This window comes from Mesorhizobium sp. M1328, from assembly GCF_040318075.1.
Lineage (GTDB): Bacteria > Pseudomonadota > Alphaproteobacteria > Rhizobiales > Rhizobiaceae > Mesorhizobium.
In genome coordinates, this window is record NZ_JAMYLO010000021.1 from 1 (window position 1) to 57027 (window position 57027).

The 57027-nt window shown below is 60.6% G+C and carries 50 protein-coding genes and 14 pseudogenes (1 of these 64 only partly in view); 36 read left to right on the plus strand and 28 right to left on the minus strand.

The features are described 5' to 3' along the window. Window positions 1-270 precede the first annotated feature (270 nt). Window positions 271-471, plus strand: a complete 201-nt coding sequence (locus NKH23_RS27510; RefSeq protein WP_353035783.1) for a hypothetical protein — start codon at window positions 271-273, stop codon at window positions 469-471. Between the two features lie 522 nt (window positions 472-993). Here NKH23_RS27510 and NKH23_RS27515 read toward each other — a convergent pair. The 4 genes from NKH23_RS27515 to NKH23_RS27530 form a co-directional block, all read right to left on the minus strand. Beyond that, a complete protein-coding gene (locus NKH23_RS27515; protein ID WP_352502741.1) occupies window positions 994-1161 on the minus strand; it encodes a hypothetical protein in 168 nt (55 codons plus the stop codon). Between the two features lie 52 nt (window positions 1162-1213). Beyond that, entirely contained in the window at window positions 1214-1801 is a 588-nt protein-coding gene (locus NKH23_RS27520; protein WP_353035785.1) for a hypothetical protein, read from the minus strand. Continuing rightward, a complete protein-coding gene (locus tag NKH23_RS27525; protein WP_352502743.1) occupies window positions 1802-2146 on the minus strand; it encodes a hypothetical protein in 345 nt (114 codons plus the stop codon). A gap of 438 nt (window positions 2147-2584) precedes the next feature. Further along, window positions 2585-3331 (minus strand): Crp/Fnr family transcriptional regulator, encoded by a 747-nt coding sequence (locus tag NKH23_RS27530; protein ID WP_353035787.1) that lies wholly within the window; start codon window positions 3329-3331, stop codon window positions 2585-2587. 153 nt (window positions 3332-3484) lie between these two features. Between NKH23_RS27530 and hemN (NKH23_RS27535) the strand changes: the two genes are divergently transcribed. Next, window positions 3485-4834 carry an oxygen-independent coproporphyrinogen III oxidase gene (gene hemN, locus NKH23_RS27535; protein ID WP_352721700.1) on the plus strand — a complete coding sequence of 450 codons (1350 nt, stop codon included), beginning with the start codon at window positions 3485-3487 and terminating at the stop codon, window positions 4832-4834. Between the two features lie 352 nt (window positions 4835-5186). On the opposite strand, the gene NKH23_RS27540 is transcribed toward hemN (NKH23_RS27535), so the two are convergent. From NKH23_RS27540 to queC, 8 genes and pseudogenes are all read right to left on the minus strand, one after another. Beyond that, complete coding sequence (locus NKH23_RS27540) at window positions 5187-5600, minus strand: DUF5615 family PIN-like protein (RefSeq protein WP_353035789.1); 414 nt, start codon at window positions 5598-5600, stop codon at window positions 5187-5189. Further along, a complete protein-coding gene (locus tag NKH23_RS27545) occupies window positions 5597-6247 on the minus strand; it encodes a DUF433 domain-containing protein (RefSeq protein ID WP_352549603.1) in 651 nt (216 codons plus the stop codon). The genes NKH23_RS27540 and NKH23_RS27545 overlap by 4 nt, the downstream gene beginning before the upstream one ends. 405 nt (window positions 6248-6652) lie before the next feature. Continuing rightward, window positions 6653-7294: pseudogene (locus tag NKH23_RS27550) on the minus strand (sensor histidine kinase); the annotation flags it as partial. A 25-nt stretch (window positions 7295-7319) separates the two neighbouring features. Continuing rightward, a pseudogene (locus NKH23_RS27555) lies at window positions 7320-7397 on the minus strand (helix-turn-helix domain-containing protein); the annotation flags it as partial. 463 nt (window positions 7398-7860) lie between these two features. Then, window positions 7861-9096: pseudogene (locus NKH23_RS27560) on the minus strand (dicarboxylate/amino acid:cation symporter); the annotation flags it as partial. 368 nt (window positions 9097-9464) lie between these two features. Beyond that, window positions 9465-10199 carry a 7-carboxy-7-deazaguanine synthase QueE gene (gene queE / locus NKH23_RS27565; protein WP_352642189.1) on the minus strand — a complete coding sequence of 245 codons (735 nt, stop codon included), beginning with the start codon at window positions 10197-10199 and terminating at the stop codon, window positions 9465-9467. Beyond that, window positions 10196-10552 carry a 6-carboxytetrahydropterin synthase QueD gene (gene queD, locus NKH23_RS27570; RefSeq protein ID WP_023722053.1) on the minus strand — a complete coding sequence of 119 codons (357 nt, stop codon included), beginning with the start codon at window positions 10550-10552 and terminating at the stop codon, window positions 10196-10198. Before queD ends, queE begins: the two co-directional genes overlap by 4 nt. Then, window positions 10552-11250 carry a 7-cyano-7-deazaguanine synthase QueC gene (queC, locus tag NKH23_RS27575; RefSeq protein WP_031194962.1) on the minus strand — a complete coding sequence of 233 codons (699 nt, stop codon included), beginning with the start codon at window positions 11248-11250 and terminating at the stop codon, window positions 10552-10554. The genes queD and queC overlap by 1 nt, the downstream gene beginning before the upstream one ends. A 611-nt stretch (window positions 11251-11861) precedes the next feature. Between queC and NKH23_RS27580 the strand changes: the two genes are divergently transcribed. The 5 genes and pseudogenes from NKH23_RS27580 to NKH23_RS27600 all read left to right on the plus strand — a co-directional run. Further along, the gene (locus NKH23_RS27580) at window positions 11862-12251 is read left to right on the plus strand and encodes a hypothetical protein (protein ID WP_023722055.1); all 390 of its coding nucleotides are present in this window, start codon (window positions 11862-11864) and stop codon (window positions 12249-12251) included. A gap of 32 nt (window positions 12252-12283) precedes the next feature. Further along, window positions 12284-12412, plus strand: coding sequence for a hypothetical protein (locus tag NKH23_RS27585; RefSeq protein ID WP_023722056.1), 129 nt, complete (start codon window positions 12284-12286; stop codon window positions 12410-12412). A 92-nt stretch (window positions 12413-12504) separates the two neighbouring features. Continuing rightward, entirely contained in the window at window positions 12505-12684 is a 180-nt protein-coding gene (locus NKH23_RS27590; RefSeq protein WP_352496237.1) for a hypothetical protein, read from the plus strand. A 242-nt stretch (window positions 12685-12926) separates the two neighbouring features. Then, window positions 12927-13810: pseudogene (locus NKH23_RS27595) on the plus strand (IS1380 family transposase); the annotation flags it as partial. Between the two features lie 168 nt (window positions 13811-13978). Continuing rightward, a pseudogene (locus tag NKH23_RS27600) lies at window positions 13979-14143 on the plus strand (LysR family transcriptional regulator); the annotation flags it as partial. Here NKH23_RS27600 and NKH23_RS27605 read toward each other — a convergent pair. Both NKH23_RS27605 and NKH23_RS27610 read right to left on the minus strand, forming a co-directional pair. Beyond that, window positions 14130-15335 (minus strand): beta-ketoacyl-[acyl-carrier-protein] synthase family protein, encoded by a 1206-nt coding sequence (locus NKH23_RS27605; protein WP_352453892.1) that lies wholly within the window; start codon window positions 15333-15335, stop codon window positions 14130-14132. The pseudogene NKH23_RS27600 and the gene NKH23_RS27605 overlap by 14 nt on opposite strands. Further along, a complete protein-coding gene (locus tag NKH23_RS27610) occupies window positions 15336-15611 on the minus strand; it encodes an acyl carrier protein (RefSeq protein ID WP_352458906.1) in 276 nt (91 codons plus the stop codon). Between the two features lie 575 nt (window positions 15612-16186). On the opposite strand from NKH23_RS27610, the pseudogene NKH23_RS27615 reads away from it, so the two are divergent. Both NKH23_RS27615 and NKH23_RS27620 read left to right on the plus strand, forming a co-directional pair. Further along, window positions 16187-16288: pseudogene (locus tag NKH23_RS27615) on the plus strand (LysR family transcriptional regulator); the annotation flags it as partial. Between the two features lie 68 nt (window positions 16289-16356). Beyond that, window positions 16357-17375: pseudogene (locus tag NKH23_RS27620) on the plus strand (IS1380 family transposase); the annotation flags it as partial. A gap of 694 nt (window positions 17376-18069) precedes the next feature. Here NKH23_RS27620 and NKH23_RS27625 read toward each other — a convergent pair. Beyond that, window positions 18070-18330, minus strand: a complete 261-nt coding sequence (locus NKH23_RS27625) for a helix-turn-helix domain-containing protein (protein WP_352496595.1) — start codon at window positions 18328-18330, stop codon at window positions 18070-18072. 469 nt (window positions 18331-18799) lie between these two features. Between NKH23_RS27625 and NKH23_RS27630 the strand changes: the two genes are divergently transcribed. After that, a complete protein-coding gene (locus tag NKH23_RS27630) occupies window positions 18800-19999 on the plus strand; it encodes an IS256 family transposase (protein WP_023718475.1) in 1200 nt (399 codons plus the stop codon). A gap of 183 nt (window positions 20000-20182) precedes the next feature. On the opposite strand, the gene glmS is transcribed toward NKH23_RS27630, so the two are convergent. The 7 genes from glmS to panB all read right to left on the minus strand — a co-directional run bounded on the left by glmS (window position 20183) and on the right by panB (window position 26952). Continuing rightward, window positions 20183-22006, minus strand: coding sequence for a glutamine--fructose-6-phosphate transaminase (isomerizing) (glmS, locus tag NKH23_RS27635; protein ID WP_353035792.1), 1824 nt, complete (start codon window positions 22004-22006; stop codon window positions 20183-20185). Window positions 22007-22822: 816 nt separating this feature from the next. Beyond that, complete coding sequence (locus NKH23_RS27640) at window positions 22823-23233, minus strand: DNA -binding domain-containing protein (RefSeq protein ID WP_084643024.1); 411 nt, start codon at window positions 23231-23233, stop codon at window positions 22823-22825. A 58-nt stretch (window positions 23234-23291) separates the two neighbouring features. Then, window positions 23292-23666 (minus strand): transcriptional regulator domain-containing protein, encoded by a 375-nt coding sequence (locus tag NKH23_RS27645; protein ID WP_352496584.1) that lies wholly within the window; start codon window positions 23664-23666, stop codon window positions 23292-23294. A 22-nt stretch (window positions 23667-23688) separates the two neighbouring features. Further along, window positions 23689-24321: an acyl-homoserine-lactone synthase gene (locus NKH23_RS27650; protein WP_352496585.1), complete on the minus strand. Its 633-nt coding sequence runs from the start codon at window positions 24319-24321 to the stop codon at window positions 23689-23691. A gap of 93 nt (window positions 24322-24414) precedes the next feature. After that, window positions 24415-25140, minus strand: a complete 726-nt coding sequence (locus tag NKH23_RS27655) for a LuxR family transcriptional regulator (RefSeq protein ID WP_352474702.1) — start codon at window positions 25138-25140, stop codon at window positions 24415-24417. Between the two features lie 94 nt (window positions 25141-25234). Then, entirely contained in the window at window positions 25235-26095 is an 861-nt protein-coding gene (gene panC, locus NKH23_RS27660) for a pantoate--beta-alanine ligase (RefSeq protein ID WP_352756779.1), read from the minus strand. Beyond that, on the minus strand, window positions 26092-26952 hold the full coding sequence (gene panB / locus NKH23_RS27665) for a 3-methyl-2-oxobutanoate hydroxymethyltransferase (protein WP_353035794.1): 861 nt from the start codon (window positions 26950-26952) through the stop codon (window positions 26092-26094). Before panB ends, panC begins: the two co-directional genes overlap by 4 nt. 173 nt (window positions 26953-27125) lie before the next feature. On the opposite strand from panB, the gene NKH23_RS27670 reads away from it, so the two are divergent. The 11 genes and pseudogenes from NKH23_RS27670 to NKH23_RS34705 all read left to right on the plus strand — a co-directional run. Beyond that, window positions 27126-28094 carry an NUDIX hydrolase gene (locus NKH23_RS27670; RefSeq protein ID WP_023722073.1) on the plus strand — a complete coding sequence of 323 codons (969 nt, stop codon included), beginning with the start codon at window positions 27126-27128 and terminating at the stop codon, window positions 28092-28094. A gap of 66 nt (window positions 28095-28160) precedes the next feature. Next, window positions 28161-29135, plus strand: coding sequence for a quinolinate synthase NadA (nadA, locus tag NKH23_RS27675; protein ID WP_353035796.1), 975 nt, complete (start codon window positions 28161-28163; stop codon window positions 29133-29135). After that, window positions 29132-30673: an L-aspartate oxidase gene (locus NKH23_RS27680; RefSeq protein WP_353035798.1), complete on the plus strand. Its 1542-nt coding sequence runs from the start codon at window positions 29132-29134 to the stop codon at window positions 30671-30673. The genes nadA and NKH23_RS27680 overlap by 4 nt, the downstream gene beginning before the upstream one ends. Then, window positions 30673-31527, plus strand: coding sequence for a carboxylating nicotinate-nucleotide diphosphorylase (gene nadC / locus NKH23_RS27685; protein WP_352515915.1), 855 nt, complete (start codon window positions 30673-30675; stop codon window positions 31525-31527). Before NKH23_RS27680 ends, nadC begins: the two co-directional genes overlap by 1 nt. A gap of 95 nt (window positions 31528-31622) precedes the next feature. Continuing rightward, window positions 31623-32621: a biotin synthase BioB gene (gene bioB, locus NKH23_RS27690; protein WP_353035881.1), complete on the plus strand. Its 999-nt coding sequence runs from the start codon at window positions 31623-31625 to the stop codon at window positions 32619-32621. Next, complete coding sequence (locus tag NKH23_RS27695; RefSeq protein ID WP_353035801.1) at window positions 32618-33757, plus strand: 8-amino-7-oxononanoate synthase; 1140 nt, start codon at window positions 32618-32620, stop codon at window positions 33755-33757. Before bioB ends, NKH23_RS27695 begins: the two co-directional genes overlap by 4 nt. An 11-nt stretch (window positions 33758-33768) precedes the next feature. Continuing rightward, a complete protein-coding gene (bioD, locus tag NKH23_RS27700) occupies window positions 33769-34404 on the plus strand; it encodes a dethiobiotin synthase (protein WP_023679599.1) in 636 nt (211 codons plus the stop codon). Then, window positions 34404-35669 carry an adenosylmethionine--8-amino-7-oxononanoate transaminase gene (locus tag NKH23_RS27705; protein ID WP_353035803.1) on the plus strand — a complete coding sequence of 422 codons (1266 nt, stop codon included), beginning with the start codon at window positions 34404-34406 and terminating at the stop codon, window positions 35667-35669. The genes bioD and NKH23_RS27705 overlap by 1 nt, the downstream gene beginning before the upstream one ends. After that, entirely contained in the window at window positions 35666-36649 is a 984-nt protein-coding gene (gene bioZ, locus NKH23_RS27710; RefSeq protein WP_353035805.1) for a 3-oxopimeloyl-[acyl-carrier-protein] synthase BioZ, read from the plus strand. Before NKH23_RS27705 ends, bioZ begins: the two co-directional genes overlap by 4 nt. Before the next feature lie 92 nt (window positions 36650-36741). Then, window positions 36742-36984, plus strand: a complete 243-nt coding sequence (locus tag NKH23_RS27715) for an aspartate 1-decarboxylase (protein WP_352496597.1) — start codon at window positions 36742-36744, stop codon at window positions 36982-36984. Window positions 36985-37045: 61 nt separating this feature from the next. Next, window positions 37046-37252 (plus strand): annotated as a pseudogene (locus tag NKH23_RS34705) (NrtR DNA-binding winged helix domain-containing protein); the annotation flags it as partial. A gap of 728 nt (window positions 37253-37980) precedes the next feature. On the opposite strand, the gene NKH23_RS34710 reads toward NKH23_RS34705, so the two are convergent. Next, window positions 37981-39006 (minus strand): S46 family peptidase, encoded by a 1026-nt coding sequence (locus NKH23_RS34710; RefSeq protein ID WP_502901337.1) that lies wholly within the window; start codon window positions 39004-39006, stop codon window positions 37981-37983. A gap of 290 nt (window positions 39007-39296) precedes the next feature. On the opposite strand from NKH23_RS34710, the gene groES reads away from it, so the two are divergent. The 8 genes and pseudogenes from groES to NKH23_RS27770 form a co-directional block, all read left to right on the plus strand. Further along, window positions 39297-39593, plus strand: coding sequence for a co-chaperone GroES (gene groES, locus NKH23_RS27735; RefSeq protein WP_352453535.1), 297 nt, complete (start codon window positions 39297-39299; stop codon window positions 39591-39593). 65 nt (window positions 39594-39658) lie between these two features. Continuing rightward, window positions 39659-41314, plus strand: a complete 1656-nt coding sequence (gene groL / locus NKH23_RS27740) for a chaperonin GroEL (RefSeq protein ID WP_352823524.1) — start codon at window positions 39659-39661, stop codon at window positions 41312-41314. Between the two features lie 186 nt (window positions 41315-41500). Continuing rightward, window positions 41501-41656: a hypothetical protein gene (locus NKH23_RS27745; RefSeq protein WP_352610576.1), complete on the plus strand. Its 156-nt coding sequence runs from the start codon at window positions 41501-41503 to the stop codon at window positions 41654-41656. After that, window positions 41625-41774 carry a hypothetical protein gene (locus NKH23_RS27750; protein WP_352610655.1) on the plus strand — a complete coding sequence of 50 codons (150 nt, stop codon included), beginning with the start codon at window positions 41625-41627 and terminating at the stop codon, window positions 41772-41774. The genes NKH23_RS27745 and NKH23_RS27750 overlap by 32 nt, the downstream gene beginning before the upstream one ends. A gap of 98 nt (window positions 41775-41872) precedes the next feature. Next, a complete protein-coding gene (locus tag NKH23_RS27755) occupies window positions 41873-42106 on the plus strand; it encodes an ABC transporter permease family protein (protein WP_352610578.1) in 234 nt (77 codons plus the stop codon). Window positions 42107-42749: 643 nt separating this feature from the next. Next, window positions 42750-43752, plus strand: a pseudogene (locus tag NKH23_RS27760) (HPP family protein). Window positions 43753-45332: 1580 nt separating this feature from the next. Then, window positions 45333-46988: an MFS transporter gene (locus NKH23_RS27765; RefSeq protein WP_352942977.1), complete on the plus strand. Its 1656-nt coding sequence runs from the start codon at window positions 45333-45335 to the stop codon at window positions 46986-46988. A gap of 32 nt (window positions 46989-47020) precedes the next feature. Next, window positions 47021-47568, plus strand: a pseudogene (locus NKH23_RS27770) (ABC transporter transmembrane domain-containing protein); the annotation flags it as partial. Here the strand turns inward: NKH23_RS27770 and NKH23_RS27775 are convergent. Both NKH23_RS27775 and NKH23_RS27780 read right to left on the minus strand, forming a co-directional pair. Beyond that, on the minus strand, window positions 47543-48142 hold the full coding sequence (locus NKH23_RS27775; protein ID WP_352492847.1) for a cold-shock protein: 600 nt from the start codon (window positions 48140-48142) through the stop codon (window positions 47543-47545). The pseudogene NKH23_RS27770 and the gene NKH23_RS27775 sit on opposite strands and share 26 nt — an antisense overlap. A gap of 279 nt (window positions 48143-48421) precedes the next feature. Continuing rightward, window positions 48422-48638: pseudogene (locus NKH23_RS27780) on the minus strand (3-methyl-2-oxobutanoate hydroxymethyltransferase); the annotation flags it as partial. 147 nt (window positions 48639-48785) lie between these two features. Between NKH23_RS27780 and NKH23_RS27785 the strand changes: the two are divergent. Further along, window positions 48786-49748 (plus strand): NUDIX hydrolase, encoded by a 963-nt coding sequence (locus tag NKH23_RS27785; protein WP_352469024.1) that lies wholly within the window; start codon window positions 48786-48788, stop codon window positions 49746-49748. A 73-nt stretch (window positions 49749-49821) separates the two neighbouring features. On the opposite strand, the pseudogene NKH23_RS27790 reads toward NKH23_RS27785, so the two are convergent. Next, window positions 49822-50121: pseudogene (locus tag NKH23_RS27790) on the minus strand (transposase); the annotation flags it as partial. A gap of 119 nt (window positions 50122-50240) precedes the next feature. Here NKH23_RS27790 and NKH23_RS27795 point away from each other — a divergent pair. Next, window positions 50241-50525, plus strand: a complete 285-nt coding sequence (locus tag NKH23_RS27795; RefSeq protein ID WP_352973285.1) for a hypothetical protein — start codon at window positions 50241-50243, stop codon at window positions 50523-50525. Window positions 50526-50691: 166 nt separating this feature from the next. Here the strand turns inward: NKH23_RS27795 and NKH23_RS27800 are convergent, their stop codons facing one another. Further along, window positions 50692-51378, minus strand: coding sequence for an isopentenyl transferase family protein (locus NKH23_RS27800; RefSeq protein ID WP_353035808.1), 687 nt, complete (start codon window positions 51376-51378; stop codon window positions 50692-50694). A 733-nt stretch (window positions 51379-52111) separates the two neighbouring features. Here NKH23_RS27800 and NKH23_RS27805 point away from each other — a divergent pair. Then, window positions 52112-52452: pseudogene (locus NKH23_RS27805) on the plus strand (PIN domain-containing protein); the annotation flags it as partial. 227 nt (window positions 52453-52679) lie between these two features. On the opposite strand, the gene hemN (NKH23_RS27810) reads toward NKH23_RS27805, so the two are convergent. Beyond that, on the minus strand, window positions 52680-54020 hold the full coding sequence (gene hemN, locus NKH23_RS27810) for an oxygen-independent coproporphyrinogen III oxidase (RefSeq protein ID WP_353035810.1): 1341 nt from the start codon (window positions 54018-54020) through the stop codon (window positions 52680-52682). A gap of 489 nt (window positions 54021-54509) precedes the next feature. Between hemN (NKH23_RS27810) and NKH23_RS27815 the strand changes: the two genes are divergently transcribed. From NKH23_RS27815 to NKH23_RS27830, 4 genes and pseudogenes are all read left to right on the plus strand, one after another. Continuing rightward, entirely contained in the window at window positions 54510-54902 is a 393-nt protein-coding gene (locus tag NKH23_RS27815) for a hypothetical protein (protein WP_353035812.1), read from the plus strand. A gap of 162 nt (window positions 54903-55064) precedes the next feature. Beyond that, the gene (locus NKH23_RS27820; protein ID WP_353035814.1) at window positions 55065-56225 is read left to right on the plus strand and encodes a porin; all 1161 of its coding nucleotides are present in this window, start codon (window positions 55065-55067) and stop codon (window positions 56223-56225) included. A 14-nt stretch (window positions 56226-56239) separates the two neighbouring features. Beyond that, window positions 56240-56450 (plus strand): annotated as a pseudogene (locus NKH23_RS27825) (bifunctional hydroxymethylpyrimidine kinase/phosphomethylpyrimidine kinase); the annotation flags it as partial. A 401-nt stretch (window positions 56451-56851) separates the two neighbouring features. Next, window positions 56852-57027: the start of a Fic family protein gene (locus tag NKH23_RS27830; protein ID WP_353035816.1), read on the plus strand. The gene runs 1357 nt beyond the window's last position; 176 of the gene's 1533 nt are visible here — the first part of the coding sequence; the start codon lies at window positions 56852-56854; its stop codon lies off the right edge, out of view.

The window sequence follows — 57027 nt, forward strand, 5'->3', positions numbered from 1 at the left end:
GCGATGATCTGCTCTTCCGTAAACCGCTTTCTCTTCATCAGTCCGTCCTTCAATCGAGGCCGGACTCTAATCTCAGATGGAGGAAATTACCCGTGGCAGGTCATTGGGTTGCGAGGGGAAATCCCGGGAGCTTCCTAGAGAATGTCATTTCGCTTGTGGCAGGCCATTTGCATCTGCCAGTTTCCACACGGCTCCTGTGACTTCCCCACATTACCCAACAACCCCACATATCAAGCAGCCTCAAGAGCGGCCTAGCTTGGGAAGGATCCGATGAAGGTCATCCTCGCGGTACTCGCATCAGGCATGCTGAAGTGGGGCATCTTGGTGGCAGCTTTATCAGTTGCTGCCTTGGTCGCTGGGACATATTTCGGATGGTCCAGTCTGGGCTTGTCCGAAGGTCAAGCAAGATCTTGGGACGTGACCCTCAAGTTCGTCGGCGGGATCGGCGCGCTATCGCCGGAGCCATCGTAACCATCCGCAAATTTTTAGATGAGCGGCGAGAGGCAATGATCAGGCACGCTGACGAACAACGAGAGACCACTCGCGTAGCGCTATTGGAGGCCCAAAAGCCCTTTAGCGAGAAGAGGCAGTCGGTCTACTACGAACTTGTGTCATCCACCGCAGCGATTTGTACGAGGGGCGAGGAAGACCCTGTTCGAATTGCTGCAGAACAGCGCTTCTGGGAACTGTATTGGGGGCCAGTACCGATGGTCTGCGATGGCACGGTTGGTTCGGCGATAAATCGCTTTGAGGAGACCCTCGCAACAAAGAGGGAAGATCTAAAGGAACTCCGGAATGCGAGCATGAAACTGGCGGAAGCCTGCCGGGAGTCACTCAGCTTCGGACCGCCGCACTAAGTGGCAGGCGAGGATTTCTATTTTTGGCCACCTACGCGCCACTCAACCAGCCCTCAACCGGACTCGGGCAACCCTTCGATGCAGATTTTCGGGCATTTGCTGTGAAGGTGAATTCGTCCATGGTCTCGACCATACCTCAGACTGCCGACCCCAGAAACGCGGCGTTTTTCTCGGCCGTCCGCACGTCACCCTCATCCGAATGCGTGCCGTCGACCAAGAACGTGGCGTAGTTGAACTTGTTGATACCGGCGTTTCGGTAGAGGTCGAAGACCGGCACCTTCAGCTTCCTCGCCTTGTCGATCATCGCGTCGACATATTCGTAGAGAGATAGGCCCAGGTTGCTATCAGGCGTCGTGTCAGCGTCGGCTGGAGCGTTTCGCCAGCGCGGCGCGACGAAGGCGATATGCATCTTCGGATATTGTCGCGGATATTTCCGAGACGATGAAGTTCATCGCCCCGCGAAGGCTGCTGCTTTCGGTGGTATCCGCATCGATACCCAGCGGAACGCCAGCCGACCAGTCATTCGTTCCGAAGCTGAAAAGGCGGACCTCGACACTGGCCCAGTCGATGGCTGCGGCGCTGTTGATAGCCCTGCGAAAATCCCCGTTTAAGGTGGGATCGGCGACATGATCTGCTTCCGCAGCGGCGATCAGACCGCTCCAGTCCCCGGTCTTAATGGCCGTTGCAAATTTGGTAGCTAAGTATTGCAGCGCCCTCGCATGCTCCGGCGTCGTGTTCTGGCCTGTATAGGCAAGGCGCGTTCCGGCAACTCCGATGTTGATCGTTTTTGCGCCCAGGCGCTCGCCCATCAAGCGATACCATTCGCCCCAATCGGTTTCCTTATCTTTACAGATGGACCTCAGCGAGCGCCCGGACGTGATCTCCTCGCAGATGTGGGCCGCAACCTCTTCTGAGTAGTCGGTAGACCGCGGTAGCGTCGTCACTCACTCGTCCGCATCAGTGGACGGCTCTGCCGGCTCTTCAGGTGCAGGCAGCTTCCCAGCCTTGCCGGCTTTGCCCTTGGCAGCCTTGGCGATACGGAGCACCTTGGCGCCGGCCTTGGCGATCGTTTCGGCCCGGCCCTCGCCGCCCGTGCTGCCTTCTGGGAAGCCCCAGCCGTCAAGGTCATTGAGCGGACCACCGCGAACCATGCCGATCATCACGCCATCGGCGACTTGCTCGACTGTGCCGGAGCGAATGTTAGGCAGGCCGCCCTCAAACTGACCGATGTTACTGACGATTTCCTGTCCTTCTTCGTCTTTGATGATGGTTGCGTAACGTGTCGACATGTAGTCACTCCTTGGCTGTTCGTTCCAATGATTTGTCCGCCAGCAGAGCGTGCGATTGCTGACAGATATCAGATCTGATCAAGCCGGATCGGCTCAGCGCGATCGCGATCACGCTTCCGCATCTTCACGGAGGGCTGTAGCGTAGCCTTGAGGGGAATGGGCAACACAAAGTTCGCAGTTTCGTTCAGCCCGGGGAGACGATCATTTTCCCGCATGAGGCGCACTGAGCTCGGCCGAGTCCAATGCTGCCCCCATTAGCTGGTTGCACGTCGAGCACCTCGAGGATGGATGCTTCGCCGACGAGTTGGCCGAAACGCACCTGGCTCATGCGATCGGATGGAGAGCGGGCTGTCGCTATGCGATTTCTTCTAAGCCCAACGCGAGCATGCCCTACCCCGAACGAAGTAGGTGACGGAGGCCATGCAGCTTCGGTGTCATTCAAACGGCGGTTGCGCCTCGGCCGCCGCAGCGCCGTTCCAGCCGGCTCATGCTGTCCACGGTGACACGGCGGTTGTTCTCGATCCGAATCACGCCGTCCATTCTCAGGCTGGTCAGCTGACGGCTCACGGTCTCGTTTGTAATTCCAAGGAAATCAGAGATGTCGGCACGCGTCATCGGCAGCTCGAAGCACGCCGACCTGGCCGCCGGGTTAACACTGGAATCGATGTTCCGGGCGATCATGAGGAGAAAGCTCGCCACCTTCTCCGGTGCGGTCTTGCGCCCCAGAGTAACCATCCATTCGCGTGCTTCGTCGAGTTCGTTCAGCGTCTGCTTGAGCAGGCGATGCACAAATTCCGGTGATTCCTTCATCATCCGTTCGATGGCCGCTCTCGGAAACGAGCATAGCGAGACAACTGTTGCCGCTTGCGCATTGATCGCGCTTTTCACCTTGAAGGGCCGTCCCAGAAAATCCGGCGCGAACTGGAGGCCGACGATCTGCTGGCGGCCGTCCGAAAGGCTCTTCGTCAGCTTCACCACGCCTGAAAGCACGTTTGAATAGCTGTCGACCGCCTCGGCGTCGCCGATCAGTTCGACCCCCGGCTCGATTTTGTGCCGCGACGAAGTCTTGGCTAGCCGAGCCAAATGGTCTGGTTCGAGCGCACCACAGACACCGCGGTGCCGTGCCTCGCAAGACAGGCAAAGAATGGGAATGCCGGAACTGTGAATATCCTGCCGTAATGTCATTCGATCGGTCTACCGGTCCAGTGCAGGCAGGATAGCAATCGACGGTAGAAAAATCCTTGCGGCAGTTTGTCCGTGCTGAAGGTTGATCGAAATCAGGGCTTAGGCTCATCCAAGCATCCACAGTTCCGGCGACGCAAAACGGTGGACCACGACATGCGACCGGAGCTAGCTGCCAGACTTGGCGAGAATGTCCCGCGCTATACCAGTTATCCGACCGCGCCGCATTTCCATACGGGGGTCGATGCTGTCGTCTACCGAGGCTGGTTGGAGGCGCTCGAAGGCGGTGACGAGATATCGCTTTACCTGCATATTCCCTATTGCGACAGGCTCTGCTGGTTCTGCGCGTGCTATACCAGACAGACGCGCCACTATGAGCCGGTAGCCGCTTATCTGCGCTCGCTGTATGCGGAGATCGCGACGGTTGGCGGCCTTGTCAGCGGCAAGGGCCGAGTTCGCGCAGTTCATTTCGGGGGCGGTTCGCCGACGATGCTGAGGCCCGAGGACATGCTGACACTGGGCACGGTGCTGCGGGACAGCTTCGTTTTTCTCGGCGATGCGAAGGTCAGCGTCGAGATCGATCCGAACAATACGGACGAAGCCCGCCTTGATGCGCTTGCCGAAATCGGCATGACGCGGGCGAGCCTCGGGGTGCAGGATTTCGATCCGAAAGTGCAAAAGGCGATCAACCGCGAGCAAAGCTTTTTGCAGACCAAGGCAGTCGTCGACCAAGTTCGTTCCCGCGGAGTGGATTCCGTGAACCTTGATCTGCTCTACGGCCTGCCGCATCAAACCAGGGAGACTCTGTGTTCCACCGTGGCGCAGGCGCTCACCCTGGAACCGGACAGGATGGCGCTGTTCGGCTACGCTCACGTGCCCTGGTTCAAGAAACATCAGACGATGATCGACGAGGCATGGCTCCCCGGTCCCACGGAGCGGTTCGCTCAATCGCGACTTGCCGCGCGAGCGATTGTGGACGAGGGCTATGAATCAATCGGGCTCGACCATTTCGCAAAGCCGGGCGACGCGTTGGCGGTAGCGGCCCGCGCGGGCGCTTTGCACCGCAATTTTCAGGGCTACACGGACGATCGCTGCGAGACATTGATCGGACTTGGCCCTTCGTCGATCAGCCGTTTTCGCCAGGGCTACGTGCAGAACATGCCTTCGACCGGCGAATACGGCCGCGTGGTTGCAGACGGCAGGTTGGCGGCTGTGCGCGGCATCGTGCTCTCCGACGACGATCGCGTCCGGGGATGGATCATTGAACGGCTGATGTGCGATTTCGCCTTCTCGGCTGTCGATCTGGTGGAGAGCTTCGGGCAAGCCGGCCAAAGGCTCCTGCTTCAGGCAAGCTCCATCGCCCTTAAGGATCCTGCTCAACTGCTTGAACTGCAAGGCGACAGTTTCGTCGTACCGGCGGCAAATCGCCCCTTCGTGAGGAGCATTGCGGTGAAGTTCGATAAATATTTTGAAAGTGCAAAGGCCAGGCACTCAGCGGCAGTCTGAGCACCGCACAGGAACGGTCATGGTTTCAATCGATCGTGAACCGATTGCGCTACATTTTTGTCTCTTCATAGGCGACCGTCGCGTCGAGATAGGATTTCTGATCGGACCAGATGCGAAGACCTTTGGCATAGCGACGATGTCGTCCAGTCGTGCCTTCCATTTGTTGCGACCAGAGGGCTGCTTGCCACCTTTCTGCGGCGTGCCCAAGTGATGTTTGTTTTTATCGTCTGTTCGCGACAGTCTCACTCTGCCGCGCCAGTCTCGCCAGGTGCCTGTTCGCGCTTCGCGACGACGGCAGGATCATTGATGAAATCGGTCCTGCGCCCCGGGCTTGCTGCCTAGTTGGCTTCGATCATTCCTTCGGTAGCGCATAACGGACAACGCGCAACGTTTCCTCGTCTTCGAGGATCACTTCAAGAACCTGGTTCACAAGATCATCGTCGTTCAGCTCGATCAGCGCCATTTCGAAAAGTTCGATCTGCATGTCGAGATCCATGCCTGGCGGGCCGTTTAGGCAAACAAGCCCTGCGTGGATGGCAACATCTGCATACTGTCCCTTGGTGCCCGGATTATCCTTTGGCCCCCTAAAATCCACCGAGTTCTTGGTTACGAAGGTCCAGTCGCCTTCAAGAATGATCGGCTTGAGCTCCCAGTCCTTGAGCCCGGCGAGCCCCAGCCAGACAACGTGGCTGGTCTCGCAATGACCCTTCCCATGCGCAATTTTTGCAAGCTCGGGGGTGAGACATTCATCGATCAGGAACTTCATCCCGCCTTCCTAAGACGCGGAACACGGCGATCGGAAGTGATGACGGAGCCTTTTGGAAGGTCTCCAGTACGAGGACGCCCTCGCAGGGGGTTCGCCTCTGCATAAATCGCCGCGAGCCGTACCTTCTCCGTGTCAAGGCTCGGGTAGGCCCCAAGAATGCGCTCAACCGAATGACCGACAGTGACTGATGCCGCGACATCATACACTGGGACGCGAGTGTTACGGATAACGGGCGTGCCGCTGAGCACGTCATCCGACGACGTGACCATCTCGCGAGCCGCCTCGAGATCGGACAGACGTTCACTCGTGCTCTTCAGGAACGGCATCAGATCGATCGTTAGAAAGTCGTCTCGCACGGTCCAGTCCTCGCGCAGCAGTGCCGCCCAAGCGAGCGAGCGCGAGCGTGTTAGCTTGGGCTCAACCGTCCTGATCGCAAACAGTCGTTCTTCCGAGGTTAGACGCTTTGCGGTCTCGAAGTAGAAGCTGATGAAGGAGCAGGCTCCAGCCAGGACGTGCCGGCCGTTGTCAACCGATACGAAGGCATCGGGCAGGATGCGTTCATCGATTGCGCGATTGACATCTCGCAGGCTTACACGCGAGACCACGGCGGCCTCGGTTGCCTTCAGCATTTCGGCTACAGCTGCCATGGTCGCTCCTAAATAAATCTTCCGACGCATCGGAGATATATAATGAGAGCGTGCCTTTTTCAATGCCTGATGGCGATTTTGACCTTCACAACTTGGCCGAGCTTCTGAGCTGGCTTTCTTTTTTTGGCGTCCAGCCGCCCCCAAAGTCACTGCAACACGGGCTTGAATTCCCCGGTTCTCGAAAAGGCGGCCAGGTCGGCATCATCCCCTTAGCAGCCGTACATCCAGTTCAATCGGCCGGAACTAACGGCTGCCATTGCCCCAGATATCCGCCGACCGAAGCCGATCCCTTTCAGGCAGCGAACGGACTCCCCTCCATGGCAAGAGCTCACTCGGGAGACCTGGGGCAAGCTCCTGGGCAACCTACTGAGCGAAAAATAACGTCCCGCCTCCATAAGCACGCAGCTAACAGGCGGCGGCTGCTGTGGCCCGCCTGAACAGGATAGTTACTCTCGTGCCCTCATTCGGGCTGGAGTTCACGTCGAATTGCGCGTTGGCGTTTTCGATCAGCGAGCGCGCAATCAACGCGCCGAGCTTACCGTGCTTGGGCCATGTCTCGCCTTCTGGCAGGCCGATACCGTCATCGGCGACGACCACCCGGCAGCCTTCACCCTCAACGATGCTGTGCAGGGTGATCGTGCCTCCCTCGCGTCCTTGAAAAGCATGCTTTAGTGCATTGGTCAGCAGTTCGTTCACTACCAGTCCGGCGGGCATGGCGACATTCATCGAAACTGGGTAGGTGTCCACGCTCATGTCGAGCCGGATGCCCTCTGTAGTATGCGCGGTCATGACTCCCGATGCGATTTGACTGAGATAGACGCCGAGATCAACCTCGTCCTTTGGTTCGTCACCGGAAAGTTCTTGGTAGAGCATCGCCAAGGTATCGACACGTCCTGCTAGGCGCTCGAAACGCTTTTGGTCCGGCTCTACCGCATTGCGCGTTTCGATTCGGATCAGGGCGGTGATCATCTGCAAATTGTTCTTGACCCGGTGCTGGAGTTCGCGCAACTGAACGTCTTTTTCACGGATGGGCTCCTCGATCTTGCGGCTGTCAGTCTGGTTGTAATCGACCTCCCGACAACTCGGCCAGTCTGACCTGGCCGATTCCGAGCAGCGCCCGCGCCGCGCGCATCTGTGCGGAACTGATCAAGGCAGCATCCCTCGTCTGGCCACATAAAGCGGCACTAAACGTTATAGTCACGTCTCCTTCATGGGTGCGTCTCAAGAAGTAGCGATCTTCTGACTCGCCCTCCCCAATGGGGAGTGAACGTATCCGATGATAATTTTGTCCGATAGCGCGACCTGAAGTCCCCATCTCTTTCATAAGCACACGCAATTCGGCTGGAGGAGCGAGACAGAAGGTTCGAAAACCTTCCAAGAACCCCAGCAGTTCCGGAGTACGCGAATTGCGGAGCTCTATTGCTGCCGATGTCAGCGCACGGTTCCTTTACGGCGGCTTCGTGCCCTGCCCGCAATGCCTGAGCGGCGTTCGCGCGAGCAGGCCAGCCGCAACCGCCCCTCGAAACGCCGCCGACTTGATCCTCCGCCACCAAAGCGCCGAGGGTCCGCTCGCGAGGGCCTTTGCCGATCGAACTTCATCCGGGTCGCCCACCGCGCGCGACGACGAGCGTTGCCATTGCGTTGCTGAGCAGATTCGTGAACGCACGGCATTCGAACATGAAGTGGTCGACGCCAAGGATCAGCGTCATGCCGACGAAAGGGGCGGTCGGGACGACAAAGAGCGTTGGAGCCAAGGTGACGAATCCAGTACTGGTAATGCGATCTGCTCCTTTCGAAGGGAGCATGGCGAAAAAAAGCAGCAGCACCTGATCGCCGATTGACAGATCCGTGCTCGTCGCCTGCGCGATGAAGAGGGCCGCCAGCATCATGTAGATATTGGTGCCGTCCAGATTGAACGAATATCCGGCCGGGATGACGAGACCCACGACCGAACGCCTGGCGCCCGCCTTCTCCATCTTCTGCATGAGCGAGGGAAGCGCGGCCTCCGAGGAGGACGTTGCGAGGACAAGCAGCAGCTCTTCCTTGATGTAGCGAATGAGAGAGAAGATCGAAAAGCCGTTGTAGCGGCAGACCGCGCCGAGAACCCCAAACACGAAGAGGAAGGCGGTGAAATAGAACGTCGCGACCAGCATCGCGAGGTTGACCACCGAACCGATGCCATATCTGCCGATGGTGAAGGCCATTGCGCCGAAAGCGCCGATCGGCGCGGCTTTCATCAGAATGCCGACGAGCTTGAAGACAGGCGCGATGAGCGCCTGAAGGAAGGAAACGACAGGCTTGCCCGTCTCTCCGGCCATCGCGAGCGCCATGCCGAACAGAACCGAGAAGAACAGCACCTGCAGGATGTCGCCTTCCGCGAAGGCACCGACAATCGTTGGCGGGATGATGTTCATCAGGAAGCCGGTGACCGACTGCTCGTGGGCCTTTGCGGCATAGGTATTCACGGCCTGGACATCGAGCGAGGCCGGATCGATGTTGAGGCCGGCGCCAGGCTGGACGACATTGGCGACGATGAGGCCGACGATCAGCGCCAGCGTCGAGAAAGTGAGGAAATAGACCATTGCCTTGCCGGCGACCCGGCCGACCTTGTGAAGATCGTTCATGCCGGCAATGCCGGTCGCAATTGTCAGGAAGATGACAGGCGCGATGATCATCTTGACCAGCTTGATGAAGGCATCACCCAGCGGCTTCAGGCTCTCGCCGGTCCCCGGATAGAAATAGCCAATTGCGACGCCTAGGGCGATGGCGGCAAGCACCTGTGCGTAAAGCTTGGCATAGAAGGGTTTGCGGGGCGCGGGACTCGCGCCGCGGACTTGTGCAGCTGACACTGTTTCTCTCTCCCTGACCGGATCGAGGTGGGTTCCTCCCGCCCAGGCTTCTCCCGTCGCGGCGCTCCGGTCGAACGCTGCACCAACGCTGCCGCAAGCTCCGTGCCAAAACGCGGCGGCGCGAGAAACGCGCAGGACCTCTCACGCCGTGCTTGTGCGGATTTCTGCACTCGCCGCTGGCGCGTGCCCTTCATCGAAGGAAGGGCCGACTGTCGGGGATTGGAGGTCGCTCTGCGCTTACACGCAGGCTGGCAGCCGCTGGAAGGCCGTCGACGCAAGCACTTTGCCTCAGGTGGCTGCGATCGGCATCCAGATGGTCGACATCTTGTTGTGGTTATGCCCAAGGCCGTCGCCCTAGCGGGCGCAGGCTAGACACCTCTCTTGTTACCCCAGAGCATTACGTGCAGCTGCGGCAGCACGCGGGCTTCGAACCACCTGTCGCGGGTCACCTTTTCAATCAGCCACTCCATGCGTTTCATTATTCCGTCAAGGTCGACAGGCGCGTCTTCATTTCCGGCGCGTGGCGGCGTGTGATTGCCGGGTTGCAGATAGATCGGAAGTCGCGGAAACCTCGCGGCGGCGTCTTTCGCGTAAGCGTAGTCACTGTCGTCGAAAACAACGAGCTTGAGCACGATTTGCGGCTTCTCCTGCGCCGCTTCGATGCACGCCTCGACAGCGGCCCAATCGGTCCTCATTTCGCTTGACGGCGGCTTCGGGCTGAGGACCAGCACGTCAAGGTCGGCAAACCAGTCCCTGACCACGGAACCTTGGGTTTCCAGCGCAAAACGGTAACCTTCACCATGGCCTCGCTCGATGAGCGCACGAAACGGCTGAATGGCAGGATTGCCGCCTGACAGTGACACCATCACTGGCCGGCCACCGGAAAGCGCAACGACGGTTTGCCACACCGTGTCGATTGACATCATCTCCCATTCATGGCGGAATTGATTATCCACCGCATGGAGGCTGTCACACCAGGAACAGCGATAGTCACACCCGCCGGTCCTGATGAAGACAGTCGGCAAACCAATGAGCACGCCCTCGCCCTGGATCGTCGGCCCGAAAATCTCACTCACGCGGATTGCGGGATGCGTATCGGTCATGGCCGGTATTCCGCCCAGGTTTTCGGCGTTTCGCTCACCCGCACGGCCGAGGTTTCGCGCAGGCGTGCCTTGCACCATTCATAAAAATGTCTGGCCAGATATTCCGCCGTGACTTGCTCATGTCCCAGCACGTCGTTGAGATGTCGGTGGTCGAAGCTCTCGTCGATGTAGCGTTTGAATGGCGCCAAATCGTGATAGTCGCGCACGAAGCCGTTGTCGTTCAGTCCATTCGCTGAAAGCTCCACTTCAACGATGTAGTTATGCCCGTGCAGGCGCGCGCATTGGTGATCGGGTGGCAACGAGGTGAGCTGATGCGAGGCTGAGAAGTGGAATTCCTTGGTGATGCGGAACATTACGCGGTCCTCCTTCGCAGCGCATCGAGCCAGAAGTCGGAGTCCTCGTAGTCGGTGGGGTCCGGCTGCCCAGAGAGATGAAACGCCTCGCGCCGCTCGACGCAGGTCCCGCACCTCCCGCAGTGACGCTCGGCGCCCTTGTAGCAGGACCAGGTCTGCGCAAACGGCGTGCCGTATGCTGCTCCATTCCTAACAATGTCCGCCTTCGTGAGATTCACATAGGGTGCATAAATGCGAATCTCCGCGTAGCCGTCGAGCGCGTGGTCCTGCATCATCTGGAAAGCGTCGATGAAGGCCGGACGGCAGTCGGGATAAATGAAATGATCCCCACCATGCACGGCCGTCGCCACCGCCTCAGCGCCGTGCGCTGCGGCGAAGCCGAAGGCAATGGCCAACATGATGGCGTTCCGGTTCGGCACCACCGTGACCTTCATCGTGTCTTCGGCGTAGTGCCCGTCGGGCACGTCCACATTATCGGTCAGCGCGGAGCCGGAAAGGCCGCCGCCGATCTCGTGGATGTCGATGATGCGGTGCGGGACGCTCAGTCGCTCCGCGCAAAGGGCGGCGAAGCCCAATTCCTTCCTATGCCGTTGGCCGTAATCGAAAGATAGGAGGCCGGCGAGTTCGTGCTCCGCTGCCACCTTGTGAGCAAGGGTAACGGAGTCCAATCCGCCGGAGCAGACGACGAGAGTCTTCATTTTTGGGTCCTTGTTTTAACCGGGTAGGCTGCGACCGGAGATTTCTCTGCGCTCCCAGTACTTCAGGAAATCCATTTTGTGAAGTGAACGGGGGACGAGTTTCATGCGCTGACGTGCCGCTGTGTGCAAGGCGCCCTCGCGGTGAGCCTGCAAGGAACACTGACTAGCGAAACGTCACGCTTCAGCGGAATGCTCAAAGGCGAGCGCACCAGAATAAGCTCTGCAGGAGGTCCGGACCTTCGTAAACAAAGTTCTCGACGATCAAGCGCCCGGCGGTCCCGAGCTTCGAGGAACGCCACCGAGAGGGTTTCAGGTACTAGACGGCCCAAGGATGGGCTTGCCGCAAACAACGGACTTACCAGTGGGATGTTCAGCGACGCCGATGCAGATGTCTGGAATGATCACGACATCAATTGTCGCGGCAACTTTGGCTGGCCTGCTCCTCGGGTTCCGTAGATCCAGCGCATTCCGCTTCAGGATCGGTTCGAACCGGAGCACTCCCTCGGTCAATGGACGTCCGGCAACAACCTGAATGATCGGTCGTGAGCCGACATCTGTGAACAAGCGGTGTGGTCGATTGCTATCACCCATGTGTTGCGCGCAGGTACCTTATGGCAGTGGATGAACTGGATTTGATGGTTTTACAGCTGGCGGTCGAAAGCGTCCGCTCGCTCTCCTTAAGCTTCGCTGAAAAGGCCGCCGAGGTAGCCACCAGGAGCCGCGGCATCCTGCTTTTCGACGTGCGGGTCGACGGTGATGCGGGGGTCCAGCGGGTCGCAGCCATCCGATATCAGGGCGACCAGATCGGCGTGCTGGCGTTGGACAGACAGGGCCTTGTTACCCACCATTGCATCGTCAACGGTACGTTCTCACATTTCATTGCGCCCTTGGAGAACTGGCACAGCATGCCCCTGTCGATGCAGGCCAAGATCGATGCCAACGGCCATGCCAGTCTCTTCCTAGGGGCCTTGCGAAATGCCGGACATTTGCTGGGCAGCTAGCATTTGGCCAGAATGCATCTGTGAATTTTTGCATGCGCATCGCTGCCGACAGCGCCGGCATGATTGTCGTGCTCGAAAACGGCTGCGGCGATCGCGGCAAAGCGATCGCCGCGATGATGGCGATCTACGCGTGGGCGTTGCATCGATGCGCGATCGTTTAGACAGAGGTCTCCGCCTGGCATCGAGCAACATGCACGGAGGTACGCAAAGCGCAAATGCATCAAGTATTTGAAGGGACGAGCCCCTCGCGCAAATGGAGCTTGCGCTGCCGTTGTCGTCCCATCGTGCCGCCGAACTCGGGGGCGTGACGATCGACCACGATGGCCTATTTTTTTGCAAAGCCGAATGTCCCGATTCCGAAGCCAAGGAAAAAACTCCGACCACAGCGAAGAATAGTAACAACACGGGCGACGCAAGCCGCCTTGCCCTCTAGCAGGGGAGGTGCTTGCGGTGCTCTCACCGACACAAGATCGCAAATGGCACGTGGGTGAGCACCAGAACTGGCGACACGCATGGTGATCGGCTTGACTCGCTGGAGGAAGCACAAGGCCTCAGTGGGCGGAGGCGCCAGCGACGGTCGAATACTGGCTGGCTGCTCGGGATCTGATCGTTGAAATGACGTAGGATTTGGTTGCTTAAGCCGATCCGAACCATTTCCCGGAGACCACACCCACCATGAACGATCTTGCGCTGCCGCTGAGCGGTTTGTCATCAGTCGGCGGCAAGTCCGTCGTCGCCCGTTTCGACGGCGGCATGCTGTCGTCCAACAGCGGCGTTCTGGCTTTGGCCGAGGTGGAAAGCGGTTGCGGGTGGCCGAGCGTCTGGCGCGTTGCATCGACGATCCGCGCTGCCCGGACCAGGTCGTCCACAGCCTGGCTGACATGATCGGCTTTCGCATGAAGATGATCGCCGCCGGCTACGAGGACGGCAACGACGCCAACCGGCTGCGCCGCGATCCGGTCTTCAAGATGGCCCAGGATGCGCTGCCGTCGGGTCGGGATCTGGCGTCGCAATCGACGCTGTGCCGGCTGGAGAACCTACCCGGCGTGCGGGAGCTGGTCGCGATGGGACGGGCGATGGTCGATCTCTATTGCGCCTCGTTCCGGCAGGTGCCGAAGCGGATCGTACTCGACATTGACGACACCTTCGACGCTGTGCACGGAGGCCAACAGCTTCGCCTGTTCAATGCCCACCATGACGAGTACGGCTTCCAGCCGATCGTCGTGTTCGATGGTGCGGGACGGTTCGTCAGCGCGATCCTGCGACCGGCCAAGCGGCCGAGTGGGGCTGAGATCCGCCCCCACCTGCGCCGTCTGGTGCGGGCGATCCGGATCAACTGGCCGAACATTCGAATCCTGCTCCGCGGCGATAGCCATTATTGCAACCCGCAGGTCATCGACTGGTGCCGCGCCAACGACGTCGACTTCATCTTTGGCCTCGCGCCCACCACGACCCTGCGCAAGCATGTCGCGGATCTGGAGGCCAGCACGACGGCGCGCTTCGAAGCGTCGGCCAAGACAGGCAAGGTCCGCAGGTTCAAGGAGTTCGTTGACGGCGCCCGCAGCGCGGCCGGGCCGGCAGCACTCAGGCGACTATAACGGGCGCAGAGCCGACCCTGCGGCTTCCAGACATTGTCGTGTACAGCTTCAGACCCTCAAGCCGAGCCCGCAGGGCCTCGCTTACCTTTTACGGGGCGGCGGTACGTCCAAGCCGCTTCAACAGTTAAGAATTTCGCAAAGACGATACCCCCGGATCGTCGAGCTTCCGCTGCCACTTCCCGCATTCGCCGAGGCGGTCAATGACCCGCCCTTCACAATAGTTATCCGGCAAGCATCTGGATGCGAGAGATAATGTTGCCGGAGGCATCTCTCATGGCTTCTACACCTGCCTGAACGCCAGAACCGCGTTCGTGCCGCCAAAGGCGAAGGAGTTGCTCAGTGCCACGCGCACCTTGCGCTCGCGTGCCACATTGGGCGTGACGTCGAGATCGCAATCGGGGTCCAGCTCACGATAATTGGCAGTCGGCGGCACGACGCTCTCGCGGATAGCCATCACGCAGGCGATCAACTCGAGCGCGCCGGACGCGCCGAGGCAATGCGCGTGCATGGACTTGGTAGAAGAAATGGACATTGAGAAGGCGTGCTGACCGAAGACGCGCTTGATCGCCGCCGTCTCGATCTGGTCGTTGGCCTTGGTGCCGGTGCCGTGCGCGTTGAGATAGTCGACATCCTCGGCGTCCAGCCTGGCATCGGCAAGGCAGGCCCGCATTGCTGCCTCCGGCCCCTCGACAGTCGGCGCGACGATGTCGGACGCATCGGCGGAAAGGCCGGCACCGGCAATTTCGGCAAGGATGGTGGCGCCCCGAGCCAGGGCATGCTCGTAGCTTTCCAGCACCGCCATGCCGGCGCCTTCACCAAGCGACAGGCCCTGGCGATCGGCCGAGAATGGCCGGCAAGTATCGGGCGAAAGCACGCGGATCGCTTCCCATGCCTTCAGCACACCCCATATGAGCGGCGCTTCGCTGCCGCCGGCAAGCATCACGTCGGCCCGGCCGAGCCTGATCTGGTCCACCGCGCAGGCAATCGCATGGTTTGCCGAGGAACAGGCGGACGTGACGCCGAACACCGGCCCGCGCAGACCAAGACTCATGCTGACCTGGCCGGCAGCGGCACCCGGCATCGCCTTGGGTACAGTCAAGAGAGCGGCACGCTTACCGCCCAGAAGGATGGCGCGGTAGGTTTGCTCGATCGCATCCCACCCGCAGCCGCCAACGCCCACCGTCGCACCGAAGCGATAGCTATTTCCCTCTTTGGAGGAAAGTCCGGCCTGACGCATGGCTTCGCGCGCCGCAAGCACAGCGAGCAGGCTGAAGCGGTCCATGGAGATGAGTTGCTTGCCGTCGATGTCATGCTCCGGCAGCGCCTTGATCTCGGCACCGATCCTGACCCTCAATTCATGGAGCTCGGAGTTGACGATTGGGCCGATGGCGGAGCGGCCTTCTCGCATCTCTGTCCAAATGGCGGCGGCGTTGGTCCCAAGCCCGCAAATACCGCCAATCCCAGTAATCACGACGCGCCTGTCCATTCACACCCCCTTAGCGAGCAAGCTGCGCACGGCTTCCACCATGTCCCCAACATTCTGGAGATCCGACCATGCCTCGGCCGTATTCATCTCGATCTGGATGCCGTAGGCCTGCTCCAGGTCCCAGAGAACGTCCGCCAATCCCAGTGAATCGATACCGAGCGAAGTCAGTCCCGTGGCAGCCGTTATCTCGCCGCCTGTGGCAGGCGCTATGCCGCCCTCCGACGCGGCGCGCTTCTTGATAATGGCGATTATTTCGTTGGCGAGTTGATCTGCCATCTTGTTCCTTTCCAGCTTGCGTTTTCGGCGTCGTTCAAAACCCGAGTCGCGTCGCGTTGCCAAAATTGCCCCTCATGGAGCCTGTGCGACCGACCAAGCCCAATGCCCATAGGAACCGGACGAGTTCCGGCTTCTGCGGCGTCAGCCCGATGACGGAGAAAAGTCGCCGGCCTCCCGCTTTTGCGCCAGCACATCAAGAATCTGCGTGTAAATGGATAGGAACCGTCGTCAAACGTCAGCTAAACGCTGCGACGGTGGGTGCTGTCAGCGTATTCACTCGGCACCTCATATGTAATCGAGATGTTTCATAGCTCCGGACCAGTTGCGATCAACTATTGTACCGGTCCGCCATTCGTCGGAGAGTTCGACATGATCGGAGCGCTGCCTCTCATTCCCAGTACAATCTCCACCGCACGCGACAGATTTCCTCTTTCGGGCTCTTCTCAAGGGACTCGCCACGCGATAGAGGCAGTGATCGGCGCACGTGAGGTCCTGCCAAGTCCATGCGACATTCCGGAAAATTGGTAAAATCGTTTGTTTCAATCAAATGCATCCACGCTATGGATAGCTAAGACATGCGTTTCAAAGGGCTCGATCTGAATCTTCTCGTCGTTCTCGACGCGCTGCTGAGCGAGCGCGGCCTCACGGCGGCGGCACGCCGCATCAACCTAACCAAATTCATGGGGGTTGGTGGATGTGGCGCAAGGCGTTGAAATGACGTAGGATTTGGTTGCTAAAGCCGGGTCGGGATCTGGCGTCGCAATCGACGCTGTGCCGGCTGGAGAACCTACCCGGCGTGCGGGAGCTGGTCGCGATGGGACGGGCGATGGTCGATCTCTATTGCGCCTCGTTCCGGCAGGTGCCGAAGCGGATCGTACTCGACATTGACGACACCTTCGACGCTGTGCACGGAGGCCAACAGCTTCGCCTGTTCAATGCCCACCATGACGAGTACGGCTTCCAGCCGATCGTCGTGTTCGATGGTGCGGGACGGTTCGTCAGCGCGATCCTGCGACCGGCCAAGCGGCCGAGTGGGGCTGAGATCCGCCCCCACCTGCGCCGTCTGGTGCGGGCGATCCGGATCAACTGGCCGAACATTCGAATCCTGCTCCGCGGCGATAGCCATTATTGCAACCCGCAGGTCATCGACTGGTGCCGCGCCAACGACGTCGACTTCATCTTTGGCCTCGCGCCCACCACGACCCTGCGCAAGCATGTCGCGGATCTGGAGGCCAGCACGACGGCGCGCTTCGAAGCGTCGGCCAAGACAGGCAAGGTCCGCAGGTTCAAGGAGTTCGTTGACGGCGCCGCTAGTTGGAGCCGCGTCGAGCGCATCATCGCGCGGGTCGAGGTCGGCGCCCAAGGTGGCGATATCCGCTTCGTCGTCACCAACCTTGCCGGTGGGAAGGCCAAGGCGCTCTACGAGGATGTCTACTGCCGGCGCGGCGCGGCCGAGAACCACATCAAGGCGTGGAAGACGCATCTTGCCGCCGACCGCACATCCTGCACCAGAGCGACGGCCAACCAGTTCCGGCTATTCCTGCATGCCGGTGCTACTGGTTGATGTGGGGCTTGCGGGCCGCGATGCCGAGGCGCTCGAGCTTTGCCGTCGCCCAATTCGACACGCTGCGATTGCGCCTCATCAAAATCGCTGCGCGGGTGGTCGAGATGAAATCGCAAATCCGCCTGCACCTGCCGACATCGTGCCCCGACCAGCGCATCCTGCGCATCGTCCTCGATCGCATCCCCCAACTCGCGACATAACGATGGGGGCAGACGCCCCGAAACGAACCCGTCGACCGCAACCTGCAAACCCCCGCCTGCCATCACGACGGAGCAATCCCGGCGCCTGACGAGGCGCGTGGAAAAGCACCGCAACGGCGACCACAACGTCGCTTCAGGCCGTCAAAAGCTTATCGCCGTGCATCAAGGCGGCTAGAAGCGCGCCGGCAGCCTGGCGGGGGGCTTGGGGTTAGACTGCCGGCGCACGCCACTCATGAAGAGCGGCCCCTTTTTGCGGTTCCGACACCCATAGTCAACCCGGCAGCGTCTGGATGCCCGCTGTGCTCTTTTCAGAGCGGCTCGCGATGCCGGCCATGTCGGCCGATCCTGCCTAGGATGGGGGGCCACTCTCGTCGGCCGAGTTGATGCTCCAGCCAGTATCGCCTTGCCGACCAGCATGGGTTCGCCGTTAGCAATCCATCCTCGCGAGCCAATGCTATCGTGCACGTGTCGCAGCACTCCGGGCGGCTATATCGCTTAAGACAGCATGACGAAGCGTTCCAACTTCCTGTTCGGCGAGCCCGTGTGCAGTTCCTGACTCGGACAGTGGACGAGAATTCTCTTGGCGGTACTGCGCCAGAAGGCATTCGCGTCCAACGGAATCAAGCGACGACTATCAGCCGCAAACGTCACATCACAAGAGCGGTCTTCCACCCATTGCAGATTATCCGACTGATCAGGCGGCGTCCGATATGTCCGACTCTGCCTCAAGAATTCCCACAGGTATGGACAGCGATCTCGCTATCCGATTCCGATAGCCCTTATTGTACTTTAGACCCCGCTCGATGTTTTGGATTTCCTGAGCGGCAAGCCCGCACGCGACCGCGAGGTCCTCGATTGAATACCCAAGGTGCTCACGATAAGCGCGGATGATGTGGGTCCCCTGCGACATAGCCGTCAAGACTGGCTCGGGAATGCGCGAATCCTTCATAAACATCTCCAAGAAGATGGGAGCGCCTGACAAATCGGGAGATTTCCTCCCCGACCCTGGCGCACACCCAGCAAATCAAAAAAATGGACGTCCATTCGGCCGGACCGGCCTCATCCATGGAATGGGCCACTTGAAATTGGCAGCCGGGTCGGAATATGGCGGCTCACCTGCTTCTGATCAAGTTCTAAGAACCTGCCCGCCATGAGATGGCCTGATCGGCTGTAGCGCATTCGACCTGCGATCCTACACGACTCATTCTCCCCGATGGCTTTCTTGAACAGCAACTCGAACTCTCACTGACGCCTCCAGTGGCTATTCGCGGCACCGTCCACCCAGCCTCGCGGACGCTGATAGATAGTGTCCTGAAGGTTCTGCAAAAAGTTTTGGAGAGAGAACGGCGCTTGCTCTGAAGGGCGAGCGGCCATGGCACGGTGGTGACGTTGCAATCACCGATTCCCGTGGAAGGGGAAGTGCCATGACCAATCGAGAAGTTAAACTGAGCAGGGGCGAGTTGAAAGCGTTGCTGCTGTCGGATGAGGACGGCTTTCGCCAGGTATTGCAGACTGTCGTGCAGGAGGCTCTGGAAGCCGAGATGACGGAGGCGATCGGGGCCGAGAAAGGCGAGCGGACGGCGGAGCGGGTGAGTTACCGGTCCGGGTATTACGAGCGCAAGCTGGTGACGCGGGTTGGGGTGCTGGAACTTCGCGTTCCGCAGGATCGGACGGGCCGGTTCTCGACGGAGTTGTTTGAGCGCTATCAGCGTTCGGAGAAGGCCTTGGTGTCGGCGCTGGTCGAGATGTACGTACAAGGCGTTTCGACCCGCAAGGTGAAGGCGGTGACGGAGGAATTGTGCGGCCACTCTTTCTCGGCCTCGACGGTGAGCGAGGCGACGATGCGGCTGGATGAGGCGCTCAAGGCGTTCTTCACGCAGCGGCTCGAGGAAAGCTATCCGTATCTCATCTTGGACGCGCGCTATGAACGGGCTCGCGAGGCGGGCGTGATCGCCAGCCAGGCGGTGCTGGTGGCGATCGGCGTGGATTGGGAGGGCCGGCGCCAGGTCCTGGGCGTGGAGCTGGCCAACCGGGAGAGCCATTCGAGCTGGCGCGAGTTCGTGACGGGGCTCAAGAATCGCGGGCTCGCCGGCGTCGAGTTCGTCGTCTCCGACGACCATCCGGGGCTCAGGGCGGCAATCCGCGAAGTGCTGCCCGAAGCGGTCTGGCAGCGCTGCTACGTGCACTTCCTCAGAAACGCGCTCGACTACGTGCCGCGCAAGGTCGACGACGATTGCCTGATGGAGCTCAGATGGTTCTACGACCGGCGCGACCTTGCCGAGGTCAAACGCGACCTGGCGCAGTGGATCGCCAAATGGCAGGCCAAATACCCGAAGCTGGTCAACTGGGTGGAAGACAACATCGAGGAGACGCTGAGCTTCTATCGGCTGCCGCTTGCCCACCACAAGCACATGAAGTCGACGAACATGCTGGAGCGGCTGAACCAGGAGATCAAGCGGCGCACCCTGGTCGTTCGCATCTTCCCCAACCCGCGGAGCTGCCTGCGGCTGGTTCGGGCATTGGCGGTCGAGATCCACGAGAACTGGCTCGAGGCGACCCGCTATCTCAACATGGATCATCTGCGCGAGCACAAGAAGGAGAGCCTGAGAGCATTGGCCGCCTGAGCACCGCCGTGGGGCCGCCGCTCCGCTAAACACGGGGGCTGCGCGGCGGACACGCCGACGTCACAGCTACTGCCACGCCATTTTTGCAGAACTTGACGCACACAACTCGCTGATACCTTCGACCAATTTCCACCGCCGATGCAGCGAAGATGGACAAGCATCGCCACCTATAAAGGTTCACAATCACTCGACCGTGACCGATTTTGCGAGATTGCGCGGCTGGTCTACGTCTGTGCCCATGAAGAGCGCCGTGTGGTAGGCAAGAAGCTGTATCGGCAGCGAGAAGATCATCGGCGCGATAATCTCGTCGACAGCCGGCAACACGAGCGTGTGCATGGTGTTGAGTTTCGATGCGGCTGCCCCTTTTTCATCGGTGATGAGGATAATCCGCCCTCCACGGGCAGCCACTTCCTGCATGTTGGAGACGGTCTTGTCGAAAAAGCGATCATGGGGCGCGATGACGATCACTGGCATGTTGTCGTCGATCAATGCGATCGGACCGTGCTTCAATTCACCCGCCGCATAGCCCTCGGCATGGATGTAGGAAATCTCCTTGAGCTTCAGCGCACCTTCCATCGCTAGCGGGAAACTGGTGCCACGGCCGAGATACAGGACGTCACGACACTTTGACAGTTCGCGCGACAGGAACTCGATCTCCGGCTGGATGCTGTTGAGTACCTGGCCCATGACGCGCGGCACTTCGGCGAGGCTCCTGACGAGCGCCTGCAGCTCGTCTTCGGTTACGGTCCCGCGGGCTCTGGCGGCGCCGATGGCGAGTGCGGCTAGAACCGCAAGCTGGCAGGTAAACGCCTTGGTGGAGGCGACGCCAATCTCCGGTCCGGCAAGGATCGGGAAGACCGCATCGGCCTCCCGAGCGATGGTCGATTCGCAGGCATTGACGATAGCGCCAATTTTCAGCCCACGCTCCTTGCAGTACCTCAACGATGCGAGCGTATCGGCGGTTTCGCCGGACTGCGAAATGAAAAGAGCCGCCGACTGCGGCGACAACGGGATCTCGCGGTAACGGAATTCGGACGCAACGTCGATTTCAACCGTCAGGCGCGCATAGCGCTCGAACCAGTATTTTCCGATCAGTCCGGCGAGATAGGCGGTCCCGCAGGCCGAGATCGCCAAGCTCGGGATCCTGGCGAAATCGATGCCAGAAACCGTGTCGGCGCGATTTTCTATGATGTTGCTATAGTGACGGAGAGCATGGGCGATGACTTCGGGCTGCTCGTAGATTTCCTTCTCCATGAAGTGGCGATGGCTGCCCTTGTTGGCCAGATCGGCCGCGGCCGTGGAGGTATGGCGCGGACGCTCGACGGGATGGCCGTCGAAATCGAAGATATGGGCGCCCGAATTGCCGACAACGGCCCAGTCGCCCTCGATGAGATAGGTAATTTCATTGGTGAAGGGAGCGAGCGCGATCGCGTCGGAGCCCAGGAACATCTCGCCGTCGCCGTGACCGATCGCCAGCGGTGGTCCGTTGCGCGCCGCCATGATGGTCGACGGATCATCTTCGAAGAGGACGGCAAGCGCATAGGCGCCCCTGACGCGTTTCAGCATGGCACGCATCGCCTCTTGCCGCCTCATGCCCTCCCGGCGGTGTCTTGCCAAGAGATGCGCGACGACCTCGGTGTCGGTGTCAGTCTGGAACTCGGCGCCAGCCGCCGCCAATTCGTCCTTCAGCTCGGTGAAATTCTCGATGATCCCGTTATGGACGACGGCGACACCGTCGGTAAAGTGCGGGTGCGCATTGCGTTCCGTCGAGGCCCCATGGGTTGCCCAACGCGTGTGGCCGATGCCGATGTTGCCGCTCAGCGGCTCTTCCTTCAGTCTCCTCTCGAGATTGACGAGCTTGCCCTCGGCGCGCCGGCGGTGCAAGGCACCTTCGGTGATCGTCGCAACGCCGGCGGAATCATAGCCGCGATATTCCAAACGCTTCAATGCGTCGACCAACCGATCCGACACCGGCTGTTGCCCAACGATGCCAACAATCCCGCACATGTTCGTCTTCCCATTCTTGCCGGCAGCTTCAGCCTACGCGAGACGGATACCCATCCGGCCGCTTTCATTGGGGGATCTTCTAGTAGTATTGGGTAATATTGGTATAATTGATTGTAGGGATAGCTATCATCCACCCCATGGATAAGCCGCGTTTGGGGCCCTGATCTAACTTCCTCGTTGCGCCTGACGTCCTCATGACCGAACGCAAGCCCACACCCCGCGGCACGAAGGAACAATCGGCCATGCGCGATCATCCCGGCCACGCACCTGACCACGAACCGCCGCCGCTCGTGGCCACGCGGTGATCGGCATGATCACACAGCACTGTAGTTAGGCAGCATCAGCGACGCATGGTCGGCATCATCATCATCGGCAACGTCGGCGCCGTCGGCATGATTCACGTGTTCGTCACGTTGATCATAATCATCGTCGCCGCCGATCTAGTTTCTGATTGCCTGCCGCTTTGACGCGGCTTTCGCCGGTAGAGCTTAGCCCGCGATGGCCTATCAATACGCTGTTAGTCGGCATAGCCGAAACCGAGAGTCAGGCGGCGCAGGCCACAGAGCACGTTCAGCGACCGTTTCAGTCAGCGCCGGCTTTGTCGGGGTTCGTAACGGTCATCAGGATTCTCGGGGCATGAATGCACTATCACGAAAACGTTGGTTCTCAGTGCTTCGTCCGTATTACTCAAACCCGATTCCCGCAGCGGAAGAACTAGGCGCGTGTCACGTCTTGTACAAGGCACAATAGCAGTGAGAAATGGAGATTGATGCCTGCGCGTTTTCGAATAAGACAATCACCAAGCTGTCACCCGAATTACATCAGGAACTGTCTATAGCCGCCGCCCATCAGGTAGCGGCCACGTTGGATGGCGCGACGCACCTGATCGCGAAGATGGCTACCTGGATGAGACCAATCTTCTTCGACACGGCGTCTCCCGAACAGGGCAATGGCGATCTCCTGATGAGATGCTCCCGCAAGCGAGCCATCCAAAGCCTGGAGCACGATACGCAGACGCGCTCCGCGGGGTTCCGGCGGAAAGCAAGCAGCTGCCAGGCGGCCGCAACCATTGATGTCGTTCAGGAACTGAAGGGCAGCGACATGGAACTTCAGGTGCTGCGGCTGCACGATCGCGTCGACATATAGCCGCAACGGGCGGAGAACGGATGCACCGGAAAGGGCGATCTGCAGACTCCGGCAGTCCTCCCTCAGCAGCACGTGCTGCACGCCGGCAGGTGTCAGCAGGATGTCCTTGCAGCATGAGAGCGAAGGGAGATCAAGCGGTTCAAAATCGTGGTCGAGCCCAACCGGCTCCGCGGCCGCTCGTAGAATACGGGCGCAGTCGCGCGGATCCCAAAAGACCCTTGCCGACGTAGCGTCCGACTGTGGCGCGTCCGCGAAAAAGGAGGCTCCATTGTCTTAGGAAAGATGATCCTGTCGTCAACTCGATTATCTTCATGTCGGCCTGGGCTCCGACAATGTAGGCGGACGGTGCCATTTTGGCGTGGTCGCGCTGAAATTGTGGATTGCGCCGAAGAAACTCCCAGGCCCAGGCAGTGCGTGGCAATCGTCTGGCGTAGTGGTAAGCTTCGTGACGACGCCAGTCCGGCCAGCATACAAGACCGACCGTCGCTTCCTTGGGCAGACCAGCATCCTTCACGGCTCAGGTGTCCACAATGGCGCTATGCCGACGGGCCTAGAACCGGTTGCCACAGTACCGGTCCGCTCAGACGTCCCCTGCTGCGGATGCGCAAAAGGCTCGCGCGGGAAATCTCGAGAAACCCGGCCACCGCCTCCGTTTTGCCGACGGACTTGGGTTGTCCGATGCGCGACAATGGCCACGTCGCGAGGCGAAGGATCCGTTCCATGCGCGTGTCCGTCACCGTTACTATCCGGGTCAGATCCTTGGCCAAGCCGAACTCGATCATGCCCGCGAAGAGCTCGTAGGTTGCCTGGGCCAGTCCGCCCGCTGCCTTGGGCGCCGACGGAGGGAGATCGAGCGCGAAACGACTGCTCTCCCATATGTCGGAGGTCGAGGGCACGACGTCAGCACCCAGCAGCACCGGGAACGTGTCGCGCAACATTGTGGGTCCGGTGCTGGGCAAAAGACGCACGCAACCGCGAATTCGCCAGTCGGATCCCTTGAGGAGCAGATAGACAGGCTTCAGACCATCAAACGGGTCTGTTTCCATCTGGTCTTCGGTATCAACTTCCCAATCGAGCCTTTCCTTGAACACCCGAAACCTGAGCCCGTGCATCTCTTTGAGTTCGCTTGCGAACTCGTCGTAAAGGTCTGGTGTTATCAGCTGCATCATGGTCGCCTCCGTGCGGGATGTGTTCCCGCCATCGAAGGGCAAGGCCGGCAGCGATGCAGCCTGTAGAGGTTTACAGCTATCGTGGCCGACGAATCAGGATCTCGCCTGGCCGGAGGCAGCCAGTCGTGCAACGGCCTGGTTGATCGTTCGAACGCCAAGCTTTGCCTTGGCGTTTTCCAGATGAAAGGTCACGGTGCGCTTTGAGACGCCGAGAAGCTGGCTGATAACCCAAGCCGACTTGCCGCGCGCCGCCCATTTCAGGCACTCGAACTCCCGCGGGGTGAGCGTTACACCATCCACCACGCGATCGTCGGCGAGCCTGCGCCGGACATGGATATGAAAGTTGATGGCCACCAGCTGCAATGCTTTTTCGTAACGTGTCAGTGACCGCAACAGAGGCGGGCGGGACTCGTCGGAAGCAAAGGTCAGGGCAGCAAACCGGCCGCGATGATCATGCATGGATATCGTCAGGCCGCCGCGGATGCCAAACTCAGCCGCACTCTCCAGAATTTGTTGCTGCGAATTCGGCAGACAGTGCCGAGCGCGATCCACACCCCAATCGAAGGTATCCCAGCCTTGCAGCCCGCGCAGGATGACCGGATCAAGACTGTGGTACCGCTGTTGCAGATAACGTGATGTCCAGGATGAAGGATAGTTTGAGATCAATTGCGGGGCGTCGCCGGGGGCCGACGGGTAAGTGAAATAGGCGAATAGCGGAAAATCGAAGCCGGCTGCAGCGGATGCCATTGCCTCACGGAGATCGGCAGCATCAACACTTGCAGACAGTTGCTCGACGAAGTTCTCAAACACGCGATGCATTTGCGCTTTGCGTAACCTCCGTGATCGCTCGATGCCAGGCAGAGACCTTGTTTTAAACGATCCCGGACGGATACAGCGCGTGCCGAGAACCCCGTTAATCTGTTGAAACCCGTGATATTCTGACGTTGTCTATGAGCCGTGTGCCGCCGAGCCAGGCCGCGACAAGCAAGCGTGCAGGTCGGTCAAGGCTTGTCATGGGTCGCAGATCTGCCTCGTCGCGAAGTTCCAGGTATTCGACCTCGCGATAGCCCGCAGCCAGAATTGCTGCGCGCGCTTCGGCAAGCGTTGGCAGGACGGGCGAGCCGCGGGCAAGCCGCTCAGCCGTCTCGAGCAAGACCGATGGTAGCTCGGGGGCAACAGCACGCTCTGCTGGCGAGAGCCGGACATTGCGCGATGATAGTGCAAGACCGTCGGCTTCGCGGACTGTCGGACAAGGAACAATGGTGATTGGAATATCCAGGTCCCGGGCCATACGCCTGACTAGCTGAAGCTGCTGAAAGTCCTTTTCGCCAAAGAAGCCGAAGTCAGCGCTGGTCTGCAGGAAGAGCTTGGCGACGACGGTCGCCACGCCATCGAAATGTCCCGGCCGGAAGGCACCGCACAGGCCCTCGCTAACACCGGACACCGAAACGGTCGTGGCGAAGGCCGCCGGATACATTTCCTCTGCATCCGGCGCATAAAGCAGGTGCGCGCCAAGCGGTGCCAGCTTGGCGGCATCCTCGTCCTCGGTGCTCGGATACGCGGCGAGATCGGCCTGGCTGTTGAATTGCTTCGGGTTGACGAAGAGCGTCACGATCACCCGGTCGGCCTTCTCGAGTGCCGCGCGCACCAGGCTGAGATGACCCTCATGCAGGACGCCCATCGTTGGCACCACGGCAATCCTCACGCCCTCGCGGCGCCATGCGGCGACGATTTGGCGAAGCTGGGCAACGCTCCTGACAATCGGCACGCTCACGCTGCTTCTCCGCTCTTGGTGGCGTCCGCGTCGGCGGGCTTGGGCGCATCGGCAAACACGTGCTCGGCGGCCGGAAACTGGCGCTCCTTCACTTCCCGCGCATAGTCCGCGATCGCAGCCGCAGCGGCCTCCCCCAGTTCAGCATAGCGCTTGACGAATTTGGGCCGGAAGTCGCCGAAGAGGCCCAGCATGTCGTCGACGACGAGAATCTGGCCGTCACAGGCTGCCGAGGCACCGATGCCAATGGTCGGGGTCGCCACCTCCCCGGTGATCCGGCGGGCGAGCGCCTCGGGAACCTTCTCCAGCACGACCGCAAAGGCGCCCGCTTCGCTCACCGCAAGCGCGTCGCGCCTGATGCGCTCGGCATCCCCGCCTCTGCCCTGCACGCGGTAGCCACCGATGGTGTTGATCGCCTGCGGCGTCAAGCCGACATGGGCCATGACCGGCACGCCGCGCGCGGCGAGGAAGCGGATCGTCTCTGCCATCGTTTCGCCGCCTTCGAGCTTGACGGCCCCGCAGCCGGTCTCGGCCATGACGCGCGCGGCATTGCGGAAAGCCTGCTCGGGGCTTTCCTCGAAGGAACCGAACGGCAAGTCGACGACCATCAGCGCCTGCTCGAGGCCACGGCGCACGGCCTGGCCGTGCGTGATCATCATCTCCAGCGTCACACCGAGCGTCGAGGGCAGGCCGTGGAGAACCATGCCGACGCTGTCGCCGACCAGCACCACATCGCAATGGGGATCGACAAGCCGGGCGACTGGCGTCGTGTAGGCGGTAAGGCAGACGAGCGGCGTCCCACCTTTGCGCGAACGAATATCCGGCGGTGTGATCGCCTTGGTGCCACCAAACGCACTCAATGGACCCTCCTTCCCCAACGTTACCAACCGCGGGTGTCGCGTTTGCCACATTTTTGTGCAAGTGCGAAGAGCTAAAAATGGCCGTGCAGCTGTGCGGTGTTGACGTGCGGACAGGCGCGCTTACACTTAAATCGATTCAGGCGCCCCCGAGCTGGCCAACCACTTTCGCGAACATGGACGATCAGGCAAAAGGACCCAGGAAAGACAGAGCCGCCGTCAAGGCCGACGAAGTCAAAGTGGACCTGATCGCCTTTGTCGTCGCCGTAAACGACAGTGAACCCTGTGTCCTCACCATCGGCCAGGCGGACACCCTGCCCTCCGGACCATTTGCGCTTGAGCACCGATCGCTGCAATCCGGTTTGAGGGGGTGGGTCGAGCAGCAGACCGGCCATCCGCTGGGGTATATTGAGCAACTCTACACCTTCGCGGATCGGGATCGCATCGGCGCCGAGCGCCAGCAGCGCGTCATCTCCATCAGCTATCTCGCATTGACCCGCAAGGAACAGGCAGCTGGCTCGCCCAAGTGCGGCTGGCAGAGCTGGTATGAATATTTTCCATGGGAGGACCACCGCTCCGGCACGCCTCCGGTCGTGCTGGACGTTCTGCGACCGCGCCTGATTGAATGGGCAGACGGCGTCAGCGACGCGGCCACGCGACGTGAACGCTGGCAGCGGGCGACGATAGCCTTCGGCTTCGACGACCGCCTTTGGAACGAGGAACTCACGCTTCAACGCTATGAGTTAGTCTACGAAGCAGGCCTGGTCCAAGAGGCCGGAAGCGGACGGGACGCGACGCTGCCTCCGCTGGTGCCCAGCAAGTCTATGGTCGCCGATCATCGCCGCATCGTGGCGACCGGCATTGCGCGGCTGCGCTCCAAGATCAAATACCGGCCGGTCGTCTTTGAGCTGATGCCGCCGGTCTTCACGCTTTTGCAGCTGCAGCGAACCGTGGAGGCGCTTGCCGGCAGGCTCGTGCGTAAGCCGAACTTTCGCCGGCTGATCGAGCAGCAGGAGCTGGTCGAAGAGACCGGAGAGGCAACCGCGGAGACCGGCGGCCGGCCAGCGAAGCTTTACCGGTTCCGCCACGCCGTTCTCGACGAGAGGGTCATCGCCGGGACAAAATTGCCGCTGGCGCGGGGTTGACATCGCTTATACTCACAGCAAGTATATGCTGGTTATTTTCAACTAGAGTATAAGCTGGAGGGGTCGATGAGCGCCATGCTGCGTGCGACCGCGTTTCTCTACGAGCGCGTCCGACGAGTGATCCCGCCGATCGAATGGCCGGCTTTCGTCGAGGATATCGAGGCGATCCTTGCACTGAAGCGCGAGCGCAACGCCATCATCCTGGCGCACAACTATCAGACCCCCGAGATCTTCCATTGCGTGGCCGACATCGTCGGCGACAGCTTGGCACTGGCCCGCACGGCTGCGACGATCGAGGCGCAAGTCATCGTGCTGGCCGGCGTACATTTCATGGCCGAAACGGCCAAGCTGCTCAATCCGCAAAAGACGGTGCTCATTCCCGACCTGCGGGCAGGCTGTTCGTTGGCGGAATCGATCACGGCAGAAGACGTGCGCTTGATGCGCCAGCGTTATCCCGGCGTGCCGATCATCACTTATGTCAACACGTCGGCCGAAGTGAAAGCCGAGTCGGATATCTGCTGTACATCCGGCAACGCCAAGGCGGTCGTCCAATCCCTTGGCGTTCCCCAGGTGATCATGTTGCCGGACGAATATCTGGCCCAGAATATCGCCGCCCAGACCGATGTGCAGATCATCGCCTGGAAAGGGCATTGCGAGGTGCATGAGCGCTTTACACCGGCCGACATCCGCGAGTTGCGCGAAAGCCATCCCGGCGTGATCGTGCTCGCGCATCCCGAATGCCCGCCCGACGTCGTGGCTGAAGCAGATTTTTCCGGCTCGACCGCTGCCATGTCCGACTATGTCGAAAGGCAAAGGCCGGCACGTGTCGTGCTGATGACGGAATGTTCGATGAGCGACAACGTCGCGTTAGCGCACCCAGAGGTCGAGTTCATCCGGCCCTGCAATTTGTGCCCTCACATGAAGCGGATCACGCTTGCCAACATCCGCATGGCGCTCGAGCAGAACCACCATATCGTAACCATCGAACCCGGGATCGCCGGGCGCGCGCGGCTTGCGGTCGAACGGATGCTGGCAATTTGAGCGCCGATGTCCGCAGCTTCTTCGGGCGGCCCATCATCATCGGCGGCGGCATCGCCGGATTGATGACCGCGCTTCAACTGGCGCCGGAGCCGGTGCTGCTTCTGTCCAGGACGCTGCTGGGAGCTGACAATTCGAGCACCTGGGCACAGGGTGGTCTGGCTGCAAGTTTCGGCGAAGACGACGATCCGGCACTGCACCTGGCCGATACGCTTGCCGCCGGGGATGGTCTCTGCGACAGAGACGTGGCGAGCCGCATCCTCCAAGCCGCGCCCAAGGCGATAGAGGGGCTTGCGGGCTTTGGGGTTCCCTTCGACCGTACGCCGAAAGGATCACTGTGCCTCGGATTGGAGGCCGCACACAGCCGACGTCGCATCGTTCATGCGCATGGTGACGGCACCGGGCGTGAGATCATGCGTGCCCTGATCGCGGCTGTGCGTTCCACTCCGTCGATTGTTGTCGTGGAGGGCGTGGAAGCGCGCCGGCTGGCGGTGCGAGAGAATGCGATCCGAGGCGTCTGGGCGAGCGGTTCGATAGGACCTGTCTTCTTCGGCTCACGGCGGGTCGTCCTCGCCACCGGTGGGATCGGGGGACTGTTTCTCGACACCACGAATCCTTCGGGCAGTTGCGGACAGGGCCTGGCGCTTGCGGCCCGCGCTGGAGCTGTCCTTGCCGACCTCGAGTTCATCCAGTTCCACCCGACCGCGCTTGACGGCCCGGAACGCCCTATGGTGCTGGTCAGCGAGGCCGTCCGCGGCGAAGGTGCTGCCCTGATCGACGAAACCGGCCAGGCTTTTCTCCAGAGCGTGCCAGGGGCGGAACTTGCGCCTCGTGATGTCTTGGCGCGCGCCGTCTGGAACCATCTTGCCAACGGCCACCGTGTTTTTCTAGACGCGCGGCGACGGCCTGGCCGGGAATTTGCTCGACACTTCCCGACAATCGCATCAGCCTGTCGTGGAGCCGGCATCAATCCCGCGCGCGATCTCATCCCCATTCGTCCGGCCCAACACTACCACATGGGTGGCGTTGCCGTGGACGGCTCCGGTAGGACCTCCGTCAAGGGGCTGTGGGCCTGCGGCGAAGTCGCTTCGACAGGACTGCATGGCGCCAACAGGCTCGCCAGCAATTCCTTGACCGAGGCCGTCGTGTGCGCGCGCTGGGTCGCTGAAAGTGTCGCCGGAACGCCTGCTCGCAGAACAAAGCCTGCGTTTGCGGACGTTTACCCATCGCCCGCTCCGACCCCCGTGCGTGTTTTCCTGTCGCGCGCACTCGGCATCGTCCGGGATGGTGAAGGTTTGAAAGCAGCCGCACGTGCCTTATTGCCGCTCGCCGAAAGCAAGGACGCGGCCTCGGATGCGGCGGCTGTCGGGCTAATGATCGCGGTTGCCGCCTTGTTGCGCCAAGAAAGCCGCGGCGCTCATTACCGGACAGATTTTCCTCATCATGCGACTGTCGCCCGACGGTCCGAAATCACCCTCGAAGCCGCTTTGGCCGCTGCGCGGGAACTCGGACACTCGCCAAGGCTCGAAGGGGCAAAGTGATGACGTTCTCACCGCTTCCCACGATCATGCTTGAGCCGCTTGTAAGGGCAGCTCTTCTTGAAGACCTTGGCAGAGCCGGCGACTTGACCACGGAGGCCATCGTGCCGAAGGAACACCAAGCGGGAACCGTGCTGGCGGCGCGCCAGTCCGGAGTTGTCGCCGGCCTCGATCTGGCGATGCTCGCTTTCCGCTTGATTGATCCTGATGTCGAAATCTCGGTGGAGCGGGCAGACGGCTCCAATGTCATGGATGGAGAGGTCATTGCATCAGTGGTTGGCCCTGCCCGGGCCATTCTCACAGCCGAACGGACGGCACTCAATTTTTTGTGCCATCTGAGCGGCATCGCTACAGCAACGGCATCGATCGTCGCTGCGGTTCGTGGATATGGCGCGAAGATCGTCTGCACGCGCAAGACGACGCCCGGATTGAGGGCAGTCGAAAAGTATGCGGTGCGCGCGGGTGGCGGATCCAATCACCGTTTCGGCCTCGACGACGCAATTCTGATCAAGGACAACCACATCGCCATCGCAGGCGGCGTTCGCCCGGCGCTCGAGCGAGCACGAAGACGGGCCGGTCATCTCGTCAAGATCGAAGTCGAGGTCGATACGCTGGCCCAGTTGGAGGAGGTACTTGGCTTCGCTCCCGATGCGGTTCTGCTCGACAACATGTCCCTCGCCGATCTTCGCCGGGCCGTCGCAATCGTTGGCGGCCGTGCTATCACCGAGGCTTCTGGCGGGATCGCATCCGATACAGCGCGAGCGATTGCCGCGACCGGCGTTGATCTGATTTCGGTCGGCCGACTGACCCACAGCGCGCCGATCCTGGATATCGGCCTCGACTATTGGGGCTCATGATTGTCTGAGGAACGAACAGGATCGAATCAACTGTCCTTTCCGATCGTCGTCAATCAGACAGCAAAGCAAGGCAGAACCGGAGGAACAGCATGGACATGCAAACAGCCAGTCCAACGCAGACATCGCCACAGGCTCAATCCCCTGACCCTGGAGCGTGGACCCTGGAGAAGGCTCAGGCACTTCACGATGCCCCCTTCAACAATCTCCTCTTCCTCGCGCAAACCGTGCACCGCCAGAATTTCGATCCCAACAAGGTCCAGCTCAGCCGGCTGCTCAGCATCAAGACGGGCGGATGCCCGGAGGATTGCGGCTATTGTAGCCAGTCGGCGCATCACGAGACCGGCCTGAAGGCGTCGAAGCTGATGGAGGTCCGGCGCGTCGTCGCCGAGGCGACCAAGGCGCGTGACGCCGGCGCAACCCGCTATTGCATGGGCGCGGCCTGGCGAAACCCCAAGGCGCGCGACATGGATGCGGTGGTGGCGATGGTCGAAGGCGTCAAGGCGCTGGGCATGGAGACCTGCATGACGCTCGGCATGCTCGATCTTGAGCAAGCCGCTCGACTGAAGCAGGCTGGTCTCGACTTTTACAACCACAACATCGATACGTCGGAACGCTACTATAGCGAGATCATCAGCACGCGGAGCTTTGCCGAGCGGCTCGAGACGCTCGAGCACGTTCGCCAATCCGGCATCAAGGTCTGCTGCGGCGGCATTGTCGGCATGGGCGAGGAGCCGATGGACCGGATCGACATGCTGGTGACGCTGGCCAACCTGCCGGAACATCCGCAAAGCGTTCCGATCAACATGCTGATCCCGATCCCCGGCACCCCGCTTGCCGACGCCAAGCCGATCGAGCCGATCGAATTCGTGCGCGTGATCGCGCTGGCGCGCATCATGATGCCGAAATCGCATATCCGTCTTTCCGCCGGCCGTACGGCCATGACCGACGAGATGCAGGCGCTGTGCTTTTTTGCCGGCGCCAACTCGATCTTCGTCGGCGACACGTTGCTGACGGCGGACAATCCCGGTGAGGACAAGGATACCCTGCTGTTCCGGCGCCTTGGCATCGAGCCGATGGAACTCGAGGCGCAATGAACGGGGCACCGCTTGCCCGCTATGAGGCGACCTTGCAGGGACTGGCGCGCAAGGACCGGCTGCGGACGCTGAAGCCGCGCGCCGGGCGCGACTTCTCGTCGAACGACTATCTCGGGCTTGCCGCCTCCAAAAGACTTGGCGAAGCGGTTGCGGCGGCGATTGCGCGTGGCACGCCGGTTGGCGCCACCGGGTCGCGGCTGTTGCGCGGCAATGCGCCGGAACACGAGCAGCTCGAGGCAGACGCGGCGGCATTCTTTGGAGCCGACCGCGCGCTGTTCTTCGGCAGCGGCTACATCGCCAACTTCGCTCTGCTGACGGCGCTGCCGCAGAAGGGCGACCTTTTGATCCTCGATGAGCTCGCCCATGCCAGCATGCATGAGGGTGCGCAGGCCGGGCGCGCACAGTTGGTGCTGGCCGCGCACCACGACGTCGATGCTGTCGAGGATGCGATCACACGTTGGCGCGCCGAAGGCGGCATGGGATGCGTCTGGATCGCGGTGGAAAGCCTTTACAGCATGGATGGCGATTGCGCGCCTTTGGAGAGCCTGGTCGCGCTTGCCGATCGGCACGACGCATTCATCGTCATTGACGAGGCGCATGCCACCGGCGTCTGGGGACCGGACGGCCGGGGGCTGGCCGCCGCTTTCGAGGGCCGCGACAACATCGTCGCGCTCCACACCTGCGGCAAGGCGCTCGGCGCATCTGGTGGGCTCGTGACCGGGCCGAGGACACTGTGCCAGTATCTGATCAACCGTTGCCGGCCATTCATCTACGCCACCGCGCCATCGCCGCTGATGGCGGTCGCGGCGCGCGAAGCGCTCGCAATGCTCGCCGACGAGCCTATGCGGCGTTTTCAGCTGCATGAACGCGTCGCCCTCGCAGGCCGCCAATTGGTCGATCGCTGCGGCGTGATACCAAGTGGCTCTCAGATCCAGCCCTTGGTGATCGGCGATGTCAGGCGCACCATGGCAGTGGCGGCGCGCCTGCAGGCCCGCGGCTTCGACATACGCGGCATTCGTCCGCCGACCGTGCCCGAGGGCACGTCGCGGCTGCGCATCTCACTGACGCTCAATATCGGCGAAGCCGACATTTCCGCCATGGTCGAGGCGCTCGTCGAGGTGTTGGCTCAGACATGACCGGAGGCGACATGACCAAGCGCATCGTCATCACCGGAACAGACACCGGAATTGGCAAGACGGTGTTTTCGGCCGGGCTTGCCGGCCTGCTTGACGGTTTCTACTGGAAGCCGGTGCAATCGGGCCTCGACGGCGAGACCGACAGCGAGGCGGTTGCACGGCTTGCCGGGCTTCCGTCGGGGCGCGTGCTGCCGGAAGCCTACCGCTTGAAGAGCCCGCTTTCGCCGCATCGTTCGGCCGAAATCGACGACGTTTCGATCGAGGCTGCCGATCTTTCGTTTCCGGTCCTGCCGACACCGCTCGTCATCGAAGGCGCCGGCGGGCTGATGGTGCCGCTGAACCGCCGGACAAGGTTCATCGACATATTCGAGCAATGGCAGTTGCCGGTCATTCTGTGCGCCCGCACCGCGCTCGGAACAATCAATCACACCCTGCTGTCGATCGAGGCCCTGCGGGCGCGCGCTATCCCGCTGGCTGGCATCGCCTTCATCGGCGATGAGATGACCGATACGCAACGGACGATCGTGGAATTCGGCGACGTGCCGCAACTCGGCAGGCTGCCGCACCTCGATCCGCTGACGGACAAAACGCTGAGACAAGCGATGATTGCCGGCTTCGACCTCGCTTTGATTGCCGGAGGCGAATGATGCCGCAATCCCGTGTGTGGCATCCCTTCACCCAGCACGCGCTCGAGCCGGCGATCCCTGAAATCGTCCTGACTGAAGGCGCGTATCTCCACAAAGCCAATGGCGCGCGCATTCTGGACGCCATTTCCTCCTGGTGGGTCGTCACCCATGGCCACCGCCATCCCCGCATTATAAAGGCGATCGAGACGACCGCCTCGAGCCTCGACCAGATCATCTTCGCAGGTTTCACGCACGAGCCTGCCGAATGCTTGGCCAAGGCGCTTGTCGGGCTCGCTCCCGCCGGACTCGACTGGGTGTTCTATTCCGACAGCGGCTCGACCAGCGTCGAAGTCGCGCTGAAGATGGCGCTCGGCTATTTCCGCAACATCGGCGCGCCGCGCTCGCGCATCGTCGTGATGGAACATAGCTACCATGGCGACACCATCGGCACGATGAGCGTCGGCGCCCGCGGCGTGTTCAACGCCCCCTATGAGCCTTTGCTGTTCGAGGTCGACACCATCCCCTTCCCGGCGGCCGGGCGGGAGCAGGAGACGCTGGATCGGTTCGAAGCAGTCTCCCGCGACCGGCGCGCCGCTGCGCTGATCGTCGAGCCGCTGGTGCTTGGCGCCGGCGGCATGCTGATGTATCCGGCCTGGGTTCTCACCGAATTGAAGAAGATCGCCGAAGCCTCCGGCACGCTGCTGATCGCCGACGAGGTGATGACAGGCTGGGGACGAACCGGAACCATGTTCGCCTGCGAGCAGGCGTCGATCTCTCCTGATATCCTTTGCACCTCCAAAGGCTTGACCGGCGGCGTGATCCCGCTGGCGGCCACGCTTGCCACCGATGCGACCTTCCAGGCTCATTATTCAGCGGATCGCAAGAAGACGTTTTTCCACTCGAGTTCCTACACGGCCAATCCGATTGCCTGCGCGGCAGCACTCGCCAATGTCGAGATCTGGCGTGACGAGCCGGTGGCCGAGCGGATCGCGGCCTTGAGCGAGAGACAGGCCGCCGGGTTTCGACGCTTTCGCGACAATGCCAACTTCACCGACAGTCGCGCGATCGGCACGATCCTGGCTCTCGACCTGCGCGCCGGCTCTGCCGGCTATCTGGCCGAGATCGGACCTAAGCTGCGGGCCTTTTTCCTCGAGCTCGGCCTGCTTGTGCGCCCGCTCGGCAATGTCCTCTACCTTCTGCCGCCCTATTGCATCACCGGCGAGGAACTGGACGGGCTCTATGACGCCATCGAGGAGGCCGGCGAACGCTTCGGTTCTAAGCCATGACCAGGTCGTCGCGCATTCTCGGGTTTGGCCATCATGCGCCTGGGCGCAAAGTGGAGAATGCCGAGATCGAGAACAATCTCGGGCTCGAACCTGGCTGGATCGAGCGGCGCACCGGAATTCGCTCGCGATTCTGGGCAACGGATGAAGATACGCTGTCTGGTCTTGCCACGCAGGCTGGCGACATGGCGCTGGCGAACGCCGGCATTGCGCGCCACGACATCGGTCTGCTGTTGCTTGCCACCTCGACGCCCGACCATCTTCTGCCGCCCAGTGCACCCCTGGTCGCACACAAGCTCGGCCTTGGCCGCGCCGGCGCTGTCGATCTGACCGGCGCCTGCGCCGGCTTCATCTATGCGCTGATGTTTGCGGACGGATTTACCCGCCTGCACGGCAAAGCGAGCCTTGTTATCGCCGCCAATATCCTCAGCCGCCGCATCAATCCCTCTGAGCGCGCCAGCGCCGTGCTGTTTGCCGATGCCGCCGGCGCCCTCGTGATCGGTCCCTGCGAGGATACTGATCGGGGGATTCTCGGTGCCTCCGTGGATTCGGACGGCTCGCGATACGGGCTGATCCAGATTCCCGCAGGAGGAAGCAACAAGCCGTTCCACGGTGACCTCGACCTCGCGCAAACCCGAATGACGATGACCGACGGCCGCGAAGTGTTCGCAAAGGCCGTCGAGATGATGACCGATTGCTCGATAAGCGCGCTAGCCGCTGCCGGAGTGCGACCACAGGATGTCGACCGGTTCGTGCCGCATCAGGCCAATGCTCGCATTTTCGATGCTGTCGGGAGTAACCTCGGCATAGCGGATCAAGCAATTGTCAAGACGATTGCCGAATACGGCAACGCTTCGGCCGCGACGATCCCGCTCTCACTGTCGCTCGCCAATCAAGCGGAGCCGTTTCGGCCGGGCAAGAAAATACTCCTGGCGGCGGCAGGTGCGGGACTCAGCGGCGGGGCGCTCGTCGTCGGGATTTAGCCCAGCGAAGCTGCTCAACATCAGGACTGACTTTGTGAGATGAATAGGACAACGGGACCAATGCGAAAATAGTCGCCGGCAAGCTGCACGGCATCCACGTCACCGAGCAAAGCTCAACTACCACGGTTCGATACTGCTCGACCCTGACCACGCGAAGAACCCGGGATCCTGCCAATGGATTCGTGGAGACATGGAGCAAGACTTCCGGCGCACGAATCTCGACCTATGTCATCCTCGGCGAGCGCGGCTCTCGATGCTGCATCCTCAACGGCGCGGCCGCCCGGAACCTGCCAGCCCACTCCATCCATCTGGACGAAGCGCACATTCCTGTCTGAAGCCGCGGATCGTTACGTTCGTCATCAACAATGTCGTTGGCTTCTCGCCGATGGCAATGCGCTGACGCGGACGGCGTTGACGACTACATCGGCAGGGGCGCTTCAGCAGAACTTTCGCCGGTTGATGGAGCAGCAGGAACTGGTGGAGGAGACCGGCGAAAGTGCTTTTGACACCGGCGGTCGGCCGGCGAAGCTTTATCGCTTCCCCCACCATGTCCTCGACGAAACGGCGGTCGCCCGGACAAAATTGCCGCTGGCGCGGGCTTGACATCCTTTATACTCAACGTAGAAATATACCCTTATAATCAATTCGATTATAACGAGAAATTCATTCGCACCGTCCGAACCCACGGTCTCGCTCGGGAAGCCCGTATGAGTGGATCGAAGTGATCTTGGAAATGAAACGCCCGAGGACGGGCTTTCAACCTTTGTCGTGAAGGAGGTGCCTCGCGAGTGGGCCAATGCCTTGCGGCAACGGTGAAGGATGTATACCGCCAGTAAACGCATGCGTCAAAGTCGCTATCGAATGTACAGTTAGTCTAAATGTGCGATACGTTCGATTTGTGCAAGTAACACTTGGAGAAGTGTCGCATAAAAGAAACGTTTAATTACATAAAGCAGGCAAGCTAAACTTTAAATTTGCAAAATGAGCGTAGGGCGCCCTGTTCAATGGCGCCTTTTTTAAGGATTATCATTAGACTCTCTCCCGGGGGGAACTGTGGGTGAAGAAACAACGCATCGTCCTGCTGGCAGCTGTTTTGGCGTCTGCCTTTGGCTTTTTTTTGCTGATCCTGATCCTGCAGATGGTCAGTTTTTTGGTTGACTAGGCACGCGCAAGCGGGATGGATCGCGCAGAGACACGCGGAAGTTTTTTTCGCCAGCGAAACCCCGACGACCTGATGGGGAGTCGCGCCAGCAGGGTGGGAGCCACGTCCAGTGCCACCGACCATGCGAGATGCCGATTGTTGGCGCGTCTGTCAGTTCGCGCGGCCATATTCATTCTGGTGCCGATCTGTTGCCTTTTCTGCTTTTCCCATGCGTTTTAGGCCGAGCCAATTTGTGAAGCGGGCGGTCAATGGATCTGCGCCTCGCGATTGCCTGCCGTTGCCTTTTGATCTGGGCGGCATAATCCGAGAGCGAACGCTGCAATCGCGGTTCGAATTGCGCGAAGTTGAACCGGACTTCATCCGCCGTCAGGAACTGGTGGGTTGCGCCGGGAAAGCCGGCGACCATCACAAGGTCGCCTTCCTTGACGCCTGCACAGGCTATGGGTAGCCAACTCTTCGGCCGGTAAGGCACATTGTCGCGCGCATATGGCCGGGAGGAACCATCAGGAGCGACATAGGCGCGATAAAAGCCGAAGTCGCCTGTGTGGCGCGGCCACATCCAATTGTCCGTTTCGCCGCCGAAGTTACCGATGCCGAGCGCGGGCGCATAGACAAGGCGCACGTCCTCGATTTCGAGCTTCTGCTGGAGATAGTAGGAGGCGCCGCCATAATAGGCCCCTACGTCGCACCGGCGATTGGGCTGTCCTTCACATGCGGCGATCAGGGCCTTGCGGTTCGTGGCGAGCCGCTCATATCGGGCAAACCCATTCAGCTTGTCCGAGACGCCCTTGAGTATTTCGGCGGTCACATCCCGCATGTCCTCGATCACATGGATTCGGCTGCCTGGCGCCGCGGGCAATTCTTCACCCAGGGCTCTTCGCCAGAAAGCCGTCTGTGAGATAGTCCTGGCCCTCTTTGCTGTGGTATTGGATGGATTCGAACACGCAGTGATGATTGGTTGCGACCAGCCCTTGTGGACTGACGAACGAGGCGGAGCATCCGCCCAGTGATACGATCGCGTTGAGCGGGTCAGCGTCCAGACGGCCGCATGGCCGCGCCCACTTCCGCAGTCTGGCCCGGCATCCACATACCTTCGTCCGCCGACGTAGCCGTGACCGTCCAGAGCAAGGCGATGGCAGTTGCTTTGGCCAAACATTTCAAATTCGAGTTCATGCTGATGGCGTTCACCTCTCATATTTGTCGCGCGCAACGTTTGCGGATCATCCGCTGCACCAATCGTGCCAAATGAATAAAGCCTTCAGTTACAAATGGTGAGCCGCCCCATTCATGTCCGATCTCCGACGTCTTTCACGTAAAGGGCTCGGTGCTTCCACGCTCGTTTGCTCTTCGCCCGTCCCTCTTCCGTCTTGACTAGCAGGAGCCTACGGCCTATCTCACTGCCGCGTTAGCACTCGCTTCTGGTGAGTGCTAACCACGCTCCGGCAACGGAGAACCGTTCAACATCCGCACCAGGGAAATCCAAAAATGGCAAAGTCGAATTTCCGGCCGCTGCATGACCGCGTGGTCGTTCGCCGCGTCGAGTCCGAAGCGAAGACCGCCGGCGGGATCATCATCCCCGATACGGCTAAGGAAAAGCCGCAGGAAGGCGAGATCATCGCCATCGGTTCCGGCGCCCGTGACGAGGTCGGCAAGCTCGTCCCGCTGGACGTCAAGGCCGGCGACCGCATCCTGTTCGGCAAGTGGTCGGGCACCGAAGTCAAGCTCAATGGCGAAGACCTTCTGATCATGAAGGAAGCGGACATCATGGGCGTCATCGGCTGACACGCCGCCGCCTTTCATCCGCACCATCCAATCTGAATTTCGGGCGAAATGCCCAGGAGTAAAAAATGGCTGCCAAAGACGTAAAATTCTCCCGCGACGCTCGTGAGCGCATGCTGCGCGGCGTCAACATCCTCGCCGACGCGGTGAAGGTCACGCTCGGCCCCAAGGGCCGCAACGTCGTCATCGACAAGTCGTTCGGCGCACCGCGCATCACCAAGGACGGCGTCACCGTCGCCAAGGAAATCGAGCTTGAGGACAAGTTCGAAAACATGGGCGCGCAGATGGTCCGCGAAGTTGCTTCGAAGACCAACGACATCGCCGGCGACGGCACCACCACGGCGACCGTTCTGGCACAGTCGATCGTCCAGGAAGGCCACAAGTCGGTTGCCGCCGGCATGAACCCGATGGACCTCAAGCGCGGCATCGACCTCGCCGTCGCCGACGTCGTCGCGACGCTGATCAAGAACGCCAAGAAGATCAAGACCTCGGAAGAGGTTGCCCAGGTCGGCACCATCGCCGGCAATGGCGACGTGTCGGTCGGCTCGATGATCGCGGAAGCGATGCAGAAGGTCGGCAATGAGGGCGTCATCACCGTCGAGGAAGCAAAGACCGCCGAGACCGAGCTTGAAGTCGTTGAAGGCATGCAGTTCGACCGCGGCTATCTCTCGCCCTACTTCGTCACCAACGCCGAGAAGATGGTTGCGGATCTGGAAGACGCCTACATTCTTCTCCACGAGAAGAAGCTCTCCAACCTGCAGGCCATGCTGCCGATCCTCGAGGCCGTCGTGCAGACCTCGAAGCCGCTGGTCATCATCTCGGAAGATGTCGAAGGCGAGGCCCTGGCCACGCTGGTCGTCAACAAGCTGCGCGGTGGCCTGAAAATCGCCGCCGTCAAGGCGCCGGGCTTTGGTGATCGCCGCAAGGCCATGCTGGAAGACATCGCCATCCTCACCGGTGGCCAGGTCATTTCCGAAGACCTCGGCATCAAGCTCGAGAATGTCGGCCTGAACATGCTCGGCCGCGCCAAGAAGGTGTCGATCTCCAAGGAGAACACCACCATCGTCGACGGCGCCGGCAAGAAGGAAGAAATCCAGGGCCGCGTCGCCCAGATCAAGCAGCAGATCGAGGAGACCACCTCGGACTACGACAAGGAGAAGCTGCAGGAACGTCTCGCCAAGCTGGCGGGCGGCGTTGCCGTCATCCGCGTCGGCGGTGCGACCGAAGTGGAAGTCAAGGAAAAGAAGGACCGCGTCGATGACGCCCTCAACGCGACCCGCGCGGCCGTCGAAGAAGGCATCGTTCCCGGCGGCGGCGTCGCCCTGCTGCGCGCTTCGCTGGCCATCACCGTCACTGGCGCCAACTCCGACCAGACCGCCGGCATCGCCATCGTGCGTCGCGCGCTGCAGGCTCCGGCCCGTCAGATCGCGGCCAACGCCGGTGCGGAAGCATCGATCGTTGCCGGCAAGATCCTTGAGAACAAGGGGGCAACCTTCGGCTACAACGCCCAGACCGGCGAATATGGCGACATGATCGCCATGGGTATCGTCGATCCGGTCAAGGTTGTGCGCACGGCTCTGCAGGACGCGGCCTCGGTCGCCGGCCTGCTGGTCACCACCGAAGCTATGATCGCCGAGGCTCCGAAGAAGGAGTCGGCTGGCGGCGGCATGCCTGGCGGCATGGGCGGCGGCGGCATGGGCGGCATGGGCGGTATGGATTTCTAATCCCAGCCCCCTATCAACCTACAGCGGAAAGGGCGGCAGCAATGCCGCCCTTTTTTGTGTGCCGAGCATGATCGACAGCTTGGAGGTGCAAGTCCTCTACCCAGCTGATGGCGGCGAAGCGCAACGGCGTCGTCGTGAGACGGGTCTGGCCGTGTCCTTTCGTTCAGCCGCTGGTCGAAACTCACGATGATCGTGCTGCCTTCCGCCGTGCCGTGGATCTTTACAGGGCTGCGAGAAGGCCTTGCCAACGGCTGGCAGACCCTGGTTGCGGTAGAACTCATCGCATCGTTCGAAGGGCTCCAATTACCTGATGGCCTATGGTCGTCAGCTCTTTCAATTTGAACTCGTTTTTTCGGCCATGATCGTGGTCGGCCTGACCGAATTGGTGATCCACGGCCTGCTCACGCTTGCCGAAAACTATCTGCAACGCTGGCGTCCGGAGACCCCACGATCAGCCTGATCACGATTGCAGGTCGGGATAGGCTGTCGCACGGCGCTTCCATCGCACCGCCGGCCTTCCGCTTCATCGGCCGACATCTGCGGCCGCTTGCGGTGTCGATGGCGCTGCTCGCGATTTGGGAGTTGCTCGCCCATGCCGGCGCTGCTGACCCACGTTTTCTACCGCGGCTGGGAGAGGTGGCGGCCCGCGGCATGGCAGAGTTCAGCCGAGGTGGTCTCGGCTCCAATCTTCTGGCGAGCCCGGAACGTGACCTGATCGGTTTCGTGTGTGGCAGTGTGGCGGAATCGCGCTTGGTCCGGCGATCGGATTTTCCCGCCTTATCGAACGCCTGAGAGGCTCGTGGTCGCGGTTGTGTTACCGCTATTACGTGACCTAATCACGTTGACGATGCCAGCACCTTCATTGGCCACTTTCTGGACCATGTACGTCACATCAGGCTCCCCCGCCCGATCGACACGAGCCGGCTCTGTAACCACGCCGCCGTCATATAGCGGTTCCACGACGGCACTGGCGGCAGTCGTCTTCTCAGCGGCTACTGGTGGACGTTTCAGCAGCCAACGAATCCGATGGTGGCAAGGACAGGCAGACCAAGCACCGCGTAGAAGCTGTACTCCGCTGGAGTTCGCCTCGGAAATGGAGCGACAAGGGCCTGATTTGTCTTGCCATGCCGACATTGTCAGCACGCTTTTCGAAGCCTCTGAATTCCTTAGTGTCCATCCCAGCTCGACCTCCGACCATCCCCATTTCCGGCTGCCCGCGGCACGGCAGCCCTTGGCCTCTAGCTGCGCTCGAGCGGATCAGCGTGCCGTCTGCCTTCTCTGGCCGATCAAAATGTCTGCACCCATTTGGCAATGGCCGTTTCGCGCAAAAGTATTCCCCCGTGAGCCGACTTTCCGAATTGGCTTAACTTCCAAATCTGTGGCTTTGCCTGCATTGCGGAGCGCGGAGTTCCGACCACTCGCCCAAGGGTATGCCATGGCGTTTCGTCTCTTTGTTCCGATCCTTGCCGGTGCAACGCTGCGCGAGCGGCTGCTCGCCTGCATCGGGGCCATGATCGGCATCGCATTGACTGGCGTGATCAGTGCGCTGGCGAACGGGTCTGGCCCACATGTCGCACTGCTAGTTGCTCCAATGGGAGCATCGGCCGTGCTGCTCTTTGCCGTGCCTTCAAGCCCGCTGGCGCAACCTTGGTCGATTATCGGTGGCAATACGATTTCGGCGCTGGTCGGGGTGATCGTGGCGCATTTCGTGCGTGAACCCGTTCTTGCTACCGGCATTGCGGTGGCGCTGGCCATCGCCGCCATGTCGTTCACGCGCTGCCTGCATCCGCCGGGTGGCGCCGCCGCCTTAACTGCGGTGTTCGGCGGACCGGCCGTCTTCAGTTCCGGCTTGCTGTTTCCCTTCGTTCCGGTAGCGCTGAACTCGATCGTGCTGGTCGCACTCGGCTACGGCATCCATAAACTGTCGCGGCGCAACTATCCACATGTGGCGGCCCCCACCCTTAAAAGCGCGCATGGAACCATCGATCCGCCGGCGCGGGAGCGGGTCGGCTTCCAGCCCGAGGATATCGATGCCGCGCTCGGCGCGCTGGAGGAAACCTTTGATATCGACCGCAACGATCTTGAGCGGCTGCTGCGGCAGGTCGAGTTGCAGGCGATGGTGCGCTCCCACCGCACCCTGCTGTGCGAGGACATCAGCGCTGCCGGTGACCGACGCCGAGGGCGGGCTGGTCGGTGTAGTTGGCCTGCGCGAGCTGACGAAGGCGACCGACGCGGTGAGGGCTGTGATGTCGAAGGCTGGCACCGCCTCTCCCGATACGCCGGCGATGAGCCTGCTGCCGCTGCTCACCGACGGCCGCAGCCATGCCGTGGTCATCGTCGATGCCGAGCGACGCATTATTGGGCTGATCACCCAGACCGACCTGCTGGCAGCGGCAGCGCGCGTGCACATGGCGGACACAACGCTGGCAGCGGCATAAAATAGTGATCCGGACTTGCTCAATCCGGGAACCCGATGGGGCGCCAATAGGATAGTGGTATTAAGTGCGGCCTTCCGCCTAAGACAATTCCTTTTTACGAGTAGATCAACCCTGAAACGCGACCGCGTGCTCAGGCATCTGGTTCACGTAGGCCAAGTACGACTGCAACAACGGAACACTCTTCAACCTTGCCGGTGGCCAGAGCCAGTCCGCTATGTCGACCAAAGGCGCGGACTACAAATGGAACCATCTGGTGGACGGCTCCTCTGCAACGATGGTAGCGCGGTTCGCATGTCCAAGGCTGGCTTGAAGCTCTACGTCGCGGGTTGAATGATCCTTGGCAAGGGTCGCGGCTCAGACGCCGAGGACGCGGTTCGCAATTCCATGCAGGTGGTCCTTTCCTTTGGTTCCTGCATTTCGCCTATGGTGAGCCGCCGCCGACTCCCGTCATGCATCACGCCGACGACCGCCGCTTCCTCGCCGCGCCAAGGGTTTGACTAGGCCGACGATAGACCATGCGATAAGCAATTCCGAAACGATGTGGCTTCCTTGCGCGAAGTCGGCTCTGTCGAACAGCGATGTCAACATGATCCTGAGTTCCGAGGGTTCGCCGCGCATCAATCCTATAACCTTGATGACGTTCTTGACTAGGAGGATGAGGCTGCTCCAACACGTCCACGGTGTTAGGAATTGCCATTGCACGAGTTGATCTCGGACTTCTTCGTCGCGCGTCGCCAATTTCCAGCCCAATACCGCGCCTACGCTTGGTACCCCAACCACGCGGCCTATCGCCCTCATGCCCACTTCGAGGACCCTCCAGGATCAGGCCTGTTCGGATAGGTGTGGAGCCGAGGCATCAGAGGGAACGGCCAGACGCTACCATGAGGATGCGCCATCTGCCGAAGAGCCGTACCGTTACCTTCGTCACTGTGCGGAACGCGGGGCGACCGTCGCGTCAGCCATCCGGCTTTGCGTGTCATTTCTCCCCTGGCGGAGTCCACCGCCCCGACAAAAGCCTGACCTTTGCCAGTCTTCTACGGGCAAGCGTTCGCGCCAAAAGTTCAAAGCCGCGTCCATAACATTCAACAATGAAAGCCAGCCCCATCAGATCGAGCAGAAAGTCGTCGATGGCATGTGTGAGCGCGTCAGACTTTTGTTCAAGCTGAAGCAGCAGGGCGCGCCTCTTCGATCGCGGCCCGGCAACCGTCTGCGTTTATCAGGAATCAATCCTGTCTAAGATCTGCAAGCCCTCACCTCGCCCCAAGCCAGACTCAGCGCATCGAACGCCGTTGGAGAGAGTTTCCGACGAAAGAACATCGTCCCGTTTCGCGAAAAGGCATCGCTCGGCAAAGTGCCCGTTGATGAAGCATGCTGCGTCAAACGACGAGCAAGAATCCGGGCTCCACCCCGTGATGTCTTCGAAGGCGGGGTGAGCCGGCTCGGGCATGCGTCTCGGCCGCAACCCTTAATCACGAGGAACTGTGCCGCAAGGCAAACAGTTTCTCTCTATTCTTCTAGCCGCCACGGTTCAGCCTAGATTACATGGGAAACGACAATAACGGGAAGCAAAGGGTCGCAAAATGAGTAGGGTGGCTGGATTAAACGAAGATTTGGCTGCACCAACGACCTTTGGGCCACTTTTGCAGCCCACCTTTCGTTCGATCTGGCTCGCCACGCAGGTTTCGAGTCTCGGCTGGCTGATGCAGACCGTCGCCATCAGCTGGCTGATGGCAACGATCTCGACTTCGGATCTGATGGTTGCGCTGGTGCAGGCATCATCGAACCTGCCCGCTTTCGTCTTGTCCGTCTTCGCCGGGGCTCTCGCCGACAATTTCAGCCGGCGCCGGGTCATGTTCGCCGGTCGGTGCCTTATGGTGATTGCGTCCGCGATGCTGACCGCGTCCGTGACGCTGGGCTTTGTTAGTCCGTGGATGATCCTTGGCTTCAGCTTCTTGATCGCAAGCGGCGGTGCTCTCAATGATCCGGCCTGGCAAGCGTCGGTCGGCGATATCGTGGACCGACGAGATGTTCCCGCTGCCGTCACCCTGCTTTCTGTTGGCTTCAACACTGTCAGGACTGTGGGCCCGGCGCTCGGCGGCATTGTGGTTGCCTCATTCGGCCTCATGGCGGCATTCGCCGTGACCACGCTCACCTATTTCGTACCCTTGGTCACTATTTGGCGCTGCAAGTGGAAGGTTCGCTCGTCCCCTCTTCCACGCGAGTCGATGAGGACGGCGATCTACGACGGACTGCGCTTCACGGCGATGTCATCGGAAATCAAGGCAGCGATCGCGCGCGGAACCCTCTTTGGCTTGGCGAGCATCGCCATACTCGCGCTGCTGCCGGTGGTTGTCCGCGACCAGCTGGGAGGAGGTCCGCTCGCCTATGGCGCGCTCATGGCTGGCTTCGGGACCGGTGCCGTCTTCGCCGGCCTCTCCAACAGCCTGTTCAGACGGAGCTTGTCGCAAGAAAGGCTGATGAGGCTCTCCTGCCTCGCCTGCGCGGCGTGCTCCCTCTCCCTGGCTCTGACCTCTTCGATCGCTGTGGCGGCAATTGCACTCGCCCTGGGCGGCGCCGGTTGGGTCACCGCCTGGTCGGGGGTTGGCGTGAGCGTGCAGCTGGCGAGCCCGCGCTGGGTCGTGGGTCGCACAATCTCGATCTACTACGCATTGATAGACGGCGGCATCGCGGTCGGCAGCTGGGTATGGGGCACGGTTTCCCAGAACCATTCGCTGACCTGGGCGCTCGAGGGTTCCGCTGTAGCCCTTCTGATCGTCGCTGCAGCCGGCGTTCTGTTTCCTCTTCGCGAGCGCCGTGAGTCCGAGCCCGATCCTTTGGAGGAATTCGACGCCCCAGCTGTCGCTCTCAGTTTGAAGCCGAGAAGCGGCCCGATCGTGGTCAAGATCGAATATCTGATAGCCGAGAGAAATGTCGAGGCCTTCCTCGACCTCATGCGGCAGCGGCGTCATGTACACAGCCGCGTCGGTGCTCGGAACTGGACGCTCCAGCGCAACCTTCAGAAGCCTATGCAGTGGACAGAAACGTTCCGCACGCCGACCTGGACCGACTACCTTCGGCTCAATCATCGTCTCACGGAAGTAGACAAGGAACTGGACGAGCGTGTCTTCCAGTTACACGCGGGAGAAGAAGCGCCTCAAATGACGCTTTCGATTGAGCGGCCGACAAGCTCGGCCCGGAAACCCGACCAGTCAATCCTTCACCTTCCCCGTCATTGAAGCCTGACCTTCCCATATCTGGGCATCAGCGATCGTTAAAGATCCGGGTGATGGATGAGAATCTCGGCGGCATCCGTGTCGTGCGTGCCTTCGCCGCGCAGCCGCACGAGCTGGAAAAGTTCGACCGCGCCAAGCAGGACGCGTGATCTCGCCAATGAGCGCGTCGACATCCGTGTCGGCAACACCAGCGCCATGAATTTCTCGTTCCTGACCGCCATGGGCCTGGTGCTCTTGGTTCGGTGGCCAGAAAGTGATCGCAGGTCAAATCAGCGTCGGCATGCTGGCCCTGTTGTTCACCTTCATGACCATTCTGCAGATGCCGGTGCGCTAGCTCGGATTGATGGTCAACTCGTTCGCGCGCGCCTCGACCTGCGGCACGCGCCTGTTCGAGTTGCTCGACGCCGAACTTGACATCGAGGACGCGGCGGGCGCCAGGGATCTCGTCGTCACCGACGGCGTGCTGCGCTTCGACAATGTCGGTTTCTGCTACGCGGGCTCGGGCGGCCGCCCGACGCTCTCCGGCATCACCTTCGAGGCGAGCAATGCATCGCCGTCTAGGCAAGGCGAATGCTCCGGACTTCCCAGCCTTTCTTGCCTTGCCCGCATTCGACAAACACCTTCTGTCCCGCCACCAGCACGCTGAGCCCTGAGCGCGTCAGGGCGCTGGCATGAACGAAGACGTCCTTCTCACCGTTGTCAGGAGCAATGAAGCCGAAGCCCTTTTCGGGTTTGTACCACTTGACCGTGCCCCCGCTCTCCAGCTGCGCACCGGTTTCAACGAAGGTCCCTCCAGCGACGCGCGTATGTGACGGAGTTTTCGCGCGGTGATCGCCGATCTCCAGTACCTGCGCGACTTGATGACCTTTTGGACTTTTTTCGACCGTGATCTTGAGAGGCGTTCCCGCGGCAACATCCCGGCTTCCGGCCGCCTCTAACACTCGCACGTGCAGATAGGCCTCCGTGCCGTCCGACAGTTTGACGAAGCCAAAACCCTTGCTGACTGTGAACCACAATACCTCCGCATCGACAGGATCTGCCGTCACGGTCGGCGGGCGCTGAAAATAGCTTGGCTCGGAAGTCCGTTCCGAAAAGGAAACGGGGTCATCGTCATAGCGATGCCGGCGTGGCTCGCGATGGTCTCGATATTTGCCCATGATCATCTCGACTGGCATGGATGGCGCACTGCGCTACCGTCAAGATAATCTCAATCGGGCGACGCGTTTATGTCAAAAAGGCCGTGAAGACCGCAGCTGTGCCCGGCCTGTCGGCCGAACCCTCTGAAACTAGATTCATTTCCCCTGAAACAATAGTGCCGGCGAGTCGATTTACTGACTCGCATAGGTTGTGTTGGAGCGAGAGTGCGATGATGCTGGCGCGGGCGCACTGGAAGGGCTTTATCAGGCATTGCGGAAAGCCTGCTCCGGGTTTCTTCAAAAGGAACCGAACGGCGGGTCGACGACCATTTGCGCCGGCTCCAGGCCACGGGGCAGGCCTGACCGTGCATGATCATCATCTCCAGCGTCACGCCCAGCGTCGACGCCAAGCCGTGGAGAACCATGCCGCGCTGTCGCCGACGAGAACAACGTCGCAATGTCGATCGACGAGCTTTGAATCGGCGCACTCAATGGGCCTCCTTCCCCAAGCACGGATGTCGCGTTGGCACTTTTTGTGCAGCTGCGAAGAGCTAAAATCGCCACGACGGGTGGTGTTGACGCGCCGACAATTATCAGACAAAAACGGAATTCAATCGGTTCAGCCGCCTACGCGGCAGGGCTCTGCTCAACGACGTCGGGGACCATGGACGATCGCGCAAAAGGGATTAGGAAAGGCGGAGCTGGAGGCAAGGCCAACGACGTCAATGCGGACTTGATCGCCGTTGTGGTCGCCATGGACAGCAGCGCCCCCTGCGTTCTGACCATCCCGCAGGCAAACGCCCTGCCCTCCGGCCCGTTCGAGCTTGCTCACCGTTCGCTGCAGTCGGGCCTCAGGGGATGGGTGGAACAACAGACCGGCCAGCCGCTCGGCTATATCGAACAGCTCTACACCTTCGCCGATCGCGACAGGGTTGGCGCTGACGACCGCGTGGTCTCTATCAGCTATCTAGCGCTCACCCACCAAGACGAAGCTGGCGACCCGGCCGGGCGACACTGGGGAAGCTGGTACGACTATTTCCCGTGGGAGGATCACCGCTCCGGCACACCGGCGGTCGTGTTGGACGAATTGCGGCCGCGCCTGATGGAATGGGCGGATGGCACTGACGACGGTACGACACGCCTCGACCGACGACGGCGGGCGGCGATCGCCTTCGGCTTCGACGACCGCCATTGGAACGAGGAACTCGCGCTTCAACGTTATGAGCTGCTCTACGAAGCCGCCCTGGTGGAGGAAGCAATACGCGCCGGACATTCCGCTGCGCCCACCTCGGTGTCGGGCAGATCGATGATCGCCGATCATCGTCGCATCCTGGCGACCGGCATTGCGCGGCTGCGCTCCAAGATCAAATACCGGCCGGTCGTATTCGAACTGATGCCGCCGGTCTTCACGCTTTTGCAGCTGCAGCGCACCGTGGAGGCGCTTGCCGGCAGGCTCGTGCGTAAGCCGAACTTTCGCCGGCTGATCGAGCAGCAGGAGCTGGTCGAGGAGACCGGTGAAACAACCGCGGAAACCGGCGGCCGGCCGGCGCAACTTTATCGCTTCCGTCACGCCGTTCTCGACGAGAGGGTGATAGCCGGAACAAAATTGCCGCTCTCGCGGGCTTGACCCGCCTTGCGCCAGCAGCCCTGACGATGTCGCGGACGGCTTGGCCCTCGTGAGAACCGGGATTGTCGAGAATGACGATGTGGCCCGGCTTCAGTGTTTTGTTGAGTTCGGTTTCGACATAGACGCGAAAGGCCTGCGTATTGATGGGTCCGTCAATGACCCAAGGCGCCTCCACCCGATCATGCCGCAGCGCGGTGATGAAGGTCATCGTCTTCCAATGGCCATATGGTGCGTGGGCCATCAGCCGCTTGCCGCGCACACCCCAGCCGCGCAACGGCGCCATGTTGGTCTTGACCCATGTTTCATCCAGGGAGACCAGGCGCGTAGGGTCAATGCGGGTCTGATAGCGCATCCATTGCGCACGCCGGCGCATCAGCTTTGGCTTGAGCTGCTCGGCCGGCAGAACGGTTTTCTTGAAGCTCTTGCCCTCGCGGTGCAGGAAGCGACCGACGCTCGCAGGAGACCACGTTCAGCCAGTGCCGCCGTCAATTGATGAAGCGTCATGTTGGCATCTCGCTCAACCTCGCCCAGGACGAAAGCACGGTGCTCCCCGTCGATCAGATAGGGCCGATGACCGCCCATCTTGCCGGGTGCCGCACTGCCAAGGCGACGCTTGCGGCCTCGGGCGTTTCCTGGGCGAAGGCGGTGGCGATGAAAGCCGAGACGACGCCACAGACTGGGCTGGCGGATAGTAGTTCGCGAGTCAGCCACGGTAGCGGTCGCTACGAACCGCGCAGCACTTTGTCATCAGTACATTCCGTCCCATGCCTGAAATGAGCAGTGCAGCCATGTCGCCTCCTCCGCAGTCACCGTGGCGAAAGCAATCCTTCCGCTGCCACACGGACCTAATGTCGCCTGGCACTAGCTTGCTTCAGCAAACCACTTAGCGCAATTCTCAGGAGCTACCGTGCCCGCACCGCAGGCGAGGTCCGGGGAGGCTTGCTCACTCAGTTTGCCATTCTGGAAAGTCGCGTTCTTGCCAACGCGCATATTCGAGATATTCTCTCGCAATCGCCTCTACAAGATCTTGTTGGAGCTCTTTGCGAAGGCACGGCATTTCGCTGATTGCCAAGCTGTGCTCTCTCGCAAAATGAATGGCGCAACGATATCCGTCAACGTCTTCCAAAGTGGGACGGACTGCATCTTCCTTCCACTGATCCGCAAGTTCCTGCAGCAATGAAGGTTGTCCTTCTCTTGTGACAAACATGTCTGTGACCCGACGCTTGGCTCTCTCCAGAAAGGCGTCCGAGTTGCCGAGCCGCAACCGCCTTACATGCCACCGAAAAGCGCCATCCCAATGCTGACTTCCCGCCATTAAATTGAGAAGGGAGATCGAACCGCCTTCGAGGATGAGCCCCGGCTGGGAACTACGCTCATCCACTTGCATTATCAGCTTACGATGGGCGGTCTCGGCGTCGATGATGCCCGCGGTTAGCGGGCGCGAATCCAAGTAGATCCGCTGGGTAGATTGCAGTTCGGAATCCGAGGGACGCCCGCTGCCGGTGGCGATTTGAGGACAGCATTGTACACGATCCAGCGCAATGACCGGCCATCCGGTCTCTCGTGCAATTTGGATTGCCGCGTCTGTTTTGCCGCTGCAGGTCGGCCCGTAAATCAAATAGATTAGCATGTGTATGCCACTTAGTTTTCGGAACTAACCGCCCCCCAAGCACAAGATACTCGGTAGGCTTTCACCGGACTTGTCGCAAACATTTTGACAAGCGGCGATTATGCCCTGAAACGACGCCATTTTCGAACTTTGTGAAGTCCGAAAGGGCGCAAGCAGCCCGTTCTGGTCGTTCAGTCCAGTCACCAACGCCTCTGTTTGACGTTTGACGACGGTCCACTTTGCACATCTCATGCCGACTGTGACGCAACGCGGCACCGCAGGATGGTGACCTCGTTGTCTCCGGCAAAAGATCCTTGCGCGTCTTGGGTTAATCGAGGCGGCGGCGCACGGGCGACTTATTGTCTCGGAACATGGCCAGGAAGGCGGCTGATCAACAAAAGTGGAAGACGGTGTCCCGACGACCTCACCGATTTGTGAGGCGACCGAGGATCTGCCCGACATCGTCGATCTCGTCCTCGAGGTGGGCCGTGTGCCGGCCGCGCCGCCAAAGCCTCCTCCCCTGCCGGTCCGGCTGGAAGCCTCGTCGAAACGGCACAGGAGTACACCAAAGCCGCCAGCGCGCAAACACACAGACCGCCGGCGCCAAGGATTTGGCGCTTTTTGCGTGGCGTCCGCTCCGATCTTCCGGAAGGGGAGCTGGTTGCTGTTTTCTGGGCACTCGCTGCGCATCGCCGCTGCGCAACGCCGAACTGGACATCGAGCGGCTACGCGATGAACCGCATGGTCTGCCATTGTGAGGCTCTTGCTCGACACTAATGGCCTCTCCGAGGTGACGAGGCCGAGCCCTGACGCGCGCGTGCTGGAATGGATGACGGGCTCGATGAAGACCGCTCATTTATCAGCGGTGTGTCGATCGCCGAGATCCGGCGCGGCGCTGCCCTCATGGACAAAGGTCGGAAACGTGACGCACTGGCCGGATGGCTCGCCCGGGACCTGCCGCAGCGCTTCGAGCCGAGAGTCCTGCCCGTGGACGAACTGGTTGCCCTGGCCTGGGGCGACCTGACGGGCCTCGCGAAGCGGCGTGGCCGCGGTCTGTCATCGATGGACGGGCTGATTGCAGCCACCGCGATTTCCTGACCCATCACATGGCGGGGATATTCATGCGCTGACGGCGAAACACCCAGATGCCCCGCACCTACCACGATCAATATGGAAACGCCTCGGTGGCAGCCACGAGGTCGATGTCATTGAAGATGAGATGAAATAGGCGGATCAGCTCTGCTTTTCGCATCCTTGACGCGCGCTTCATGACAGGCCTCGGCCAAGGGCGTCGAGTTTAGCTTCCGGTTGGATGCTTGCCCTCACCTGTGGCTATGCTTACGGCCATCCCGATCGAGAAAAGCATCGAACGCGGCAGCGACAGCGCGAATTACAAAGCGATGCTCCCGCCGTACGCGGACAAAACCGTTTTCGAAGTCCACTATCCCGTCCTCGGCCAGCATCGCCAAGCGTTCAGCTGAATCGAGAAGACGGATCGGATCAGATCCGTGGGCGGCACAGATTGCCTGCACATCGGCCTCGAGATCGCACATTAGTCGCTCGATAATTGCGGCTCGCACGCGGTCGCCGTCGGTGAGGCGATAGCCCTTTGACGTCGCCAGACGGCCAGCTGCGATGTGCTGGATGTAGGAATCCCGTGTAACTTCGTTTTGGATGTACCCCTCGCCGACGCGGCCGATAGCCGACGCGCCGAAACCGATCAGGGTTCTGCAGGTGGTGGCCGAGTAGCCCAGCGAGTTACGCCGCAGGCGACCCGTTTTCTGTGCCAGCGCGAGCTCGTCGTCCGGCAAGGCGAAATGGTCGAGCCCGATCTCGCGGTAGCCGGCGGCAATCAGCGTCGCGGCTACGGCCGCATACTGTTCGGCGCGGGCAGCGCTGCCCGGAAGAACTGCCTCCTCGATGAGGCGCTGATTCTTTATAAGCGACGGGATGTGCGCATAGCCGAACACCGCAAGCCGGTCGGGGCGCATTGCGACCGCCGCACTCGCGGTCTCGACGCAGGACTGCACCGTTTGATGCGGGAGACCGAAGATGAGGTCGAAGTTGATGCGGCTTACTCCATGCCGGCGCAGCATTTCCACGGCAGCCGACGTCTGCGCCTCACTCTGAACCCGGTTGATTGCTTTTTGAACAATGGGATCGAAGCTCTGCACGCCGAGACTCACACGGTTCACGCCGGCTGCTCCTAAGGCCTCGGCCATCTCGGCCGTGAACGTGCGCGGATCAATCTCGACGGCAACCGTAGCTGTTTTCGTGAGAGCGAAGCGGCGTCGCAGGAACTCCATCAGAGCCAGGAACTCGGCTGGTCCTATGAGAGACGGCGTTCCGCCGCCGAAATGCATGTCGCTCACGGGCAGCGTCTGCGGCGCTCGCTCCGAGACCAAACGGATCTCGTCACGCAGGGCCGCCAGATAGTTGAGGATCGGCGCATCATGGCGGGTGATGGTGGTGGGGAAGCCACAATACCAGCAAGCTGATCGGCAGAACGGAACGTGGAAATAGAGCGACACCGGATCGTCAGCCGGCAGGTTCCTGAGCCATTCCTCATAAGCCTCGGCGCCGACCGCCCCAGAGAACTCCGACACAGTCGGATAGATAGTGTACCAAGGCAGGCCGGCCTCGCGATATTTTGTGGTCTGCAACAGTTACCGTCCCATGCTGATAACCACCAATCTTACCGCTGCGCTCGCCTGTGTCTTTGCGCTATGTCAGTCCGTTCCGCTTTGGTCTCGAAACTTGTATTTCTCAGCAATAGCGGCCGTTCAGTCTTGGCTGGACGGTCAGCGACTGGCCATGGCTGTTCCCGCCGCGACCCTCACGCGCACCGTTTGGTTCCACCATCCCTTCCCTTCAGCCTGCGCCTGGTCGAGTAGATTCTGCTGAGCGCGGCTGCCGCATCCAATGAGATAACACGGCGTTGGGACCAGACTTTGCTCGCCAGCTAGCGCAGCCCCATAGTGATCTCTGGCATCTCGATGAGCTCGTTGTGTGAATTGCTGGCAAGAAGCATTAGCTGTGGCGCGCCGTCTATCAGGACGAGAGGCTGCTCGACGCGACCGTCAGGTCGGCCGCAATGCCAAGGCCGGCGCGCCTACTGACTCCGTGGTGGAGGCAAGGCTGCGCGTCAGCGCGTGATTACCGATCATCGCGCTCGCCAAAATGACGGCGTCGGCCGAGCGGTGCCGCCGCATGATGTCTCAACGCCGGGGCTCACAGCAAACAAAGCTGTCGCCATTGAACGAAACTGTCGCGAAGCGAACAGACGAACCGTAGCCGAAACGTTTGCCGTTCGTGCTCGGGTTGATCCGCAAGGCAAAAAGGAAGGAAGAGCGAACCAAGGTCCGCCGGCACACTTGAGCTTCAAGCCGCAGCTGCGTCGTCAGGATGGCACGTCATTTGCAGTAGAAGCCTTTGTGACGGCCCGCCCACAACTAGCGGAGATGACGGGGATGATTTGTACAGAAATGTTGGATGGCGTCGTTTCGGCGATTATTATATTTGTAATAACAATTGCATATTTGTAACAATAACACCCAATCATATTCTCAATTTCTGATGAATATCTGGCGTGACGAGCGCATCAAAACTGCTCAAATTCAACTCAATGCGCATCGTTATCGACTGTTTCCTTAGCAAGAGTTCATCACTGACGTCCATTCCTTTTACTCTTTGAACGGAGATCAACAATGAACATTAGGAGCCTCCTCCTCGGCTCAACTGCGGCACTGATTGCCGTTTCCGACGCTCGCGCCGTGACCGCCGTTGCCGAGCCTGACCCGACTGAGTACGTTAAAGTCTGCGACGTCTACGGCTCGGGCTACGTCTACATTTCAGGCACTGAGACCTGCGTGCGCATCGGCGGCTATGTCCGTTACGACGTCGGCTTGGGCCATGTCGGATTGGTTGATCACGCAAGAACCTCGGATGTGAGGACTGGTGAGCATCAGGGCACATGGCAAAACAACACGCGCTTCACATTGAAAACTTGGACCGGCCAGGAGACCGAACTCGGCACGTTGAAGACCTACACCGAAACCCGCATGAACTTCGGCAACCGCCACACTTCGGTTTCGGACAGTTCTCGGTCCTATGCCTTCAACGGAGACAGCACCTTGACTTTCGCCTGGATTCAGCTTGGTGGCCTCCGAGTTGGTAAGGACTGGTCGGCCTTCGACATGTTTATTGGCGGCGCGGGTGACGTACTCAACCAGACGCCGGTTCCGTACGGCTCTTTCGATACCAATGTGGTTCAGTACTACTTCGACGCCGGGAACGGCTTTTCGGCCGTGGTTTCGCTCGAAGAAGGCTCGGGCGTGGTCGGCACAATCGACAGCTACGCACCGCACGTAGTCGGCGGCTTGAAATACACACATGGCTGGGGCACGATCACCGGCGTTGCCGCTTATGATAGCAACTACGAATCGGTGGCCGCCAAGGTCCGTGTCGACATCAATGTCACCAACGAACTGTTGCTGTTCGGAATGCTCGGCTACGGTTCCAACGGCAAGCTCAACGACGAATCCACGAACGCCATCGACGCTCATGGTCGCGGCTTCTATAAGAGTTGGGGCGGGAACTGGGCTTTCTGGGCTGGCGCCACTTACAAGCTCAACGAGACAACTTCGTTCAACCTTCAGCTCTCCGGTGATCAGCTCAAGAACCATGGTGTCGCTGCAAACGTCGCCTATGCGTTTCTTCCAGATTTCACAGTTACGGCGGAACTCGACTATGGCCGCTACGGCAACTTCGCCGTCGGCAAGGTGGACGGCGCTTCCAACATGAATTGGACCAACGCCAACAAGAAGAGCAGTGTCGGCGGAATCCTGCGTTTCGAACGCTCATTCTAACGGATGAAAGGGCGCTGAGGCAGGCATCGCATGTACTTGTCGTCGGCGGATCGGACTCCAGTGGGGGTGCCGGAATCGCGCGCGAATATCGAGACGCTCTCCTCCATGGGCGTGCGCAGCTGCCTTGCCGTCACTGCGGTGACGGTGCAAACACACGACAGCGTCACGGACATCCTTCATCTGCAACCCGGTCTGGTGGCCGATCAGATGCGTGCAGCGATCTCGCGGGCGTCGCGGCGTAGTGAGCGCGGGCGCGGCCGTGATGATCGTGGCGGGAGGGAGAGGTAAGGAGCGTCTTTCCTTTGAGAATTCGCGTTTACGGGTACCCACGATGCACAACGGGCGAGTTTTTCAAAGAGGCGCGTCCTCCTTCGAAGCGCTTCGGAGGGCCAGGCTCTAGGCTCGCCCCGAGCCCCTGCGTAGCCTGCGGGGGAGCTGGGTCTCGGCCCATCCGGGTAACGATCCTTCGCGCTGCTATGGAAACGATCGCATTGCCGATTATCGCATAAAAAACTTGTTATTGCACGACAGAAAAAACTTGCAACTCCACAGCATCATTGACTTGTCGCCTATCAGCACTATATACTTGTAATCGCACAGCTCTAAAAACTTGCAAAGGCACGGCCATGGCCAAGCCCCATGAAAAACTCGCTGTATCACTGGCCGTCCTCAAAGAGCTGCAGGAGGGTGGGCGACGCATATTCAAATCAGATGAGCTGACCCGCGTCCACCGGGAGCGGCTGCTGCAGAACGGGTTCCTGCGCGATGTTATCAAAGGCTGGCTCATGTCGACCGGCCCGCA

Coding starts and splice junctions, on each gene's coding strand:
- NKH23_RS27510 (WP_353035783.1), top strand. CDS start 271: ATGAAGGTCATCCTCGCGGTACTCGCATCAGGCATGCTGAAGTGGGGC.
- NKH23_RS27515 (WP_352502741.1), bottom strand. CDS start 1,161: ATGATCGACAAGGCGAGGAAGCTGAAGGTGCCGGTCTTCGACCTCTAC.
- NKH23_RS27525 (WP_352502743.1), bottom strand. CDS start 2,146: ATGTCGACACGTTACGCAACCATCATCAAAGACGAAGAAGGACAGGAA.
- NKH23_RS27530 (WP_353035787.1), bottom strand. CDS start 3,331: ATGACATTACGGCAGGATATTCACAGTTCCGGCATTCCCATTCTTTGC.
- hemN (WP_352721700.1), top strand. CDS start 3,485: ATGCGACCGGAGCTAGCTGCCAGACTTGGCGAGAATGTCCCGCGCTAT.
- NKH23_RS27540 (WP_353035789.1), bottom strand. CDS start 5,600: ATGAAGTTCCTGATCGATGAATGTCTCACCCCCGAGCTTGCAAAAATT.
- NKH23_RS27545 (WP_352549603.1), bottom strand. CDS start 6,247: ATGGCAGCTGTAGCCGAAATGCTGAAGGCAACCGAGGCCGCCGTGGTC.
- queE (WP_352642189.1), bottom strand. CDS start 10,199: ATGACCGATACGCATCCCGCAATCCGCGTGAGTGAGATTTTCGGGCCG.
- queD (WP_023722053.1), bottom strand. CDS start 10,552: ATGTTCCGCATCACCAAGGAATTCCACTTCTCAGCCTCGCATCAGCTC.
- queC (WP_031194962.1), bottom strand. CDS start 11,250: ATGAAGACTCTCGTCGTCTGCTCCGGCGGATTGGACTCCGTTACCCTT.
- NKH23_RS27580 (WP_023722055.1), top strand. CDS start 11,862: ATGGCAGTGGATGAACTGGATTTGATGGTTTTACAGCTGGCGGTCGAA.
- NKH23_RS27585 (WP_023722056.1), top strand. CDS start 12,284: ATGCGCATCGCTGCCGACAGCGCCGGCATGATTGTCGTGCTCGAAAAC.
- NKH23_RS27590 (WP_352496237.1), top strand. CDS start 12,505: ATGGAGCTTGCGCTGCCGTTGTCGTCCCATCGTGCCGCCGAACTCGGG.
- NKH23_RS27605 (WP_352453892.1), bottom strand. CDS start 15,335: ATGGACAGGCGCGTCGTGATTACTGGGATTGGCGGTATTTGCGGGCTT.
- NKH23_RS27610 (WP_352458906.1), bottom strand. CDS start 15,611: ATGGCAGATCAACTCGCCAACGAAATAATCGCCATTATCAAGAAGCGC.
- NKH23_RS27625 (WP_352496595.1), bottom strand. CDS start 18,330: ATGTTTATGAAGGATTCGCGCATTCCCGAGCCAGTCTTGACGGCTATG.
- NKH23_RS27630 (WP_023718475.1), top strand. CDS start 18,800: ATGACCAATCGAGAAGTTAAACTGAGCAGGGGCGAGTTGAAAGCGTTG.
- glmS (WP_353035792.1), bottom strand. CDS start 22,006: ATGTGCGGGATTGTTGGCATCGTTGGGCAACAGCCGGTGTCGGATCGG.
- NKH23_RS27650 (WP_352496585.1), bottom strand. CDS start 24,321: ATGATGCAGCTGATAACACCAGACCTTTACGACGAGTTCGCAAGCGAA.
- NKH23_RS27655 (WP_352474702.1), bottom strand. CDS start 25,140: ATGCATCGCGTGTTTGAGAACTTCGTCGAGCAACTGTCTGCAAGTGTT.
- NKH23_RS27670 (WP_023722073.1), top strand. CDS start 27,126: ATGGACGATCAGGCAAAAGGACCCAGGAAAGACAGAGCCGCCGTCAAG.
- nadA (WP_353035796.1), top strand. CDS start 28,161: ATGAGCGCCATGCTGCGTGCGACCGCGTTTCTCTACGAGCGCGTCCGA.
- nadC (WP_352515915.1), top strand. CDS start 30,673: ATGACGTTCTCACCGCTTCCCACGATCATGCTTGAGCCGCTTGTAAGG.
- bioB (WP_353035881.1), top strand. CDS start 31,623: ATGCAAACAGCCAGTCCAACGCAGACATCGCCACAGGCTCAATCCCCT.
- NKH23_RS27695 (WP_353035801.1), top strand. CDS start 32,618: ATGAACGGGGCACCGCTTGCCCGCTATGAGGCGACCTTGCAGGGACTG.
- bioD (WP_023679599.1), top strand. CDS start 33,769: ATGACCAAGCGCATCGTCATCACCGGAACAGACACCGGAATTGGCAAG.
- NKH23_RS27705 (WP_353035803.1), top strand. CDS start 34,404: ATGCCGCAATCCCGTGTGTGGCATCCCTTCACCCAGCACGCGCTCGAG.
- bioZ (WP_353035805.1), top strand. CDS start 35,666: ATGACCAGGTCGTCGCGCATTCTCGGGTTTGGCCATCATGCGCCTGGG.
- NKH23_RS34710 (WP_502901337.1), bottom strand. CDS start 39,006: ATGAGAGGTGAACGCCATCAGCATGAACTCGAATTTGAAATGTTTGGC.
- groES (WP_352453535.1), top strand. CDS start 39,297: ATGGCAAAGTCGAATTTCCGGCCGCTGCATGACCGCGTGGTCGTTCGC.
- groL (WP_352823524.1), top strand. CDS start 39,659: ATGGCTGCCAAAGACGTAAAATTCTCCCGCGACGCTCGTGAGCGCATG.
- NKH23_RS27745 (WP_352610576.1), top strand. CDS start 41,501: ATGATCGTGCTGCCTTCCGCCGTGCCGTGGATCTTTACAGGGCTGCGA.
- NKH23_RS27750 (WP_352610655.1), top strand. CDS start 41,625: ATGGCCTATGGTCGTCAGCTCTTTCAATTTGAACTCGTTTTTTCGGCC.
- NKH23_RS27755 (WP_352610578.1), top strand. CDS start 41,873: ATGGCGCTGCTCGCGATTTGGGAGTTGCTCGCCCATGCCGGCGCTGCT.
- NKH23_RS27765 (WP_352942977.1), top strand. CDS start 45,333: ATGAGTAGGGTGGCTGGATTAAACGAAGATTTGGCTGCACCAACGACC.
- NKH23_RS27775 (WP_352492847.1), bottom strand. CDS start 48,142: ATGGGCAAATATCGAGACCATCGCGAGCCACGCCGGCATCGCTATGAC.
- NKH23_RS27785 (WP_352469024.1), top strand. CDS start 48,786: ATGGACGATCGCGCAAAAGGGATTAGGAAAGGCGGAGCTGGAGGCAAG.
- NKH23_RS27795 (WP_352973285.1), top strand. CDS start 50,241: ATGAAGCGTCATGTTGGCATCTCGCTCAACCTCGCCCAGGACGAAAGC.
- NKH23_RS27800 (WP_353035808.1), bottom strand. CDS start 51,378: ATGCTAATCTATTTGATTTACGGGCCGACCTGCAGCGGCAAAACAGAC.
- NKH23_RS27820 (WP_353035814.1), top strand. CDS start 55,065: ATGAACATTAGGAGCCTCCTCCTCGGCTCAACTGCGGCACTGATTGCC.